Annotated in this window: 51 protein-coding genes (2 of these 51 cut by a window edge); 27 read left to right on the forward strand and 24 right to left on the reverse strand. The window is 67.0% G+C overall.

Annotation, left to right across the window (positions count from 1 at the left end; all coding sequences use genetic code 11):
• A protein-coding gene (locus AB4061_RS08380) for a phosphoribosyltransferase (RefSeq protein WP_441632656.1) crosses the window boundary here: on the forward strand, window positions 1–206 show its final stretch. 502 nt of this gene lie to the left of the window's left edge; only the last 206 of its 708 coding nucleotides appear in the window; its start codon lies beyond the left edge, outside the window; its stop codon occupies window positions 204–206.
• A 64-nt stretch (window positions 207–270) separates the two neighbouring features.
• Here AB4061_RS08380 and AB4061_RS08385 read toward each other — a convergent pair whose 3' ends face one another.
• Genes AB4061_RS08385 through AB4061_RS08400 form a run of 4 tightly spaced genes read right to left on the reverse strand, consistent with a single transcriptional unit; the run spans window position 271 to window position 3,939 of the window.
• Window positions 271–783: a LeuD/DmdB family oxidoreductase small subunit gene (locus AB4061_RS08385; protein WP_441632658.1), complete on the reverse strand. Its 513-nt coding sequence runs from the start codon at window positions 781–783 to the stop codon at window positions 271–273.
• Window positions 780–2,087, reverse strand: a complete 1,308-nt coding sequence (locus AB4061_RS08390) for a 3-isopropylmalate dehydratase large subunit (protein ID WP_441632660.1) — start codon at window positions 2,085–2,087, stop codon at window positions 780–782. The genes AB4061_RS08385 and AB4061_RS08390 overlap by 4 nt, the downstream gene beginning before the upstream one ends.
• Window positions 2,084–3,109, reverse strand: a complete 1,026-nt coding sequence (locus AB4061_RS08395) for a tripartite tricarboxylate transporter substrate binding protein (RefSeq protein ID WP_441632662.1) — start codon at window positions 3,107–3,109, stop codon at window positions 2,084–2,086. The genes AB4061_RS08390 and AB4061_RS08395 overlap by 4 nt, the downstream gene beginning before the upstream one ends.
• A gap of 50 nt (window positions 3,110–3,159) precedes the next feature.
• Window positions 3,160–3,939, reverse strand: a complete 780-nt coding sequence (locus AB4061_RS08400; protein WP_441632664.1) for a GntR family transcriptional regulator — start codon at window positions 3,937–3,939, stop codon at window positions 3,160–3,162.
• A gap of 662 nt (window positions 3,940–4,601) precedes the next feature.
• Between AB4061_RS08400 and AB4061_RS08405 the strand changes: the two genes are divergently transcribed.
• From AB4061_RS08405 to AB4061_RS08440, 8 genes are all read left to right on the forward strand, one after another.
• Window positions 4,602–6,050, forward strand: coding sequence for a hypothetical protein (locus AB4061_RS08405; protein WP_441632666.1), 1,449 nt, complete (start codon window positions 4,602–4,604; stop codon window positions 6,048–6,050).
• 197 nt (window positions 6,051–6,247) lie between these two features.
• On the forward strand, window positions 6,248–6,697 hold the full coding sequence (locus AB4061_RS08410) for a hypothetical protein (protein ID WP_441632855.1): 450 nt from the start codon (window positions 6,248–6,250) through the stop codon (window positions 6,695–6,697).
• Window positions 6,694–7,389 (forward strand): C39 family peptidase, encoded by a 696-nt coding sequence (locus AB4061_RS08415; protein ID WP_441632668.1) that lies wholly within the window; start codon window positions 6,694–6,696, stop codon window positions 7,387–7,389. Before AB4061_RS08410 ends, AB4061_RS08415 begins: the two co-directional genes overlap by 4 nt.
• Window positions 7,390–7,399: 10 nt before the next feature.
• Window positions 7,400–8,665 carry a hypothetical protein gene (locus AB4061_RS08420; RefSeq protein WP_441632670.1) on the forward strand — a complete coding sequence of 422 codons (1,266 nt, stop codon included), beginning with the start codon at window positions 7,400–7,402 and terminating at the stop codon, window positions 8,663–8,665.
• A 105-nt stretch (window positions 8,666–8,770) separates the two neighbouring features.
• Window positions 8,771–10,207 (forward strand): acetate kinase, encoded by a 1,437-nt coding sequence (locus AB4061_RS08425; RefSeq protein WP_441632672.1) that lies wholly within the window; start codon window positions 8,771–8,773, stop codon window positions 10,205–10,207.
• A 242-nt stretch (window positions 10,208–10,449) separates the two neighbouring features.
• Window positions 10,450–10,962: a DUF1269 domain-containing protein gene (locus AB4061_RS08430; protein ID WP_441632674.1), complete on the forward strand. Its 513-nt coding sequence runs from the start codon at window positions 10,450–10,452 to the stop codon at window positions 10,960–10,962.
• Window positions 10,963–11,195: 233 nt separating this feature from the next.
• Window positions 11,196–12,332 carry an ABC transporter substrate-binding protein gene (locus tag AB4061_RS08435; protein WP_441632676.1) on the forward strand — a complete coding sequence of 379 codons (1,137 nt, stop codon included), beginning with the start codon at window positions 11,196–11,198 and terminating at the stop codon, window positions 12,330–12,332.
• A 23-nt stretch (window positions 12,333–12,355) separates the two neighbouring features.
• Entirely contained in the window at window positions 12,356–13,123 is a 768-nt protein-coding gene (locus tag AB4061_RS08440) for an SDR family oxidoreductase (protein ID WP_441632678.1), read from the forward strand.
• Between the two features lie 212 nt (window positions 13,124–13,335).
• Here AB4061_RS08440 and AB4061_RS08445 read toward each other — a convergent pair whose 3' ends face one another.
• On the reverse strand, window positions 13,336–14,232 hold the full coding sequence (locus AB4061_RS08445; protein ID WP_441632680.1) for a LysR substrate-binding domain-containing protein: 897 nt from the start codon (window positions 14,230–14,232) through the stop codon (window positions 13,336–13,338).
• Window positions 14,233–14,393: 161 nt separating this feature from the next.
• On the opposite strand from AB4061_RS08445, the gene AB4061_RS08450 reads away from it, so the two are divergent.
• The 3 genes from AB4061_RS08450 (at window position 14,394) to AB4061_RS08460 (ending at window position 17,207) form a co-directional block, all read left to right on the forward strand.
• Window positions 14,394–15,755, forward strand: a complete 1,362-nt coding sequence (locus AB4061_RS08450) for an acyclic terpene utilization AtuA family protein (RefSeq protein ID WP_441632682.1) — start codon at window positions 14,394–14,396, stop codon at window positions 15,753–15,755.
• Window positions 15,752–16,132 carry an AtuA-related protein gene (locus tag AB4061_RS08455; protein ID WP_441632684.1) on the forward strand — a complete coding sequence of 127 codons (381 nt, stop codon included), beginning with the start codon at window positions 15,752–15,754 and terminating at the stop codon, window positions 16,130–16,132. Before AB4061_RS08450 ends, AB4061_RS08455 begins: the two co-directional genes overlap by 4 nt.
• Window positions 16,133–16,220: 88 nt before the next feature.
• Entirely contained in the window at window positions 16,221–17,207 is a 987-nt protein-coding gene (locus AB4061_RS08460) for a Bug family tripartite tricarboxylate transporter substrate binding protein (protein ID WP_441632686.1), read from the forward strand.
• Window positions 17,208–17,265: 58 nt separating this feature from the next.
• On the opposite strand, the gene AB4061_RS08465 is transcribed toward AB4061_RS08460, so the two are convergent.
• On the reverse strand, window positions 17,266–19,377 hold the full coding sequence (locus AB4061_RS08465) for a ParB/Srx family N-terminal domain-containing protein (RefSeq protein ID WP_441632688.1): 2,112 nt from the start codon (window positions 19,375–19,377) through the stop codon (window positions 17,266–17,268).
• Between the two features lie 304 nt (window positions 19,378–19,681).
• Here AB4061_RS08465 and AB4061_RS08470 point away from each other — a divergent pair, with 304 nt between their 5' ends.
• Window positions 19,682–20,275 (forward strand): hypothetical protein, encoded by a 594-nt coding sequence (locus AB4061_RS08470; RefSeq protein ID WP_441632690.1) that lies wholly within the window; start codon window positions 19,682–19,684, stop codon window positions 20,273–20,275.
• A 52-nt stretch (window positions 20,276–20,327) separates the two neighbouring features.
• Window positions 20,328–21,329, forward strand: a complete 1,002-nt coding sequence (locus tag AB4061_RS08475; protein WP_441632692.1) for an MBL fold metallo-hydrolase — start codon at window positions 20,328–20,330, stop codon at window positions 21,327–21,329.
• Between the two features lie 33 nt (window positions 21,330–21,362).
• Here AB4061_RS08475 and AB4061_RS08480 read toward each other — a convergent pair whose 3' ends face one another.
• Together AB4061_RS08480 and AB4061_RS08485 are read right to left on the reverse strand one after the other, a co-directional pair.
• A complete protein-coding gene (locus AB4061_RS08480; protein ID WP_150986453.1) occupies window positions 21,363–21,797 on the reverse strand; it encodes an EamA family transporter in 435 nt (144 codons plus the stop codon).
• Between the two features lie 54 nt (window positions 21,798–21,851).
• Window positions 21,852–22,241, reverse strand: coding sequence for a GNAT family N-acetyltransferase (locus tag AB4061_RS08485; RefSeq protein WP_441632694.1), 390 nt, complete (start codon window positions 22,239–22,241; stop codon window positions 21,852–21,854).
• Between the two features lie 173 nt (window positions 22,242–22,414).
• Between AB4061_RS08485 and AB4061_RS08490 the strand changes: the two genes are divergently transcribed.
• Together AB4061_RS08490 and AB4061_RS08495 are read left to right on the forward strand one after the other, a co-directional pair.
• Window positions 22,415–23,911, forward strand: coding sequence for an AMP nucleosidase (locus tag AB4061_RS08490; RefSeq protein WP_441632696.1), 1,497 nt, complete (start codon window positions 22,415–22,417; stop codon window positions 23,909–23,911).
• Between the two features lie 98 nt (window positions 23,912–24,009).
• The gene (locus tag AB4061_RS08495; protein WP_441632698.1) at window positions 24,010–24,705 is read left to right on the forward strand and encodes an HD-GYP domain-containing protein; all 696 of its coding nucleotides are present in this window, start codon (window positions 24,010–24,012) and stop codon (window positions 24,703–24,705) included.
• 52 nt (window positions 24,706–24,757) lie between these two features.
• Here AB4061_RS08495 and AB4061_RS08500 read toward each other — a convergent pair whose 3' ends face one another.
• From AB4061_RS08500 to phnN, 8 genes are all read right to left on the reverse strand, one after another.
• Entirely contained in the window at window positions 24,758–25,402 is a 645-nt protein-coding gene (locus tag AB4061_RS08500) for an OmpW/AlkL family protein (RefSeq protein ID WP_441632700.1), read from the reverse strand.
• A gap of 382 nt (window positions 25,403–25,784) precedes the next feature.
• The gene (gene leuA / locus AB4061_RS08505; RefSeq protein ID WP_441632857.1) at window positions 25,785–27,482 is read right to left on the reverse strand and encodes a 2-isopropylmalate synthase; all 1,698 of its coding nucleotides are present in this window, start codon (window positions 27,480–27,482) and stop codon (window positions 25,785–25,787) included.
• A gap of 779 nt (window positions 27,483–28,261) precedes the next feature.
• Window positions 28,262–28,582, reverse strand: a complete 321-nt coding sequence (locus tag AB4061_RS08510) for a DUF6587 family protein (RefSeq protein WP_441632702.1) — start codon at window positions 28,580–28,582, stop codon at window positions 28,262–28,264.
• Between the two features lie 18 nt (window positions 28,583–28,600).
• Complete coding sequence (gene feoB, locus AB4061_RS08515) at window positions 28,601–30,472, reverse strand: ferrous iron transport protein B (RefSeq protein WP_441632704.1); 1,872 nt, start codon at window positions 30,470–30,472, stop codon at window positions 28,601–28,603.
• Between the two features lie 19 nt (window positions 30,473–30,491).
• Entirely contained in the window at window positions 30,492–30,797 is a 306-nt protein-coding gene (locus AB4061_RS08520) for a FeoA family protein (RefSeq protein WP_174426149.1), read from the reverse strand.
• A gap of 297 nt (window positions 30,798–31,094) precedes the next feature.
• A complete protein-coding gene (locus tag AB4061_RS08525; protein WP_441632859.1) occupies window positions 31,095–32,201 on the reverse strand; it encodes a porin in 1,107 nt (368 codons plus the stop codon).
• 244 nt (window positions 32,202–32,445) lie between these two features.
• Window positions 32,446–33,438, reverse strand: coding sequence for a tripartite tricarboxylate transporter substrate binding protein (locus AB4061_RS08530; protein ID WP_441632706.1), 993 nt, complete (start codon window positions 33,436–33,438; stop codon window positions 32,446–32,448).
• A gap of 70 nt (window positions 33,439–33,508) precedes the next feature.
• On the reverse strand, window positions 33,509–35,548 hold the full coding sequence (gene phnN, locus AB4061_RS08535; protein ID WP_441632861.1) for a phosphonate metabolism protein/1,5-bisphosphokinase (PRPP-forming) PhnN: 2,040 nt from the start codon (window positions 35,546–35,548) through the stop codon (window positions 33,509–33,511).
• 560 nt (window positions 35,549–36,108) lie between these two features.
• On the opposite strand from phnN, the gene AB4061_RS08540 reads away from it, so the two are divergent.
• Window positions 36,109–36,654: a MarR family winged helix-turn-helix transcriptional regulator gene (locus tag AB4061_RS08540; RefSeq protein ID WP_441632708.1), complete on the forward strand. Its 546-nt coding sequence runs from the start codon at window positions 36,109–36,111 to the stop codon at window positions 36,652–36,654.
• A gap of 141 nt (window positions 36,655–36,795) precedes the next feature.
• Here the strand turns inward: AB4061_RS08540 and nadC are convergent, their stop codons facing one another.
• The gene (nadC, locus tag AB4061_RS08545; RefSeq protein WP_441632710.1) at window positions 36,796–37,632 is read right to left on the reverse strand and encodes a carboxylating nicotinate-nucleotide diphosphorylase; all 837 of its coding nucleotides are present in this window, start codon (window positions 37,630–37,632) and stop codon (window positions 36,796–36,798) included.
• Window positions 37,633–37,895: 263 nt separating this feature from the next.
• Between nadC and AB4061_RS08550 the strand changes: the two genes are divergently transcribed.
• Window positions 37,896–38,195, forward strand: a complete 300-nt coding sequence (locus tag AB4061_RS08550; protein WP_441632712.1) for an antibiotic biosynthesis monooxygenase family protein — start codon at window positions 37,896–37,898, stop codon at window positions 38,193–38,195.
• 272 nt (window positions 38,196–38,467) lie between these two features.
• Here the strand turns inward: AB4061_RS08550 and AB4061_RS08555 are convergent, their stop codons facing one another.
• On the reverse strand, window positions 38,468–39,346 hold the full coding sequence (locus tag AB4061_RS08555; RefSeq protein WP_441632714.1) for a LysR substrate-binding domain-containing protein: 879 nt from the start codon (window positions 39,344–39,346) through the stop codon (window positions 38,468–38,470).
• A 118-nt stretch (window positions 39,347–39,464) separates the two neighbouring features.
• On the opposite strand from AB4061_RS08555, the gene AB4061_RS08560 reads away from it, so the two are divergent.
• The 4 genes from AB4061_RS08560 (at window position 39,465) to AB4061_RS08575 (ending at window position 44,237) form a co-directional block, all read left to right on the forward strand.
• Complete coding sequence (locus AB4061_RS08560; protein ID WP_441632716.1) at window positions 39,465–41,303, forward strand: acyl-CoA dehydrogenase family protein; 1,839 nt, start codon at window positions 39,465–39,467, stop codon at window positions 41,301–41,303.
• A gap of 104 nt (window positions 41,304–41,407) precedes the next feature.
• On the forward strand, window positions 41,408–42,388 hold the full coding sequence (locus AB4061_RS08565; protein WP_416051247.1) for a Bug family tripartite tricarboxylate transporter substrate binding protein: 981 nt from the start codon (window positions 41,408–41,410) through the stop codon (window positions 42,386–42,388).
• Between the two features lie 180 nt (window positions 42,389–42,568).
• Window positions 42,569–43,024: a PaaI family thioesterase gene (locus tag AB4061_RS08570; protein ID WP_441632718.1), complete on the forward strand. Its 456-nt coding sequence runs from the start codon at window positions 42,569–42,571 to the stop codon at window positions 43,022–43,024.
• Between the two features lie 61 nt (window positions 43,025–43,085).
• Window positions 43,086–44,237 (forward strand): CaiB/BaiF CoA transferase family protein, encoded by a 1,152-nt coding sequence (locus tag AB4061_RS08575; protein WP_441632720.1) that lies wholly within the window; start codon window positions 43,086–43,088, stop codon window positions 44,235–44,237.
• 45 nt (window positions 44,238–44,282) lie between these two features.
• Here AB4061_RS08575 and AB4061_RS08580 read toward each other — a convergent pair whose 3' ends face one another.
• From AB4061_RS08580 to AB4061_RS08595, 4 genes are all read right to left on the reverse strand, one after another.
• Window positions 44,283–46,013 carry a lactate permease LctP family transporter gene (locus AB4061_RS08580; protein WP_441632722.1) on the reverse strand — a complete coding sequence of 577 codons (1,731 nt, stop codon included), beginning with the start codon at window positions 46,011–46,013 and terminating at the stop codon, window positions 44,283–44,285.
• Window positions 46,014–46,438: 425 nt separating this feature from the next.
• Complete coding sequence (locus tag AB4061_RS08585) at window positions 46,439–47,908, reverse strand: LutB/LldF family L-lactate oxidation iron-sulfur protein (protein WP_441632723.1); 1,470 nt, start codon at window positions 47,906–47,908, stop codon at window positions 46,439–46,441.
• Window positions 47,905–48,609 (reverse strand): LutC/YkgG family protein, encoded by a 705-nt coding sequence (locus AB4061_RS08590; RefSeq protein WP_441632725.1) that lies wholly within the window; start codon window positions 48,607–48,609, stop codon window positions 47,905–47,907. Before AB4061_RS08590 ends, AB4061_RS08585 begins: the two co-directional genes overlap by 4 nt.
• Window positions 48,606–49,394 carry a (Fe-S)-binding protein gene (locus AB4061_RS08595; protein WP_441632727.1) on the reverse strand — a complete coding sequence of 263 codons (789 nt, stop codon included), beginning with the start codon at window positions 49,392–49,394 and terminating at the stop codon, window positions 48,606–48,608. Before AB4061_RS08595 ends, AB4061_RS08590 begins: the two co-directional genes overlap by 4 nt.
• A 138-nt stretch (window positions 49,395–49,532) precedes the next feature.
• Here AB4061_RS08595 and AB4061_RS08600 point away from each other — a divergent pair, with 138 nt between their 5' ends.
• A complete protein-coding gene (locus AB4061_RS08600) occupies window positions 49,533–50,258 on the forward strand; it encodes a FadR/GntR family transcriptional regulator (RefSeq protein WP_174426180.1) in 726 nt (241 codons plus the stop codon).
• Window positions 50,259–50,307: 49 nt separating this feature from the next.
• Here AB4061_RS08600 and AB4061_RS08605 read toward each other — a convergent pair whose 3' ends face one another.
• Window positions 50,308–51,345 (reverse strand): AI-2E family transporter, encoded by a 1,038-nt coding sequence (locus tag AB4061_RS08605; protein WP_441632729.1) that lies wholly within the window; start codon window positions 51,343–51,345, stop codon window positions 50,308–50,310.
• Window positions 51,346–51,526: 181 nt separating this feature from the next.
• On the opposite strand from AB4061_RS08605, the gene AB4061_RS08610 reads away from it, so the two are divergent.
• Genes AB4061_RS08610 through AB4061_RS08625 form a run of 4 tightly spaced genes read left to right on the forward strand, consistent with a single transcriptional unit; the run spans window position 51,527 to window position 54,405 of the window.
• A complete protein-coding gene (locus tag AB4061_RS08610) occupies window positions 51,527–52,909 on the forward strand; it encodes an ethanolamine ammonia-lyase subunit EutB (RefSeq protein ID WP_441632730.1) in 1,383 nt (460 codons plus the stop codon).
• A 47-nt stretch (window positions 52,910–52,956) separates the two neighbouring features.
• Window positions 52,957–53,745: an ethanolamine ammonia-lyase subunit EutC gene (eutC, locus tag AB4061_RS08615; RefSeq protein WP_441632732.1), complete on the forward strand. Its 789-nt coding sequence runs from the start codon at window positions 52,957–52,959 to the stop codon at window positions 53,743–53,745.
• 54 nt (window positions 53,746–53,799) lie between these two features.
• Window positions 53,800–54,078 carry a type II toxin-antitoxin system RelE/ParE family toxin gene (locus AB4061_RS08620; protein WP_441632733.1) on the forward strand — a complete coding sequence of 93 codons (279 nt, stop codon included), beginning with the start codon at window positions 53,800–53,802 and terminating at the stop codon, window positions 54,076–54,078.
• 12 nt (window positions 54,079–54,090) lie between these two features.
• Window positions 54,091–54,405 carry a HigA family addiction module antitoxin gene (locus AB4061_RS08625; protein WP_441632734.1) on the forward strand — a complete coding sequence of 105 codons (315 nt, stop codon included), beginning with the start codon at window positions 54,091–54,093 and terminating at the stop codon, window positions 54,403–54,405.
• Window positions 54,406–54,444: 39 nt separating this feature from the next.
• Here AB4061_RS08625 and AB4061_RS08630 read toward each other — a convergent pair whose 3' ends face one another.
• A protein-coding gene (locus AB4061_RS08630; RefSeq protein ID WP_441632735.1) for an FAD-binding oxidoreductase crosses the window boundary here: on the reverse strand, window positions 54,445–55,569 show its 3' portion. 306 nt of this gene lie beyond the right edge of the window; 1,125 of the gene's 1,431 nt are visible here — the last part of the coding sequence; its start codon lies beyond the right edge, outside the window; it ends in the stop codon at window positions 54,445–54,447.

The raw sequence follows: 55,569 nt of genomic DNA on the forward strand, positions 1-55,569 counted from the left end.
CGCAGGCAAAGCGGGTGGTGGCGGCCGTGCCAGTGGCCTCCATCGAGGGCGAAGCCAGCCTGCGCGCATCGGCGGACGAGGTGATCTGCCTGAACGTGCCAGCCAGCTTTGGCGCCGTGGGCGCGTTCTACCTGGATTTCAGGCAGACCACCGATGAGGAAGTGATGGCCCTGCTGCGCCAGTACGCCTGCTGGCGCCCGGCTTGAGATTGCGCGGCTGCCTGCGCGGCTGCCTGTGCGGCTGCCTGTGCGGCTGCCTGTGCGGGCGCGTTTAGCGCTGCGCCGCCAGCCTGGCCCGCAAATGCGGCACCAGCCCGCCGGCCTGCAGCAGGGCACGCAGAAATTCGGGGATCGGCTCGCACGCCACGCGCTTGCCATCGGGCAGCATCAGGCAAGCCTGCGCAAGCTCGAGCCGCGCGGTGCCGCCATCCACCAGGTGTGTGACATCGGGGCAGATCAGCGCCGGCAGGCCCAGATTGATCGCATTGCGGTAGAACAGGCCGGCGAAAGACGGCGCGATCACCGCGGCCAGGCCGAGATGGCGCAGTGCCTGCGGCGCCTGCTCGCGCGAGGAACCCACGCCAAAATTACGCCCGGCCACCAGCAGGTCGCCGGGGCGCACCGTGGCTGGAAACTCGGGCCGCAGCCCGGCCAGGCAGTGGCGTGCAATCTCTTCGACACCGCCCTTCATATGGGCGCCGGGTGCCATCTGGTCGGTATCCACGTTGTCGCCAAAGCGCCAGATCCGGCCGCCCGGAAGGGGAGGGATGGGGGCTGGGCTCATGGCAGCAACCCGCGCGGGTCGGTGATGCTTCCGGTGACGGCGGACGCCGCCACGGTCAGCGGCGAAGCCAGCCAGACCGCGCTGCCGCTCTCGCCCATGCGGCCGGCAAAATTGCGCGCGGTCGAGGCGATGGCGCGGCTGTTGGCAGGAAAGCGGGAAGGGCCATAACCCGCGCACGCGTTGCACGCATTGGGCAGCAATTGCGCCCCGGCATCCAGCAGGATGGCCAGCGTGCCCTCGCTCTCGGCCTGGCGCTGGTCGCGCCGCGAGGCGGGCGCCACCTGCAGCGTGACCCCCGGCGCCACGCGCCGGCCGCGCAGCACGCTGGCAGCCATGCGCAGGTCCTCCAGCTTGGCGCCGGTGCAGGCCCCCAGGTAGGCGATGTCCACGCGCTGGCCGGCGGCCTGGTCGACCGGGCCGGTGTTGGCCGGCGAATGCGGCGCGGCCACCTGCGGCGCCAGCGCGGCCGCGTCGAAGCGGTGGTTCGCCAGCACTGGCGCGCCCGGCTCGGTGCGCCAGTGCGAGAGTGTGATGGCGTCGAGCGTCGCGGCGGGCACGCCGGCCTGCGCCAGCCAGGCCTGCGTGGTGGCGTCGGGCGCGATCAGGCCGGTCTGTGCGCCAAGCTCCGCGCTCATGTTGGCAAGCGTCATGCGTTCCTGCATGGGCAGGGCCATCACGGCCTCGCCGGTATATTCGATGGCTTCATAGCGCCCGCCGTCCAGTCCTAGCCGGCCACACAGGAACAGCATGATGTCCTTGGCGCAAACCCCGGCAGAGAGCCTGCCGTCCCATTGCAGGCGGATGGTATGCGGCACGCGCAACCAGATCTCGCCGGTGGCCAGCACGCCAGCCATCTCGGTCGCGCCGATGCCGAACATATAGGCCCCGAACGCGCCCCCGGTGGGGCTGTGGCTGTCGCCGCCCACGATGAAGCGTCCCGGCAGCACGTGGCCGTGTTCGGGCAATACCAGGTGGCAGATGCCTTCGCCGTCGATGAAGTGGGGCAAGCGCGCCTCGCGGACCCAGTCGCGGGTGAAACGCACGATGGCCTCTGCCTCGGGATCGGCCGCGGGCAGGTAGTGATCGGTCACCACCACATAGCGCTCCGGGTCCCACACTTTGGCGCCCAGTTCGCGCAGCAGCGGCGCCACCCGGCGCGGGCCGCTGGAATCGTGCGACATGGCCAGGTCCACCCGGCACGTCACGATGGTGCCCGGCGTGACCGTCTCCAGGCCGGCAGCCCGGGCAACCAGCTTCTGCGCCAACGTGGCCGGCGTGTGGGCGGGGCCGGCAAGCGGTCTCATTCCGGCGTGGCTCCCGAATACTTGACCACCTTGGCCCAGCGCTTGATGTCATTGCGCACGAAGGCGGCAAAGGCCTCTGGCGAATTGCCGACCGGTTGCGCGCCGTCGAGCTCCAGGCGCTTGCGCACCGCGGGTGCCTCAAGGCCCTTGCGGGCAGCCTGGTAGAGCGCCTGCAAGACGTCCGGCGGCAGGCCAGCGGGGCCGAACAGGCCGAACCAGGCGCTGGACTCGAACCCCTTGACGGTGGCGCCGATCGGTGCGACCCCGGGGAACTGCGGCAGCGGCGCCGGGCTGGTGACGCCAAGCACCTTGAGTTTCCCGGTCCTGACGTGCGGGAGCACGTTGAAGGTACTGGCGAACATCAGGTCGACCTGGCCCGAGAGCAGGTCGGTAATGGCCGGCGCGGTGCCCTTGTAGGGGATGTTGACGATGTAGGTGCCCGTCATCATCTTGAACATGTCGCCGGCCAGGTGCACGGACGAACCCACCGAGCCGATCGCAAAATTCAGCTTACCCGGCTGGCTCTTGGCCAGCTGGATCAATTCCGGGATGTTATTCGCGGGCAGGCTCGGCGAGGCAACCAGCACGCTGGGAACGGTCGCCACCAGCGTGATCGGCGTGAAATCCTGGACCGGGTCGAAGGGCAGCTTCTTGTACAGCGTGGCGTTGATGGTGTGGCTGGTGAAACTCATCAGCAAGGTGGTGCCGTCGGGTGCGCTCTTGGCGACCAGGTCGGCGGCGATATTGCCGCCGGCACCCGGGCGGTTTTCCACCAGCACAGGCTGGTCCAGCTCCCGGGACATCTCCTGGGCGATGGTGCGCGCCAGCGTGTCCGTGGTGCCGCCGGCGGGCGCCCCCACCAGGATGCGGATGGGTTTGCGCCCGGCCACCTGGGCGCGCGCTGACGGCGCCTGCGCAAGCAAGGCAAGGCTGGCGGCGCCGAGCAGCCCGCGCATTGCCTTGCGGCGCGAGGGGTGTGTGAGCGCTTGGGAGCGTGGTCGGCCCATGCGGGGTGCAGGCATCGCGGTTTCCTTCCAGGATGATCGTGAGCGTGCAGTATCGCTTGCTTTTCTTACTCGCGCAGCCCCGTTCGTGCTTCGCGCTCCACCCATACGTTGGCGCTGTCGCCGCCGGCGGGAGACAGCTCCATGCGGTACTCGTAGCGGTCCGGACGGTATTGGCCGAGCAGGAATTGCACCGGGCGGCCAGCCTTGTCCAGCACCACGCGGCGCACCGCCAGCAGCGCACCGCCTACCGGCACGTCCAGCAGCGGCGCTACCACCACGTCGGCCAGCCGGGCCGAGAGCGTTTGGGTGGCGCGCCCAAGCTGCACGCCCGCGGCCTCGAGCAGGCGCAGCATCGGCGTGATCTCGAGATCCTTGCGGTTCAGGCCGCGGCCCAGGTCGGCCGGCAGATAGGCCGTGATGTGCGACAGCGGGCGGCTGCCGTAGTGACGCACGCGCACCACCTTGACCACCGGGTCGCCCGGCTGCAGGCCAAGCGCTTCGGCGACTTCCGGGGTGGCATGCACATCGTCGATCGAGATCACCTTGACCGAGGTCTTCTGGCCCATGTCGATGATATTGTCGAGCAGGCTGCCGGGCCGGTCGCCGAGCGTGACCGGCTTGATCGGATGCGGGTTGACGAAGGTGCCAAGGCCACGGTGACGGCGTACCAACCCCTCCTGCACCAGGCGATCGAACACGCGCCGCATGGTCACGCGCGAGGCGTGAAACTGCTTGGCGAGGTCGATTTCACCGGGCAAGGGGCCTTGACCAAAGCGGCCTTCCACGATCTGTTGGCGTAGTACCACGTAAATCTGGTGATACAGGGGAACGACGGCTTCACTCATGGTTTCCCTTGTGATTGGGCGACAGGTTTGAATTAGCCTTAATGTACTTTAAATCAGACATAGAGCCTAGTCATGTTGCTGCATGTTGCTTATTAGTTGCTTAAACATTGCGAAGGCGTTGCGCGCGCGCACCGCATGGGCAGCATGCAGCGCAATCACCATACATTAAACCCCCTGCGCGGCAGGGCAACGCATGCCGTGCCTGACTGCAACGGCCGGGTGTCATCCGAAGGCTTGAGACCCGTCGCGAGCGGCGACCAGCGCACCGGCAGCGAGGCGTGTTTCATTCCTGATACAGCGCTTGCGGCCAAGGGTTTTCCTTAGGAACCCCGCTAAAGGCCTGATAGCAGGGAATTTTCGGCTGTCCCGGGGAAAGCCTGTCCATGCAGTGCGTCCGGCCGTGTCACAGCCGTGTGACATGTCGTGTGCGGTTCACAGCGGCGGCGCCCGCGCCCGTCGTCAGGAAGCTAGAGAAAGGCTGATTTGAAGGCTTTGTAGCCCTTGTGCTTCAAGGGATCGCGGGATTTGAGCCACTCCCTGGCACTGATTATGCGCAATGAGAGGCTGGTTTGGCGGAATGCCGGACCTGAGCCTCTGGCCGGCATTCTCCCCGAGTGCCGGTGCGAGGCTGAGCCGCTGTGACATCCTCCTGGGAGCTTTGTATGAAAAAGACCTTACTTGCGTCGGCGATTGCTTTAGCCCTTGGGGCTGGCGGTCAGGCCTGGGCCAATCCGACGAACAACAATAGCGCGAAATCATTTGGCAGTAACACACAAACGGCCACTGCAACTTCAACTCAGTCCGGTAGTGGCGCTGCGGCAAACGAGAACTCCACGGCGTGGCAGGATTCCAGCACTCACACCAAGGTAGACACCAAGACCTCGACGAAGAACACCACCGTTACCAAGACCAACGCCGATAACAAGGGCAAGGTCACCTTCGACGACGGCTATGGCAACGCTGGCGCCAACAACGGCAGCACGGCCACCGCCAACTTCAGCAACTCCTTCAACAGTAGCAAGGCCATCGCCATCAGCAAGCTGTCTGGCTCGGTGAGCGGCATCTCGATCGGCAATATCGGCAACGTTGCCACCAACAACGGCAATGCCAATGGCGGCGCCGGTGGCAAGGGCGGCGCTGGCTATGGCGGCACCGGCAAGGGCGGCACTGGTGGCAATGGCGGCAACAGCGGCAACGGCGGCAGCGGCGGCAGCGGCGGTTCGGCTACCAATGGCAGCGCCACTGCGGGCTATGCCTCCAATGGCAGCGCCAGTGCAGGCGACGGCGGCAATGGCGGCAAGGCCGTTGGCTGGGGCGGCGACGGCGGCAACGCCAGGGCGTCTGGTGGCGATTCGCTTGCTGGCAGTGCTGGCCTGGGTGGCAAGGGCGGCGGTGTCTACAGCGACGGCGGCGGCGCGCTTGGCGCGGCGAAGACGGGCGGCGGCGGCAAGGGCGGTAGCGCCGGCAGTGACGGCGGTGGCGCGCTTGCGGCAAGCGTTGGCCTCGGTGGCGACAGCAGAGCCAGGGGCAACAATGGAAGTGGTGGCAACGGCAGTGCCGGTACGGCTACTGCGGCTGGCGGCGCCTCAACGGCATCGGGTGGCTCCGGTGGCTCCAGTGGCTCTGGCACGGCTGTGGCGACCGGCGGCGCAGCCAGCGGCACGGGCGGCGCAGGCGGCTCGGGTAGCGGCGGCGCAGCGACCTCTACTGCCGGCGCAGCTAGCGGCACGGGCGGCGCGGGCGGAGCCCAAGCCAGCGTGGGCGGTAACGGCGGTGCAGGCGGCAGCGCGACCAATGGCGGCGCATCGACCATGGCCAGCAACGGCAGCGCAACGGCCGGCAACGGCGCGGTTGGTGCGGCATCCGGCGGCGGTGGCGCTGGCGGCGTGGGCATGGGCGGCACTGGTGGTACCGGTAATGGCGCAGTGGGTGGTGCCGGCGGTGCCGGCGGTAGCAACTCCGTCAATGCTGGCACCTTCAATATGTCCAACACCATGACCAGCGTTGGTCAGTCGGCGGCGGGCATCATGATCGCCAACCAAAACAGCGGCTTCGCTTCGCTGGTGCAACAAAGCGTCAACGTCCAGGCCAACCTGGCGGTCGGCAAGTAAGGCAAGTGCGCGGCGGTGGCGTGCGCAGCGGGTGGATGGCCCGCACGCACGTTCCGCCGGCACGGCTTGACTCCGGCAACTTAGGGCATTCCGGCGCGTTGCTCGTGTCCGGGATGCCCCATTCGACGAAGAGTCCACTCGTCTTTTGCGTGGCCGCCAGGATGGGGGCGGCATACGGAAGGCTGAAGGAGACACCAATGCGATCGGTCCGCTCCGCTGTCATCGCGATGACGACAGCAATCCTCGTTTGGCCAGGCCTGCAGGCCTGCGCCGAGCCGCAGCCCGCGGGGCCATCTGCCGCAGTGCCCGCGGCCAACACCGGCACCGCCACGGAACATAGCGCGGCGGCACCGGACCAAATACCTCCCGCGACCGCACGTGAGCGCGGCGTTCTCGCCGGTCTCGGCAAGCCTGTCGGCAGCGACAAACTGCAGGATATCCGTGGCGGCTCCGAACTCGTGGTCAATGACATGCGTCTGGCCGGCACGGTGGCGGATAACAGCGCCAACCGTGTGATCAGTGGCTCCAACAGCATTGCCGAAGGGTCTTTCGCCAGTGCCGCGGGTTTGCCTACCGTGATCCAGAACACGGGTTCCAATGTGCTGATCCAGAACGCGACCATCATTAACGTCCAGTTCAAGCCATGACGCTGCGCAAGCTGCTCTTGCAGGCCACGCTGCTGCTGGCTTCGGCCAGCGCACCGGTGGCCTGGGCCGACTACGCCGTCGTCACGGGCGATGGCGGCAACTACTACAACGTACGCGTGACCAGCCTCAAGGAGGCGCGGTACAAGACCACCATTCGCCAGCAATACGACTTCAGTTGCGGCTCCGCCGCCGTGGCGACACTGCTCACCTACCAGTATGGCTATCCGGTCAACGAGCAGACGGTGTTCCAGAACATGTACGTCAACGGCGACCAAGCCAAGATCCGGCAGGAGGGCTTTTCGCTGCTGGACATGAAACGCTTCCTGGAGTCGCGCGGCTTCCAGGCCGACGGCTATGAGCTGCCGCTTTCCAAGCTGGAGGAAACCCAGATCCCGGCCATCGTGCTGGTGATCGAAAACGGCTACCACCATTTCGTTGTGGTCAAGGGCGTGCACGGCAACCGCGTGCTGGTCGGAGATCCGGCGCTGGGCACGCGCGCGCTGTCGCGCGAGCACTTCGAGCAGATCTGGGACAGCCATTTGCTGTTCGTCATTCACAACCGCGAGGAATCGGCGCGGTTCAATCTCGCGGCCGACTGGCGCATAGCGCCAAGCGGCCCTTATTCGATGGGCATCAACCGGGATAGTCTGTTCTTCACCGTCATGCCTTCGCATGGCGGTAGCGATTTCTAAGGAACGTACCATGTTCCAGACATCCTCAAAGCCAGCGCAGCGCCGCCGCCGCGGCCGGGCCGGTTCGGCCACCGCGGTGGTGTTGCTTGGCGCTGGCCTGGCCTGCGCCGGGCAAGCGCGGGCCGACGAAGGCACCGGGATCGAGGCGCTCGACTTGCATAGCGAGTCCGGGCCCGCTGGCCTTGCCGCAGCGCCGGCCGTGCCGGAGCAATCCAATAGCCGGACCGATAGCCGGACCGATAACCCCTACCTGGCTGCCGCGCTCGGCAGCATGGCCGGCCGGACGCCGGCCCAGCAAGAACCCATTGCGGCGCCCCTGGCGGACCACCCCGCCGAAGCCGCACCGAATGCCGCGCCGGATGCCGCGACAGATAGCAGCGGCGCGCTCGAGGCCGCATCCGGGCCATCCGGTCCATTGAATACCAAGGATCTCCAGGCCCCGGCACCACCGCCGGCGGCGCCGTCCGACACGGTTGCCTGGAAGCCGGTGGCGGATGAACACCTGCAAGACCTGCGCGGCGGCTTTGCCGCAGCCGCGCGTCCGGCCGCCGAGCCGTCCGGCGACCCCGCCATCGCGACGCCTGCAGCCGTGCGCGCGCAAGCACCGGCACCGCAGGTGCACGCGGCTCGCACCACCATGGCGAGCTGGAAACCCGTGGCGCAGGAGCGCCTGGATGACCTGCGTGGCGGCTTCGACGTTGGCGGCGGGCTACAGGTTTCGTTCGGTATCGAACGCTCCGTGCTCATCAACGGTGCGTTGGTGGTGTCAACCAGTCTTACTATTCCCGATGTGAGCCGCATCACCGCCGATCAGGCGACACGGTTGGCCGCGGCACTCGGTGTGGCGACCGGCGCCGGGGCGGCGGCGGCCACGGCCGTGGGCAACGCGCTGGCTTCCAATCCCGTGACTGCCGGCACCAGCGGGGCCAACGGCAGCAGCGCAGCAGGAGGCAGCAGTAGCAGTACCGGCACCAGTGTCAGCGCCAGCGCGGGCACCGTGGTGACCAGCCTGCCGGCGACAGCGATCGCGGCGGCCGGTGCCACGGTAACCACTAACGGTGTGCTGAGCCTGATCCAGAACGGGCCGGGCAATAGCGCCGCGGCGAGCATGCTGGCCGGTGCGCCGGTGACGGTGATTCAGAACACGTTGAACAATCAATCGATCCAGAACCTGGTGACCATCAACGCAGGGGTTAACACCTTGCAGGCATTCCGCGCCCAGGTGGCCAACGCGACGTTGAACAGTGCATTGCTCAGTGCAGCCGGCAGGCATTGAAGACGGACGACTGGCAGCAAGTTGCGCAAAGAGAGAGGCAGTATGGGTTAAGCAGGTTGCGGACTCCTGTACGAGGGAGTCCGCCGTCCGGGGGAGGAAGGCGAAATGAAAAAAGGGTCGCTGCGAGGCATCCGGCAGGCCGGGTGTTCGACATTGCTGTTGCTGGGCGGGATGGCACAGGGCCAGACCCCCCCCGATGAAGGACCAGCCGCGGCAAAGCTGGAAGCGCTAAAGCGGGAGGTGACCGAGCAGGCCGCCACCCTGGAGCAGATGAAGCGCTCGATGGCGGAGCAGGAGGCCACCATCCGCGAGTTGCGCAGCGTGCTGGGCACCGACGTGCTGGCAAGAAAGCGCGGCGGCCAGCGCGCGCCTGGCACTGGCGGCGTGACCCCAGGAGATACCGCCACCAATGCCGCCGCCGCCGCTGCCGGCTCGGCGGGCACGCAAGGCTTGCCCAATACCAACAACCTGCCGCAAGCCAGCGACAGTCCCCCTAACAACAACCAGAGCGGTGCGCAGGACAGCACCCAGATGGCCGTCGCCGGCGACGAGCAGCCGGTGGGCAAACCCCCCGAGGCCAACACGGCCCCGCCTGCGATCGCGCCGATCTTCGACCAGCCCGGCGTGCTGACACCCCCTGGCAAGCTGGTGGTCGAGCCAAGCTTCCAGTACGGATATTCGTCCAGCAACCGGGTGGCGCTGGTTGGCTACACCATCATCCCCGCGATCCTGATCGGCCTGATCGATGTGCGCGAGGTCAAGACCTCGACCTACATCGAAGCCGTCGCGTTTCGCTACGGCCTCACCAAGCGCCTGGAGATCGAGGCCAAGGTGCCTTACGTGGAGAGTTCCGGCTCGACGATCAGCCGTGAAGTCTTCACCGGTACCGCGGTCGATAACGTCTTCAATGCCAGCGGCAGGGGGCTGGGCGACGTGGAAGCCACAGTGCGCTACCAGATCAATTACGGCAACGAGAAAATGCCGTACTTCATCGGCTGGCTGCGCTACAAGTCCGCCACCGGCAAGAGCCCCTTCGATGTGGTGACCGATTGCGTGACGCGCTGCGTGGGCAATACCACCGGCACCGGCTTGCCGCTGGGGCTGCCCACGGGTACCGGCTTCCAGGCGATCCAGCCAGGCATTACGTGGTTGTTGCCGACCGACCCGGCGGTGTTTTTCGGCACCTTCAGCTATCTGCACAATTTCGCGCGGGACAATGTCAGCCGCACGGTACTGAACGGGCAACAGGAGTCGCTTGGCAAGATCGCGCCGGGCGATATCTTCGGCTTCAATTTTGGTATCGGCCTCTCGCTCAACGAGCATGCCTCGTTCAGTATCGGCTACGACCAGAGCATCATCTGGCCGACCAAGCAGAACGGCTCGACGGTGCCGGGCTCGGTGCGGGTGACGCAAGGCACCTTGCTGGTGGGCTATTCCTATCGCTTCAACAGCCGGTACACGCTGAACGTATCGGTCGGCGCCGGGCTTACCACCGATACGCCAAACCTGACGGTAACCGTGCGCTTGCCGATCACATTCTGATGCAAGCGGCGCACTCGGACCGGAGGAAAACGGCGCGAGGTGACGCGTGGGCGGCATCGCTGCGATGTTGCCTTGCGCTCCCCCCGCGACTGGCGTACAAATGAAAAAACCCGTCCCCAGGGCGGATACGGATGCACCTCCACCATCTGGCTTGGCATGGTTGCGTGAAGGCGACTCCGCATGCACACCGCTGCCGGGATAGTCCGAAACGGCCTGACGTGGCCTGAAGCGAGGAGAGAGTCATGCGCAAACGTATCTTCTGGTTGTTGCCCGATCTGGTGAGTGCTCGCCGCACCATGGACGACCTGCTGCTGGCTCGCATCGAGAACAGCCACATCCACTTTGTCGCGCGCGATGGCGCCGATATGAGCGGCTTGCATGAAGCCAACCTGTTCCAGACTTCCGATATCGTCCATGCCGCCGAGATGGGGCTGATGGTGGGTGGCGGCATTGGCATCGTGGCGGGCGCGCTGGTGGCGATGTTCCCGATTGTCAGCGAGACCCCGCAATGGGGCCTGGTCGGCGTGCTGGCGGTGCTGGGCGCGGTGTTCGGCGCCTGGGCGTCCAGCATGATCGGCTGCTCCGCGCCCAACAGCCGGCACAAGGCTTTCGAAAAGGACATCGAGGAAGGCAAGATCCTGCTGATGGTGGACGTGCCGCGTGGCCGCGTCGAGGAAATCGAAGCGCTGCTGCAATCGGCACATCCGGAAGCCCGCTTCGCCGGGCTGGATCCGGCCGTACCCGCTTTTCCCTGAGTTCTCCCTTGCGCTTGCCCTGACGGGCAGGACTGCACCGTTGTCACGCCGAGGCTCGGCGGCCTGAGGGCCGCCTGCCCGGCGGGCCGGCGCCCGCTATTTCCCCTCCTGAGCCGCGTTCGCAACAGCGATTTGCCGAGTCGCCTTGCTTTGAGGTAATTTGCTTGTCGCCGCGCCTATCCGTGGCGCGCATGACAAAAGCAAAAGATTCGCAAACGAACGAGGGGTCGGAGATGAAGACAACATGGATAGCGTGCGGCCTGCTGGCCGCCACGCTGGGTGGGCTTGCGCCACTGGCACAGGCCGAGCAAGGGGTCACCAGGACCACCATCAAGATCGGGCAATCGGCCGGGGTGACCGGGCCGGTGGCGGGTTCGGTCAAAGAGCAGATCGCCGGGGCGCAGGTCTACCTGAAAACGGTCAATGCCAACGGTGGCGTGGGGGGACGGCGCATCGAGCTGGTGACGTACGACGACGGTTTCGACGCCAAGCGCACGCCCGACAATGTGCGCAAGCTGGTCCAGGAAGACAAGGTATTCGCGCTCTTCATGGTGCGCGGCACGCCGCAGAACGAAAGCATCCTGCCCATCGTCAACGCCGAGAAGGTGCCGCTGGTGGCGCCGCTGACCGGCGCCATCACCTTGCACCGCCCGGTCAACCGCTACGTGTTCAACGTACGTGCCAAGTACCAGGACGAGGTGGCCCGCGCAATCAACCATCTTGCCACTTCGGGCATGACCCGCATCGCCATCTTCTACGCCAACGACGGCTTTGGCCAGGACGTGTTCGAAGGCTTCAGCACCGCGCTGCAGGCGCGTGGCGTGCAGCCGGCGGCCAGTGCCTCGTTTGCGCGCCCGATGGGCGATATCCAGCCCGGTGTCGCTGCCATCAACAAGGCCAATCCGCAAGCGGTGCTGGTCATCGGCTCCGGCTCCGAGGCGGCGCGCCTGATCAAGGAGCTGCGCCGCGGCGGCAGCCAGGCGCAGTTCGTCACGCTGTCCAACAATGCTGCGGATTCCTTTATCAAGGAGCTCGGCGAGGATGCGCGCGGCTTGATCATCACGCAGGTGGTGCCAGGCACCAACTCTAGCCAGATGAGCATTGCCAGCGAATACCGCAGCCTGGCGCGGCAACAAGGCGTGGACCCGAGCAATGCCGGCATGGAAGGTTTCATGTCGGCCAAGGTGCTGGTGGAGGGCCTGCGCCGTGCCGGGCCGGACCTGACGCGCGAGCGGCTGGTCGGCGCGCTGGAGAGCCTGCGCGACTATGACCTCGGCGGCATCCTGATCAGCTACAGCCCGACGCGGCATACGGGTTCGTCGTTTGTCGAAATGTCGATCGTGTCGTCCACCGGCAAGCTGATCCGCTAGGCCCGCTGCGGTATAGTCGCCGCATGGCTACCTTACCTTTTTCCCTCGAAAGCCGCGTGGCGCTGGTCACCGGCGGCGCGCAAGGCCTGGGCCAGGCGATTGCCGCCGGGCTGGCGCAAGCCGGCGCACACGTCATCGTCGCCGCGCGCAATGCCGAGCGCGTGCATGCCGCCGTTGCCGCGCTGGCCGCTGACGGCGGCCGCGCCGAGCCGCTGGTGCTCGACGTCACCGATGCAGCCGCGGTCGACGCCGCCTTCGCCCACATCGATGCCACGCATGGCCGCCTGGATATCCTCGTCAACAACGCCGGTGCGCGCAACCGCAGCAATATGGCGCACCTGGATGCGGCGGACCTGCGCGAGATGCTGGAGACCAACCTGGTGGCGCCCTACGCCCTGTGCCGCCACGCGGCGCAGCTGATGCGGCGCGGGCGCTACGGGCGCATCGTCAATGTCAGCTCGATTGCGGGGCAGGTGGCGCGTGCCAACGATGTGCTGTATCCCGCTACCAAGGGTGGGCTCGATGCGCTGACGCGCGCCATGGCAGCGGATCTCGGGCGCGACGGGGTGACTGTGAATGCGGTTGCGCCCGGGTATTTTGCTACCGAGCCCAATCAGCCGATGGTGGATGATGCTGGCGTTGCCGAGTGGTTGCGGCAGAGGACCGCGCTTGGGAGGTGGGGGCAGCCGGAGGAGATTGCGGGGGCGGTGGTGTTTCTGGCTTCGGGGGCGGCTTCATATGTGACTGGGCATGTTTTGGCGGTGGATGGGGGGTATCTGGCGCATTTTTGATTTTTGGTTTTGGGTGCAACTGCAACTGCAACTGATTGACTTCAAAGTCAAAAGCCACTGCAGTTTCACCACCCCTGCGGGGCGGCGACCTACTTTTTTGTCTTGCCAAAAAAGTAGGCAAAAAAGGCGCGCCGGATGGGGCGACACCCCCTCGGGATTGCGGTGGAGTTGCCGATCTTGCTGGTTTCGGCGGGCCTGTGCGCGCCGCCTGTTCAGGCCGCCTTGCCCTTCTTGAAATGTGCTTGCAGCGCTTCGATCATCGCTGCCGCCGCCGTCGAATCTCCCCGCTCCTTCAAGCGCACCAGGCAAATCTCCCGCACCAGCGATGGCAGCTGCATGGGCCGGATGGCCAGGCTTTCTTGCTGGAACTGGAATAGCGCCAAGGCCGGCACCACGGTCACGCCAAGTCCGGCCGCTACCAGCGCGGCGACGGTGGCCAGGTGTTCCACTTCCATGACCCCGTTGAGCTTGAGCGGATGGAGCGCGGCGTCCAGGTGCTGGCGTACGCTGCTGGTCCGGGATAGCTGGATGAAGGGCAGGCCGGCCAGCGCTTGCGGAGTCACGCGCCGCCGATTGGCAAGGGGATGGCCAGCGGGGCAAACCAGGTGGAAGGTGTCCGTTACCAGGGGCTCGATGCGCAGGTCGCTATCCTGCGCGGGGGCGGGCGCCAGCGCAAAATCCGCGCGGCCGCGCCTTACCAGGTCGATGCAGCCGTCCGCCAGCAGGTCAAACAGTTCGATGGCGATGCCGGGGTAGCGCTGGTGGAAGGCGGCCAGGATCGGCGGCAGGTCGCCTGCCGCCAGCGAGGGCAGCGCGGCGATCGAGACGCGTCCTTTGCGGCGTTCGGCATGGTCGCGCAGCTCCGCGAAGGCGGTCTCGAAATCGGCCAGCAACCGCGCCGCCACGTCTTCGAAGCGCCGTCCTTCCACGCTGAGTTCCACGTGGCGCGTGGTGCGCTCGAACAGCCGCGCGCCGGCTTGCTCCTCCAGCGTCTGGATCAGCGCGCTGAAGGCGGATTGCGACAGGTGGCAGGCCTGCGCCGCGCGGGTGAAGTTGCGGTGCGTGACCAGGGCCACAAAGGCGCGCAGGTGTTTGACGGAGAGGTTCATTGGCAAGCGCCAGCGGCTTCGATTTAATCTGGAAAGTCGATAGATTAATCCAAATTATCCGCTTTTTGGTTGACGGCGGTACGTCTAGAATAGCCGCATCGGCCCGCAACCCCGCGCACGGCCAGCCTTTGTTCACCCGGTTCTCACCAGGCTTTCATCCTATGACCGCCCCTTTGCTGATCGGCTCCGGCGCCGGCTTCTCCGGCGACCGCACCGACGCCGCCCTGCCCGTGGTGCGCACGCTGATCGCAGCCGGCGGGCCGGCCGTGCTGATGTTCGAGACGCTGGCCGAGCGCACGCTGGCGCTGGCCCAGCTGGCGCGCCGCAACAATCCCGCCCACGGCTACGAGCCCCTGCTCGACGCCCTGCTCGCGCCGGTGCTGGGGCTGTGCCTGGCCAACGGCATTCCCATCGTCGGCAATTTTGGCGCGGCCAATCCCCATGCTGCGGCGCAGCGCGTGCGCGCGCTGGCGGCGGAGCTGGGCCTGGCACCGCCACGGGTGGCGGTGGTGGAGGGCGACGATCTCTCGCACGACGCGGGCCGAGCGGTGCTGCGCAAGATTGTGGGCGCGGGCTTTCCGGATGCACGCTTTGTTTGCGCCAACGCCTACATTGGCGCGCGCGGCATTGCCGATGCGCTGCGCGCCGGCGCGCAGGTCGTGGTGTGCGGCCGCGTGGCGGATCCCGCGCTGGCGGTAGGCCCGGCCATGGCGCATTTTGACTGGTCGTGGCAGGACTGGGACCGCCTGGCGCGCGCCACCATGGCCGGGCATTTGCTGGAATGCGGGGCGCAGGTCACCGGCGGCTATTTCGCCGATCCCGGCATGAAGGACGTGCCGGATGTGCACGCCGTCGGCTATCCCATCGTGCGCTTGGACGAAGATGGCAATATCGAAGTGAGCAAGGCGGCGGATACGGGCGGCTGCGTGGACCTGCGCACGGTCAAGGAGCAGCTCCTCTACGAAGTGCACGACCCCGCCGCCTATCTGACGCCCGACGTCATCGCCGACATCAGTGCGGCCACCGTCGAGCAGATCGGCCCGGACCGCGTGGCGGTGCGCAATGTGCGTGGCCGCGAGCGGCCCGAACAGCTTAAGGCCAACCTGTTCTACGAAGGCGGCTGGATCGCGGAAGGCGAGATCTCGTACGCCGGCCCGAACGCCGCGGCGCGTGCGCGCCTGGCTGCGCAGATCGTGCGCAAGCGCATGGATCTGCTCGGCCATGCGGTGCCGATCCGCTTCGACCTGATCGGTGTGCTGAGCGTCTTTGCCGACGATGGCGGCCGCCTGCTGCAACAGACACAACCCGGCGAGGCACAGGCGCAGGACGTACGCCTGCGCGCCGCGCTGGCGCACGAGGACAAGCCCGTGGCCGAAGCGCTGCTGCGTGAAGTCAATGCGCTGTACACGTGCGGCCCCGCCGGCGGCGGCGGTGTGCGCACCGCGTTGCGCGCGCGGCTGAACGCCATGTCCTGCCTGGTGCCGCGCAGCGCCGTCACCGCAAGCCACTCCCTGCTGCCATGAACGCAACCGCTACTGCAACCGCTACCGCAACCGCTACCCCTGCCACCATCGCGCTCTACCAGCTCGCGCACGGACGCACGGGCGACAAGGGGGATCGCTCCAACATCAGCGTGATCGCCTACGACGCGCGCGATTTCGACCACCTTGTCGCGCATGTCACCGAGGACGCGGTGGCGGCGCTGTTCCGCCACCGCCAGCCGGCGGCGGTCAAGCGCTACCTGGTGTCCTCGCTGCAGGCGATGAATTTCGTCATCGACGGCGTGCTCGATGGTGGCGTGAACGATGCCCTCAACCTGGATACGCACGGCAAGGCACTGTCTTTCCTGCTGCTGCAACTGGAGATCCCTTTGCCTCCGCGGCTGGCCGGCGCCGGCTGAAGCAGAACACCGAAGCAGAACACCGAAGTAAAGCGACAAACCAAAACGACAAACCAGAACGATTCCAGATTCGAACAGGAGACCAAAAATGTCCGCATACAGCAAGCCCGCTTCCCGCCTGAAGGTGGTCACCGGCATCGCCGCCGCGGCGCTCGCGCTGCTGGCCGGCCCGGCGCAGGCGGAGTTTCCGGACAAGCCGATTCGCTTTGTGGTGCCGTTCGCCGCCGGCAGCGCCACGGACCAGCTCGCCCGCGCGATCGGCCAGGCCATTACGGTCGATGCCAAGGTGACGGTGGTGGTCGACAACAAGCCCGGCGCCAACGGTTTTATCGCTGCCAGCGACGTGGCCAAGGCCAGCCCGGACGGCTATACCGTGCTGATCAGCACCAACACCACGCATGCGGCCAACGAGCATCTGTTCAAGAAGCTGCCCTACGATCCGGTCAAGGACTACGTACCGGTGACCGCGCTGGGCCGTGGCGGCCAGATCATGGTGGTCAACCCGCAGTTGCCGGTCAACAACGTCGGGGAATTCATCGCACTGGCCAAGAAGGAGCCGGGCAAGCTCAGCTTTGGCAGCGGCAGCTCGTCCTCGCGCATTGCCGGAGAGCTGTTCCAGCAGATGGCGCATGTGCAGTTGCTGCACGTGCCCTACAAGAGCAACCCGCTGGCCATCACCGACCTGCTGGGCAACCAGATCCAGATGATGATCACCGATACCGCCACCGGCCTGCCCCAGGTCAAGAGCGGCAAGCTCAAGGCGCTGGGCGTGTCGGGCAAGACGCGCTCGCCGCTGGCGCCCAGTGTGCCGACCATCGACGAGGCCGGCGTCAAAGGCTATGAGATGAGCTACTGGTTCGCTGCCTACGCGCCGGCCAAGACGCCGCAGCCGGTGGTGGACAAGCTCAACGCCCTGATGGTGAAGGCTGCCAGGAGCGAGACGGCGGCAAACTTCTACCAGTCCACCGGCACCGACGTGTTCACCAGCACGCCCGCGGAGCTGGCCAAGTTCCAGGCGCAGGAATCGGCCAAGTGGGGCCGCATCATCAAGGCCGCCAACATCCAGCCTGAGTAAGGCATGGCCGGCGGCCTCGCCGTGCGATCCACCTGCACGGCGAGGCCGCCGGGCCAGCTTACGGGGCCAGCGTCGCCTTGTAGCCCACCGCATACGGCAGCTTGCCGGGCTTGGCGCTGCCCACCGGCTGCGACAGCGCCGTGAGCTCCGTCTCGTTGAGCACCGTCAGGCCACCCAGCGCCGCGGCGGTCTTGCCGCTGCTCACCGGATCGGCCGGGGCCAGCGCCGCCATGGCGGTGGCCGCTGCGCGCACGGCGCTCAGGTAGCTCGTGGTGTCGTCCAGGCGGTAGTTGTCCAGGTTGACGCGCTGGCGCAGCCAGTCACCCCAGTAAAACTCCGTGAACTCCGTGGCGTCTGCCAGTTGCTGGTAGGCGATGTCGCGCGTGAAATACACCAGCGAGCGATAGCGGTCGTTGCCCAGGCCGTTGCGCAGGCCGAGCGCCGGTGGCAGTTCGGCCGGCGTGGTCGGGCGGTTGGCGGTGTCCTTCAGCCACATCAGCTTGCGCTCGCGCAGCGTGCGGAAGAACGTGGCGCGGTCCTGCGTGGCCAGGTTGTCCTGCACCTTGATCCACATCTTCGCCTGCGGGCCGCCGTCGGCAGCTTCCCACACGCTGGTGAAGGTGTGATGGCCATCGGTCAGGTACGGCTTGCCCGCCGGGCCGATCACCATGGTCTTCATATCCGCTGGCTTGTTGCCGACCGCCTTGGTGCAGGTGAAGGAGGCGAGGTTGTCAAGGCGCGACGCAGCGCTCGTCGCGCTGGCCTTGTTCTGGCCGTTGGCCTCGCAGGCATCGTCGAACTTCTTGGCCGGGTCGGCCGCGTAACGGCCCAGCTTGTAGTAGATCTGGTCGAAGCCGATGGCCGGCTGGGTCGGGCGCAGGTCGGCCAGCGTGACCTGCACGATATCGCCGGCCTTGGCTTGCAGGTAGGTGGTGGTCGGGGTTTGCGCGGCCAGCGGCGTGCAAACGCCCTGGAGGCGGCGCTTGGCGCCGGGTACGTCGCGCAGCTGGTAGGCCAGCTTGGCGGTGACCGGCAGCAGCGCCAGCGAGGCGGCTTGCGGCTGGGCGGCGGCGGTGTCCTGCCAGGCCCCGGACACCAGCCCGTTGGCGCCGGTGGCGATGGCGCCACTGGCCCCGACGGCCGCGTTGTAGTTCAGCGCGACGTCCGTGGCGATATTGTCGGCGGCGAGCCGGTTGCCCACGATCGACACGATGTTGCGGCGGGTGCGGCCAGTGGCCGCGTTGCCGTCGTCCAGCTCGGGCTCGGCACACAGCCAGTCGCCGTCGGCGGCGCCGGCGGCAATGGCCTGCGCGCTCCTGAGCACCCAGCTGCCGTTGCGCGGGCTGCCGTCAGCATTGCTGGCGGCCTCGTCGACGAACAGCGTTGCCTGGCCATCCTGGCGTGCCACAAAGAGGCGGCCGATCTTGCTGCCGCCCAGCGTCACGGCGAAGGCGCCGGGGAAGCGCTGCTGGTCGGCGTCCACGGCGAGCTTGCCGCTTTCGCCGCCGGCGCAATTGTCGGCATAGGCGGCGCCGGCGCAGGCGCGCACCGTCCCGTCCGCGGAGATCTTGACCTGCCCCACGGCGGCCGTGGTGCCGGCCTGGCGCAGATAGTTGTAGACGCCCGCGACATCGCTCAGCTGCGCGCCCTTGTTGGCCGCGCTCACGTGGCCCTGGAGCAGTGCGCCGCCACCCGCGAGGAGGTTGGGCACCTGGCCCAGCGCACCGGACAGCACGCCGGCATCGACCACGAACTCAAAGCTGATGGCGCTCGCGGCGGTGGCCAGGGCCGCGGGCACGTCGGCACTGGCTGCCGCCAGCTTGGTGACCTTGTAGGTGTCGCCGCTACGCGTGTAGCTGCCCACCAGCGTGCCGCCCAGGCCAAAGCGCGAATCGAGAAAGCGCAGCGTGACCTGGCCGGCGGCCGGCTGGTCGAGCGCTACGGACACGGTATCTCCGAAGCTCACCGCGCCGACATAAAGCGAGCCGCCCGCCAGCGGCGTGAGCGCGGCCGGCTGCGTCACCGCGCCGCCATTGCTGCCATTGCCTCCGGTGCTGCCGCCGCTGCCCGCTTGCGCCGCCTGCGTCTGGTCGCCGTCGCCGCCGCAGGCGGCCAGTGCTGCCGTTGCCAGGGTACAGGCCACTGCAGCCCACTGCTTTCGCTTGATCATCGATCCTTCACCCGTTCGTTGTTCTCGTTTGTTCTCGTGTGTTTTCGTTTGCCGCCCGCCTGTTGGGGGCGGGCGGCGGCAGGGCCACAATCTATGTCGGCTTGATGACGTGCTCGTGACGAAAGGTCTTGAAGCAAAGACAACCAGGCCGGCGCGATCGCGGGAACCGGCGCATTCCGAAGCAACCTTGCTGGCGGGAGGGCCGCGCCACCGCTGGCGCGGGAGACGGGCTACCATGCCGCCAACCACTCAACAATGGCCGTGCGGCAGCCTCTGGCCAGCCGCAGGCCCACGCAAGGCACGCATGAACGCACCCGCATCGACGTATCCCGGCTCCCTCGATCCCCAGGCTCTGATCCGCACCTATATCCGCGCCAAGGATGAGAACCGCCCCCATCTGATGGCACACGCCTTCGCTGCCGATGCCACGCTGGAGATGACGGTCAAGTCCGAGGCCATCGCGTTCCCGGCACGCAGCGAAGGCCTGGCCACGATCAGCGACGTGCTGGTGCGGCGCTTTGGCCAGAGCTACGACAACGTCTACACGTTCTGCCTGGCAGAGGCCCCGCCCGCAGCCGACGCGCAACGCTATGGCTGCGACTGGCTGGTAGGCATGACCGACAAGGCCAGCGGTGGCGTGCGCGTGGGCTGCGGCAGCTACGCATGGGAATTCTCGGCACAAGATGGCGCCCGGCGCGTTGAGGCACTCACCATCGTGATCGAGGCCATGGAAGTGCTGCCCGCCGACGCCGCGCAACAGGTGCTCGACGGCTGGCTGGCCCGCCTGCCCTATCCCTGGAGCACTGCCGCGCATGTTTGCGCGCAGGCGCCGGCACTGGCACAGTTGGCACCGGCGCTGGCGTATCTGCGTTCCCGCGCCGCGCAAAACAGCCGTTGACCAGGCGGCGGCACGTGGCCTTGCCTGGTTTGCTCTCCTAAAGGACCGACCCATGACGCTGCCCCGCCTTGCTGACCGCCTGACTTCGCTTTCGATGGTCTGCGCCCTTGCCCTTGCCGGCCTGCCCGCGCTGGCGCAGGTTCAGCCGCCAGCGGCCCCGCCGGCCCAGCAGAGGACGCAGGTGCCCGGCTACTACCGCATGATGCTGGGCCAGTTCGAGGTCACCGCGCTCTACGACGGCTACGTCGACCTGGACACCAAGGTGCTCAGGTTCACCAGCCCGGGCGAGGTGCAGGGCCTGCTCGCGCGCATGTTCGTGGCCTCCACGCCCGGCATGCAGACCGCCGTCAACGCTTACCTGGTCAACACCGGCGCCAACCTGATCCTGGTCGACACCGGCACGGCGGCTTGCTTCGGCCCCACGCTGGGCCGCGTCGTCGAGAACCTGCGCGCGGCGGGCTACAACCCCGCCCAGGTCGATACGGTGCTGCTGACCCATATGCACGGCGATCATGCGTGCGGCCTCACGGCCGAGGGCAAGGCCGTTTTCACCAATGCCACCGTGTATGCCGACAAGGCCGAGGCGGGCTACTGGCTGGACGAAGCCACCGCCGCGCGCGCGCGACAGGACGCGCAGTCCTCGTTCGCCATGGCGCGCGCCGCCGTCGCCCCCTACCAGGCCGCCGGCCGGCTGCGCACCTTCGGCGCCGGCGACAAGCTGGTGGCGGGCGTGAGCGCGGTGCCGGCGCCCGGGCACACCCCGGGCCACAGTGGCTACCTGTTCAAGTCAGGCGATCAAAGCCTGCTGGTGTGGGGCGATATCGTGCACAGCCACGCGGTGCAGTTCCGCCGCCCGGAAGTGGCGCTGGAGTTCGACGTGGACAGCACGCAGGCGGTGCGCACGCGCAAGAAGATTTTCGCCGATGCCGCGCGCGGCAAGCTGTGGGTGGCGGGCGCCCACCTGCCGTTCCCGGGGATCGGCCATGTGCGCGTGGAGAGCAAGGGCTACGCCTGGGTGCCGGTGGAATACGGGCCGCTGCGCACGGACCGGTGATGCGGATGCAACCCCATGTGCCGCGGTTGCCTCTTAGCGCTTGAACCCCAGCACCAGCACGCCGGCGCCAACCAGCGCGATGCCGGCCCACTCGCGCAAGTTGGGGCGTTCGCCGAGAAAGATCACGGCGAACACCGCCACCAGCAGCAGGCTCAGCTTGTCCACCGGCGCCACCTTCGAAGCATCGCCAATCTTCAGCGCCCGGAAGTAACACACCCAGGAGGCGCCCGTGGCAAGGCCGGAGAGCACGAGGAAGATCCAGGTCCGCGGCGACAGCGCAAGCGGGTTGCTCCACTTGCCCGTGAGCACCACGAAAAAACTCAGCACCACGATGATCACCGCCGTGCGCACCAGCGTGGCAAGGTCCGAGTTGACGCCTTCCAGCCCGATCTTGGCGAAGATCGCCGTCAGCGCGGCAAAGACGGCCGACAGCAACGCCCAATGAAACCAACCGGTGGATGAGGCCATGTGTTGTTGTGCACGATGAAGGTTTGAGCGGCGGGCCAGCCCGCCGGGCCCGGCTCAGATGCGCCGGCGCTCCATGGCCACCAGCGAGGGCACAAAGCCGAGCTGCCCGAAGAAGGCCGCCTCGGACGAGCGTCCGGCGCGCAGCACCCAGGTGATATCGGGATCGTTGCCGACGATGTGGCGCACCAGCGCCCGGCCGATGCCGCGGCGGCGATGGCTCGGCGTCACCGCGATCATCGACAGGTAACCGTTGGAGATGTCGTCGCACAGCGCCCGCGCGAAACCCACGATCTCTCCGTTATCGACCGCCACCACCACCCGTTGCGAGTTGGCGATCAGCCGGGCGAAGCGTTCCGTGTTGGCAACGCGCTGCGCCCATCCGTTGGCCGCAAGGAGTTGTCTGGCCGCCTCGATCTCTTCTGGCAGCAGATTGCGGATTTCCATCGGGGCTCCCAATGCAAGCAGATACGGCAACTCGGCGCTGCCCTTCTAATGGGGGGCGTCACGAGGCGAGTGCGGCGCGGGGCCGCAAAAAAGACTGCAGGCAGTGTAGCGAGCGCGCGAAGGCCCGTCAATTTGCGGCAGGCCATGTTGCTTCCGCTCTGTAGCGGGGTATCATGTTTCCCATGAATGCCTCGATCTTCTCTTCCGCCCATCCGGCCGATCAGCTGGCCGAGTTCTCCGACGCCGACGCGGCGCTGGCTCGCATCCGTGAAATCTACGATGCCTCGGTCGGCGCGATCCGCGCGCGCTTCGATGCCTTCGCCCAGGGCCAGCCGCTGCCGTCCGCGGCACATGCCTGCTACCCCTACCTGGGCATCTCGGTCAATCTCGAAACCATGGTCACCGACAGCCGGCCATCCTGGGGCACGGTTGCCTACCCCGGGGTCTACGGCACCACGGTCACCCGCCCCGAACTGCTGGCCGATTACTACCGCGACCAGATCGAGCGCCTGATACGCTACCACCGCGTGCCCGTGGTGGTCGGCGTCAGCCGCCGCCCGATCCCGTTGCCGTTCGTCATCGAAGCCTCCACCACGGACATCAGCTACACCCAGGCGCGCGAGCTCGAAGCCTCGTTCGTGCTGCCCGAGCTGAGCCGCATCGACGACGCCATCGCCAACGGCACCTATGAGCCGGTGCCCGGCGAAGCCTGGCCGCTCTCGATGTTTCCCGGCGAGCGCGTGGACCTGGCGCTGCAGCGCCTCTATCACTACACCGGCACCGCGCCCCAGCATTTCCAGCGCTTTGTGCTGTTTACCAACTATCAGCGCTACGTCGACGAATTCATTGCGCTCGGCCGCTCGCTGATGGCCGCCGAAGACGCGCAAGGCGCGGACGGCTACGTGCGCTTCGTCGAACCCGGCGATGTGATGCAAGAGCGCGGCGAGGCCGAACCCGACGACGCGCTGCGCCCGCGCGCGTTGCCGCAGATGCCCGCCTACCACCTGGTGCGCGAGGACAATCTCGGTGTCACGCTGGTCAATATCGGCGTGGGCCCGTCCAACGCCAAGACCATGACCGACCACCTTGCCGTGCTGCGCCCGCACTGCTGGCTGATGGTTGGCCACTGCGGCGGCCTGCGCCGCTCGCAACAACTCGGCGACTACGTCCTGGCGCACGCGTATGTGCGCGACGACCACGTGCTCGATCACGACCTGCCCCCCTGGGTGCCGGTGCCGCCTATCGCCGAGATCCAGGTCGCGCTGCAAGAGGCCGTGGTGCGCGTGACGGGTTTGTCCGGCAACGAGATGAAGACCCGCATGCGCACCGGCACCGTTGTCTCCACCGACGACCGCAACTGGGAGCTCAAGTCCAAGGCGTTGTACGCCCGCTTCAACCAGTCGCGCGCGATTGCCATCGACATGGAAAGCGCCACGGTCGCGGCCAACGGCTTCCGCCTGCGGGTGCCGTATGGCACCTTGCTATGCGTGTCCGACAAGCCGCTGCATGGCGAACTCAAGCTGCGCGGCATGGCCAACGCGTTTTATCGGCAGCGGGTGAGCCAGCATATGTCGATCGGGCTGGAGGCGATTCGCATCTTGCGCGAGGGCGGTGCCGAGCAACTGCACTCGCGAAAGCTGCGTAGTTTTGACGAGCCGGCGTTCCGCTAGGCAGGCGAAATGCGCGGCCACGAAGGCGGTTCGCCATCGGCTATTGGCGATATGCCTTGGCAGGCATAGAATCTCGCGCTTCGCCCAGCTTCAGCACCATGACTACGAATCCCCATGCGGTTATGACGCTGGCCAGCCTGACGCTCGCTGGCTGCTTGCGTTACCCGCATGCATCGGGCCATCTCGTTCGCACCGCGACGATCGCCGCCTGCCTTGCCGATCTGCTCGGGCTGGATGCGGCGCACTGCGAGCGCATACGGCTCGTCACGCCGGCGCACGACGTGGGCAAGCTCGCCATCCCCGATGCCATTCTGCTCAAACCTGGCAAGCTGCTCCCTGAAGAGCGGCAGGTGATCGAGCGGCATGCCGAGATCGGCGCGAACATACTTGCGGGCAGCGCGGACGCGCTGATGCGTCTGGCGGCGCAAGTCGCGCACCATCACCATGAGCGTTTCGATGGCACGGGCTATCCACGCGGCCTGGCCGGCAAGGAGATCCCGCTGGCCGCGCGTATCGTGGCGCTGGCCGACGCCTTCGATGCCATGACGGAGTCGCGCTGCTATCGTCCCGGCATGAGCGACGACGATGCGTTGTCGATTGTCTCGGCAGGTTCCGGCACGCATTTCGACCCGGGCGTGGCGAGCGTTTTTCTCGCCAACATCCCGCAGATACTGCAGAGCCGGCAATCAGCGCAAGCGCTGCTTGATGCTGGCCCGGAGCTGGCCGTGGTCGCGCGCTTCTATGGCTTGAATCGCAACGCATTGCGGCAGATCCCGCGCCCAGCCAGAGCCTGACGCGGTATCAGCCGCGCGCTCGTTGTGCGGTGGCGTGCCGTTCCGCGTTTCGTCAGAAGCGGTAGCCCACACCCATGCTGAACAGCCACGGGTCCAGGCTCACGTTCGAGACCTTCACGCCGGCCGCCTTCACATCGCTCGACAGCCACACCTTCTTGACGTCGGCATTGAGGAACCAGTTCTTGGTGAGCTTGTAGTCCATGCCGATCTGCAGGGCCGGCGCCACGCTCCAGCTATCGAGCGACAGCGAATTGTTGGCAATGTCGGCGCCCCAGATGCGCGTGAAGTTCAGGCCGGCGCCGATATACGGGCGGAAGGTGCCGTTGGGAATGAAGTGATACTGCACCAGCAGCGTCGGCGGCAGATGGGTGAAGGAGCCGATCTTGTTGCCATCCAGGTAGACGTTCTGCTTCTGCGGCACGGTCAGCACCAGCTCGGCGGCGATGTGCGGCGTGAAGAAGTAGGTGACATCGAGTTCCGGAATCCACTTGTTGTTGACCGTGATGCGGTCCGAGGCGCCAACGCCGCCGATCGGGTCGGACTTGCCGGCCATGTCGAGATAGGTGCCGCGCAGGCGCACCATCCAGTTGCCCTGCGCTTCATCGGCAGCAGCAGCGGGCGTTGCGGCAACGGCGCTGAGCACGGCAAGGGTAGCAATGGCGGTGGTGCACAGACGGGTAGGCAGGTGCTTCTTCATGATGGTTGGCTCGTGTTTTAGGAAACTTCACGCACAGTGTGGCGCAGCGTTTCCGGTCGAGCCTTGACCGAGAGCAAGAAGATGGGCATCGGTGGCGCGCACACGCGCATGCGTCGCCGCGTTGCGACAGTCCCCGCTCGCGCCGGGGTGCTTGCGCGCGAGCCGCGCAGCGCGCTTTCGCATTTCCAATCCCGGGCCGGGCTTCTAAGGACATGCGCAAATATTCGTGGCAGCAAGTTTGCGCCCGCTTTACGCTGTGCACACAGTCAAGCAACGAGCATGTCGTGGGCGTCCCGCAAGGGCGTCTTTCCGGGTGTGCCCCGTGGGGGCGGGGCACACCGGTTTTTCTGCGCCGAGGCCTTGGGTCCGGACGCGGGCGGCATCAATCGGCCAGGGCTTGCTCGCGCCGCGGCTGGCCGGCTGCACGCAGGTGGCGGTTCACGCCCGACACCACGGCCTTGAGCGATGCCGTGACGATACTGGCGTCGATGCTGGCGCCGAAGCCCGTGGCGGAGTCTCCTACCCGCACTTCCACATAGCAGGCCGCGGCAGCATTGGCGCCGCTTGACAGCGCGTGCTCGTGGTAATCCATCACGCGCACCGGCATGTCCAGCGCACCCTTGAGGCCGCTGACAAACGCATCGATCGGGCCGTTGCCCCGGCCGCGCGCGCTGAGCGCTTCGCCATCGCGCAGCAGCGCCACTTCGATCTCAACCTGGCCGTCGCTGCCGGACACCATCTGGTGGCCCACATAGCGCAGCGGCGCCTCATCTTCGAGATACTCGCGCTTGAACAAGCCATACAAGTCATCGGCGCTGGCTTCGAGCCCGCTCTCGTCGGTCATCGACTGCACCGCGCGGCTGAACTCGATCTGCAGGCGGCGCGGCATATAGATGCCGTGCACCTGTTCGAGCAGGTAAGCCATGCCGCCCTTGCCGGACTGGCTGTTCACGCGGATCACCGCATCGTAGCTGCGGCCAAGGTCGGCCGGATCGATCGGCAGGTAAGGCACCTCCCAGATCGCATCCGCCTTCTGCTGCGCGAAGCCCTTGCGAATCGCATCCTGGTGCGAGCCGGAGAAGGCCGTGAAGACGAGGTCGCCCACATACGGGTGGCGCGGATGCACGGGGAGCTGGTTGCAATCCTCCACGCACTGGCGCACTTCATCGATGTCGGAAAAATCGAGCCCGGGGTCCACGCCCTGCGTGTAGAGATTCAGCGCCAGCGTCACCAGGTCGACATTGCCGGTGCGCTCGCCATTGCCAAACAAGCAGCCTTCCACGCGATCGGCGCCGGCCATCACGGCAAGTTCGGCGGCTGCCACCGCGGTGCCACGGTCATTATGCGGGTGCACCGACAGTACGATGTCCGCGCGCCGTGCAAGATGCCGGTGCATCCATTCGATCTGGTCGGCGAAGATATTGGGCGTGCTGCATTCCACCGTGGTCGGCAGGTTGAGAATGAGCGGGCGCGTGGCGCTAGGCTGCCAGATCGCGGATACCGCATCGCAAACCTCGAGCGAGAAATCCAGCTCGGTCATGCTGAAGGTCTCGGGCGAGTATTCGTAGCTCCATGCCGTCTCGGGCATGCCGTCGGTCAGCGCCTTGATCAGGCGGGTGCCCGCCAGCGCGATCTCCTTGACCTCCTCGCGGCTTGCACCAAACACGATGCGGCGAAACGCAGGGGCGATGGGGTTGTAGAGATGCACCACGGCGCGCGCGGCGCCGCGCACGGATTCGATGGTGCGCTGTATCAGGTCTTCGCGCGCCTGGGTCAGCACCACGATGGTCACGTCGTCCGGGATGCGGTCTTCCTCGATCAGCATCCGCACGAAATCGAAATCGGTCTGCGAGGCAGAGGGAAACGCCACCTCGATCTGCTTCAGCCCGATCTTGACCAGCTGCTCGAAGAAGCGGAGCTTGCGCTGCGGGTTCATCGGCTCGATCAGGGCCTGGTTGCCATCGCGCAGATCCGTGCTCATCCAGACCGGCGCGCGCGTGATGCGCTTGGCGGGCCAGGTTCGGTCGGCGATATCTACGGTGGTGGCAGGGCGGTATTTGGTGGCGGGGTTGCGCAACATCATGACGGTTCTCCTTCCTCGCGGGAAGATGCAAGACACAAGAAGCAAAAAGCAGAATGCAAAAAGCAGGACGCAAGATCGCCAGGGCGCCGAAGCGCTCAACTGCGAAGGCGTCGGAAAGCTAATGCGGAAAAAGGGTGGCGCGAGGCTGCCGAACTGCCACTAGGCCCTAGGCCCGGCAACCGATCAGTAGGTCTAGCAGTAGCGAGGAGGAAAGACGCGGCGCCGACAGGGCCGGTGCAACGGGAGCAATGGCGGTACCCAGCGCGCGACCTGCTGCCGGCACGCGCGCGGCTGCAGCGATGCGGGAGGCATCGGCGGCGCGGCGGTGAAAGCAGGTGGCTTGGTGCATTGCGTGGTGTGTGTGAGCGGTGCGGATGACGCGGCTTACGCAAGGTGCCTCGATCACTTGCACATGTACTGGTACTTGTATTTGTCATGCATGCCGAGCCCGCTTTTCAGCGGCCGGCATCCGGCAAGAATAGTCGAGAACGCGAAAGGGCGTCAAGGACGAGCGGGACGAGTGCGCCGAGTCCCCTGCGGATCTGAACCGCAGCCGATTTCCATCACGATTCCGGGAACGGTGAGCTGATGCGGCGCCCGGCATGTGTTCCTGCCGGGCGTCGTTGTTGATGGAGATCGTGCCGCGCAGATGCCGGCGAGGAGGGAAAGAGGGAGGGAGGCGGTGCCGAAGACGCTGTGAACCAGCGCGGCGAACCCAAAGCGTACCCGTTTCTGCGTGGATCAAAAACGTGGCCAGCGATGGGTTTTGGGGCGTATCAGCGCTTGGCCACGAAGCGGATGACCTGCTCGCCGGCCTGTTGGGCGGGCACTTGCTGCGCGCTGTCGGTGGTGCTGGAGCTGCAGGTATTGCAGCCGCCGCTGTCGCAGCCGCTGGCGCAGCCGGCCGCTGCCTGCGGTGCCAGCCAGGCCACCGCACGCTGGCGCCAGCCGGTGGCCGCGGTGCCACCCAGGCGCGCCGCCAGCCCGCTCTTGATCCGTTCACGGGTGCGCGGTGCATAGCGCGCCAGCACGGAGAGCGTGCAGGCCAGCACGATCAGCGGCACCAGCAGGGTTTCAAAGGCGTGGTAAAGGCTCATGGCGGCAATGTCCTCGCTTTAGCTCAGCATCAGGGTGATGCGGTACGTGGCAAAGGCAGCCAGGTAGCCCAGGCTTGCCAGGTAGGCCGTCGAGGCGGCCATCACCTTCCAGGAGCCGGTTTCGCGCCGGATCACCGCCATCGTGGAGATGCATTGCGGCGCGAACACGTACCAGGCCAGCAGCGAGAGCGCCGTGGCGAGCGACCATTGCGCGGCGATCATCGGCACCAGCTGGCTGGCCATCGCGTCCTCGCTGCCGGACAGCGCATAGACGGTGGCCAGCGCGCCCACGGCGACTTCGCGCGCGGCCAGGCCCGGCACCAGCGCGATGCAGATCTGCCAATTGAAGCCGATCGGGGCAAAAACATGCTCCAGCGCCCGGCCGATCATGCCGGCGAAGCTGTAGTCGATGGCCGGGGCGGTGGCGCCGTCCGGCGGCGACGGGAACGTGGCCAGGAACCACAGCAGCACCGTCAGCGTCAGGATCACCTTGCCCACGCGGGACAGGAAGATGCGGGCACGCTCCCACAGGCCGATCGCCACGTCGCGCGCATTGGGGATGCGGTACGAGGGCAGCTCCATCATCAGCGGGTGGTCGGTGCGGTCGCGGCGGAAATACTTCAGCACGTACGCCACCACCAGCGCGCTCACGATGCCCGCCACATAGAGGACGAACAGCACCAGGCCCTGCAGGTTGAACATCCCCATCACCGTGCGCGCCGGGATGAAGGCGCCGATCAGCAGGGCGTACACGGGCAGGCGCGCGGAGCACGTCATCAGCGGGGCCACCAGGATGGTCGCGAGGCGGTCGCGCGGGTCCTGGATGGTACGCGTGGCCATGATGCCGGGAATCGCGCAGGCAAAGCTGGAGAGCAGCGGGATAAAGGAGCGGCCGGACAAGCCGGCCCCCATCATCAGGCGGTCGAGCAGGAAGGCGGCGCGCGGCAGGTAGCCGGACTCCTCCAGCGTCAGGATGAACAGGAACAGGATCAGGATCTGCGGCAGGAACACGACGACGGCGCCCAGGCCGGCGATCAGGCCATCCACCAGCAGGCTGCGCAGCATGCCCTCGGGCAGATGGCTGCCGACGATCTCGCCGAACCAGTGCACGCCGCCCTCGATGCCGTCCATCAGCGGGGCGGCCCAGGAGAACACCGCCTGGAACATCAGGAACAGCAGCACGGCCAGGATCATCAGGCCGAACACCGGATGCAGCAGGATGCGGTCAAGGCGGTCGTCCATGGCCGCGGTGCGTGCCGGCATGGTCACGGCGGCATCCAGCAGGCGCTTGACCTCCTGGTGCACGTCCAGGTCGGATGCCGGCTCGGGGGCTGCAGCCGGCACTTCAGGCAAGGCCGCGTCCAGTGCGGCCAGCAGGCTGGCGGCGCCATCGCGCTTGACGGCAATCGTCCGGACCACCGGCACGCCGAGCGCGGCGGCCAGCTTGTCGTGGTCGATGTGGATGCCGCGCTTGGCCGCGGCATCGCTCATGTTGAGCACCAGCACCATCGGCAGGCCGAGGCGGCGCAGTTCCAGCACGAAGCGCAGGTGCAGGCGCAAATTGGTGGCATCCACCACCGACACCAGCAGGTCCGGGCGCGGCTCGCCCGGGCGCTTGCCCAGGCAGACGTCGCGCGTGATGGCTTCATCCAGGCTGGCTGCGTGCAGGCTATAGGCACCCGGCAGGTCCAGCACACGCACTTGCCGGCCGGCCGGCGAGACAAAATGGCCTTCCTTGCGCTCGACGGTGACGCCGGCGTAGTTGGCCACCTTCTGGCGGCTGCCGGTCAGGCGATTGAACAGCGCGGTCTTGCCGCAATTGGGATTGCCCACCAGCGCAACGCGCAATGCGGGACGCTGGGAAGCGGAAGTCGGGGTGGCGACAGACATATTCTTGGCAGGTGCCCGGTCAGGCAGCGGAACGTTTGGCGGCGGGCGCGTCGGGCTGCGCTGCCGGCGTGATGCTGGAGACGGTGGCGCTTAGCGCTTCCACGGTAATGCGAGCCGCTTCGGCGCGGCGCAAGGCAAACCGGGTAAAGCCCACCTGGGCGACAAGGGGATCCATGCCGAACGGTCCCAGCGCGATGACCTGTACGGCTTCACCCGGCACAAAGCCGAGTTCGCGCAGGCGGCGTGCTACCGGATCGTTAGGAGAATTGTCATCGATCGAGACGATGACAGCGGCGGTGCGCCGCGGAAGTTCAGACAACCGCATGTGGCTTCCAGTCCGTTGGCGCGAGGCACGGCACGCGGTCGGCAAACTCACACCAGGGTTGGTAAATGAAAATCGTTCCTATTGTAGCTGATTTGCCTGCGGGCGTTTCGATTTCGCGCCGTTGTGCTATTAGTGCGCGCTTGCATGCATGGCGCACGACAATGCCGGCGGTCCGCCATCGCGCGAAGCGCACGTCAGCCAACGTTCGGTTGTGCCCGGTGAGCCCGGCGTGCCCGGCGATATGGGCACCCTGTGCGGGTGCCGCGCCTTGCTCACCGTGCCGCAGCCTAGCCCGGGCTAGAACTTGTGGCGGATGCCCGCCACCGCGCCAAGCTGGTTCAGGCCGGGGCCGATGCTGGCCTGGATGCCGTTCAGGCCGACGCGCGAACCGTCCTTGTTCTTGACGTATCCGAGCGTCAGGTAGCCATCGGTGCGCTTGGACAGCGCGTAGTCCAGCGTGCCGACCAGGCTCCAGGGATCTTGCGCGCTGCGCTTGTCGTTCATCACGTAGGCTGACGCACTCAACGTCAGCGCTGGCGTAAACGCATAGCTCGCGCCGAGCCAGAACAGGTCGTTCCGGCGCGCCGCCACGGTAGGGGTGCTGCCAATGTCGCCGCTCAGCCAGCGATAGCCCGCGAACACCTTGGCGCGAGCGAATGCATAGCTGCCGGCTACGGCGATGCGCCGGTCGCGCTGCGCCGGGTTTTGGCCGGACAGGCCGGTGGTGCCCTGCTGCTGGTCGTAGATGATCGTGGCCCCGGCGTTGCCCGTGGCGTATTCCAGAGCGGTGCTCCAGGCGCGGTCGTTCCGTGCGTTGCCGGCGGTCTCGCCCGTGATGGTGCTGGTGGTGCCGGTGGTTACGGAGGTCCCGCGCGCGAACGCGTACATCGCGCTGGCCGTCAGCCCGCCGAACTTCACTACGTACTTGGCGGCGTTGTCATAGCGTCCCGCGAGTGAGCTATCCATCAGGAACGCGGAGTAGCGCGGCGCGATGGCCATGGCGTCGTAGTTGATCAGGATGTCGTAGAGCAGGTTGTTCTGGTGGCCCGCGGTGATCCGCCCATAAGGCGTGTTCAACCCGGCGTAGGCCTGCCGCCCAAACAGCCGGCCGGCCTGGCCCAGCGTGCCCGCATCGATATCGAAGCCGCTCTCGAGCACGAACAGCGCGCTGGTGCCGCCGCCGAGGTCTTCCGTGCCGCGCAGGCCCCAGCGCGAGCCGGACAGGTTGCCCGAAGCCATCCGGGCGAGGGCGTTACCGCTGGCGTCGGCGTGGGTGAGGTACTCGATGCCGACGTCGGCAACGCCATAGAGCACCAGGCCGGACTGCGCCCAGGCGGGGGCGGACAGGGTGAGTGCTGCGATGGCGAACGCGTATCCGGGCGTCAGGCGGGGGATGTCTTTCATTGCCTTGATTGCCTTCATTGCCTTCATTTCCTTCATTTCCTTCATGTCTTTTCCTTACGGCAGGTGCAAACGCAAGGCGCAAGCGGTCGCACGGGATCCGTGATGGCCGTGGCGTAGCGGTGCAGCAATGGGATTGGGTGGGGCGGGCGGCGCGCGTTGCCCCGTGGGTCTCAGTTGGCCTTGGCGAGCTTTAGCAGGCTTCTGTCGGCTTCTTCTGTTAGTTTTTCTTTGCTTCTTGCGGGTCTTAGTCGACCCGCAGGCCGATCTGCGCGGCGAGCTTCTTCCAGCGCTCGATATCGGTGTTCACCACTTTCTGGAATTCCGCCGGGGTGCTGCTGGCGGTGGCAAATCCCAGTTGGGCGAGATTGGCCTTGACCTCGGGTTTGGCGACGGCCTTGGCGATGGCCGCGTTGAGCTTCTGCACGATGTCCGGCGGCGTGTGCGCCGGGGCCAGGATGCCAAACCACTGGTCGACGTCATAGCCACTGACCCCAAGCTCGCTCACCGAGGCCACGTCGGGCAGCAGCGGCGACCGGCCTTTTGACGTGACGGCCAGCGCGCGCAGCTTGTTGGCCTTGAGGTAAGGCACCGTGTTGCTGAGGGTGTTGATGCTGACGTCGGCCTGGCCGCCCAGCACGTCGGCGAGCGCAGGCGCGCAACCCTTATAAGGCACGTGCAGCAGGTCGATCCTGGCCGAGATCTTGAGCAGTTCGCCGGCAAGGTGCTGGGGCGTGCCGTTGCCGCAGGAGGCGTACGTCGGCGGCTTGCCCGAGCGCCCAGCTGCGAGCAGGTCATTGAACGTCTGGATCTTGGAAGAAACGGGTACGGCGATGACGGATGGCACGGACGCCACGGAGATCACCGCGCTGAAGTCCTTGCCTGGATCGAACTGCAGGTTGCGGAACACACCGGGGTTGATGGCAAAGCTGCTGTTGACCACCAGCAAGGTGTAGCCGTCCGACGGGCTCTTGGCGACGTACTCGGCGCCGATATTGCCGCTGGCGCCCGGCCGGTTGTCGACCACCACGGGCTGGCCCAGGCTGCGGCCCACCTCCGAGCCGATCACCCGCGCCAGCGTGTCGGTTCCCCCGCCCGCCGGGAACGTCACCACCAGCCGGATCGGCTTTTGTGGAAAGTCGCCGCCGATATTGGCGCTCGCCTGCGCGGGCAGGCCGAACAGCGTGACCCCCAGCAAGGAGATCGATGCGAGACTGCGTACCACGGATAAGGATGTCATTTGTTGCCTCATCGGTTGAAGGAAATGATAGATCAGTGCGCCAGTGCAGGCGGCGCGCCCGGACGCGCTGCTAGTCCGGCTGGATACGAACCGGTGGCCCGGCGAGCTCTGCCGAAGCGTGGGCCCGTACGCCCGCCTCCAGATCGCTGGCGGTCTCGGCGTGGATCCTGAACAGCGGTTGCCCCGCAACGAGCCGATCCCCCACCGTGCACAGCAAGTCCACTCCAGCGCCAGGCCAGCGCGGCGCACCGGCGCCGCGCGCAATGCCGGCGATGGCAAAGCCGTCGATGTCCGCGACGACGCCCGCTGTGCTGGCCGGTACGGTGTGGACATGGTTGCCCGGTGCATCCGGCGCTGCCCTTGCGCCCTGCGCGGCCACGATCCGGTCGAATGCGGCGCTTGCGGCCCCGGAGGCAAGCAATTCGCCGGCAATCCGCCGCCCCTCGGCGGGAGAGCCCACGGCCGGGTCGAACGCCAGAATCTGTCCGGCAAAGAACAAGGCCTTCTCGCGCAGGTCCGCGGGCGCGTCGGGGCTGCCATTGAGTACCTGCAGCACATCCCGCACTTCCAGTGCCGGGCCTACGCCGCGCCCGATGGGTTTGCTGCCGTCCGTCGCGAACGCGCGCACCTGCATGCCCAGCCCGGCGCCCACCGCTTCGAACAAGACGCCCAGGGCCTGTGCTTCGGCTTGCGACTTGAGCTTCGCCTGCGGGCCGAAGGGCAGGTCGACGATGACGTGGGTCGAACCCGCGGTGTATTTCTTGGACAGGATGGATGCCACCGACCACCGGTTGGCGTCCAGGCCGAGCGGGCGCGTGATGGCATTCATCACATCGTCGATCGCCGAGTGATTAAGGCGGCCGTTCCAGGCAATGCAGGCCCGCGCTTGCTCCACGCAACGGCGCACGTCGTCGATGTCCAGGTCCACTCGCGCCACCGTCTCCATGGCCTCGGCGGTGCCGGCCGCGGAAGTGATCGCCCGCGACGAGGTCTTGGGCATCGCGAGCCCGAACGCCGCGACGATCGGCACGACGATCAGCGTGATACGGCTGCCCGGCACGCCACCCATGGAGTGCTTGTCCACCACGATGGGTTCGTCCCAGCCGATCCTGGGGGCAAAGCGCGTGCGGGCACGCGCGACGCTGACCACTTCCGCATCGGTGAGGTGCTGCGAGGCAGCCACCAGGAACGCGGTCAGCTCGATCTCCGTATAGCGGCTCTCCACCGCATCGCATAGCACGGCTTCGTACTCGGCCTCGCTCAAGGCATCGCCGCGCAGCTTCTTGCGCAGCACATCGCGGCTGACGGGGCCGGGAATCCGGCGCAGGCGCACGGTGCCGCCGGGGGCAACGCCCAGGCGCTCGAAGAGGGCATCGGACAGGCCGATTTCTTCTTCCTGCAGCCAGTCCGGGCTCTCGACCACATGCAAGGCCGCGGGGATCTCGGCCGTTCCGGAGCGCACGGCCATGCGGGCCTGGCCCGCGGCATTGGCGGGCGACACATAGGCAATGTGCGCGTCGCCGGCGGCGATCGGCATGCGTCTGGCCTTGAGCGGCGTCGACGCCGTGCGCAGCGCTTCGAGAAAGCGCGCAATGCCCACCGCCATGGCAGCGTCGTTCGATACGCAGACGCTCGCCACGCCGGCCGGGATCGGATCGGGCATGCGCTCGAGCCTGCGCAGCACCGCGTCACCGGATTCGCGTCCGCGCGCGGCAATGCGCTGCGCCAGCACCTGCAGCGGCGCCGTGACATGGATGACGACGAAGTTGTGCAACTGGCCAGCCAGCGCTGCCGCAATGCCGCGCGAGCCGTTGGCGATGACATGCCGGCCACGCTCCAGCTCACCGAGCAAGCTGGCCGGCAAGCCATAGCGCAAGCCATGCGCAGCCCACGTGATCAGGAAGGCGTTGGCCGCCTCGCGCGCCGAGAATTCGGCCTCCGTCACGCCCTCGTGGTCCTCGCCCGGCGAGCCCGTTGGCCGGGTGATGACGCGCCTGGCAAACACATAGCGGGGATCGGCCAGCAGCGCGGCCCTGGCGCCGTCCATCAGCGAGTCCTTGCCCGCGCCGCTGGGGCCAACCACGAGGAAGAAGGTGCCGGCAGCTGGCATGGGCTTATCGCGCGCGGTGGAGGCCGTCGCCAAAGCCGATGGCCCGACGCGGTTCAGATAGCGGGAGGCTTCCAGGCTGCTTGTGCATGTGTCGTTCCAGGTCTCGGGGGTTTTCATGGTCATCCTATGCTTTCTCTTGGTCCCATTTCGTCGACTGTGCGTCGACTGTGCCGCGTACGTCCTCAGGCAATATGCTTAGATATCGAAGTACAAAGGCAATGCTAGCACCTGATGAAACCTTGTCAAGATAAGTTCGACATCTAAGAATATGCAAGAGTCAGGCCATAGCCGGAAAGGGCCGTATCCGCGGCCTTTGGCGGAGATTCCAGCAATGTCTAGCGGGGAAATCCCTCTGCGGGTGCGTTGCTGCTTCGTCGTGGCGCAAGCCCGCACTGATGTAGTGAGCACTACATTGGGACGCGGAAAAATGATTGGCAGGCGAATATCCGGCGAGAGACCCGGCGTGGCGGAAGATCCGGCTGCTTTGCTAACGCGTTATCATGTTTTCCATCATCGGGCGCGGGCATGGCCGGCGCCGACAAGGACTCCCACACCGTCTTATGGCCACATCAAAATTGACTGAAACGCAGGCGCCCGCCCAGCCAGGCGACATCGCCAACGAGCGCCTGGCGCATATGGTGAAGGACGCTGCCCGGGCGTATATCCGCGCCCTGCAGATGCGCCTGGCCGAACACACGGTCTCCTATGGGCACTGGACCATCCTGCGGATCCTCTGGGATCACGATGGTTTGTCGCAGCGCGAGCTGAGCGACCTGGCGGGCGTCACGGAGCCGACCACGTTCGCGGCGGTCAAGGCGCTGGAAGCGCTGGGCTATATCGAGCGCACGCATCTGCCCGGCAACAAGAAGAATGTCCATGTGTTTCTGACCAAGACGGGACGCGCCCTAAAGCGCAAGCTGGTGCCGCTGGCCGAGGAGGTCAATGCGATCAGCGTGGAGGGGGTCTCGGCCGAGGATGTCGCGATTGCGCGCAAGGTGCTGATTGCCATCAACCGCAACCTGGCGAAGGACGAGGAACAGGCGCAGGGCACGGCACGGCGCATGCCGTCGACGCGCGAACTGGGGCGGCTGCTGGCGGATCTTTGAGCCAGTGCCGGCGCTGGCGCCGGCGGCAAGCGCGGCATGAAAAAAGCGCGCCAGGCAGCAGCCGGGCGCGCGTCAACGTGGCGGGAAGGAGTGGCTCCCGCTCACACGGTAGCTCTCACACGGTATCTTTACACCGCCTCTTCACACCGCATCGTCCAGCCCGATATCCACGGCCGGCGCGGACTGGGTGATCTTGCTGGTGGAGATGTAGTCAACGCCAGTCTCGGCGATGGGGCGGATGGTCTCCAGGTTGATGCCGCCGGACGCCTCCACCTTGGTGCGCCCGTTGACGATGGCAACGGCTTCGCGCATGTCGGCCACGGACATGTTGTCCAGCATGATCACGTCGACGCCTGCCTTCAGGGCTTCATGCACCTGGTCCAGCCGGTCGCATTCCACTTCCAGCTTGGTCAGCACCGGCAGTTGCCGGCGCGCGCGCTCCACGGCGGCGGCGATGCTGCCGCACACGGCGATATGGTTGTCCTTGATCATCACGCCGTTATCGAGTCCCAGCCGGTGGTTCAGGCCGCCACCGCAGGTTACCGCGTGCTTCTCCAGCACGCGCAGCCCCGGCGTGGTCTTGCGGCTGTCGATCAGGCGCGCCTTGGTGCCGGCAATCGCCTCCACGTAGCGGGCGGTATGGTTGGCGATCCCGCACAGCCTTTGCATGATGTTCAGCGCCGTGCGCTCAGCGGTCAGCACGCTGCGCGCGGAGCCGCTCACGGCGATCAGGATGGCGCCTTTGGCGACCTTGTCGCCATCGTTGACACGTACGTCCACATGCAGCGACGGATCGTAGCGGGAGAACACGCGGGCGGCCACATCCACGCCGGCGATCAGCATCGGCTCACGCGCATTCATATAGAACGAACCCGTCTCGCCCTTCTCGATCATGGTGTGGACCGTCAGGTCGCAGGCGCCGATGTCTTCGGTCAGCCACAGGTCAATCAGCTTGTCGGTTGCAAATGGGTCGTACATGCTTGGCTCCAGGGTTCCGGGTATCCGGTGGGTTGGTGTCGCGGTCTTGACGTGAACGCGTGAATGCGTGAATGCGAAAAATACTTAGATATCGAAGTACGTATGGCAATCCTAGCATTTGCCGTGGCCTTGTCAAGTAAAGTTCGACATCTAAGAATAATTTCGCGGCGACGCGCGATGTGCCGGCCTGTCATAAAATGCTTGTCGACGCACGACCGGGCCAGGCCCCGGCCTTCCTGACACGCACAGACGGAGCACAAGACATGATTCTCGAAATAGCGCAGTTCCAGATCAAACCGGGTACGGAGTCGGACTTCGAGGCAGCCGTTGCCAAGGCGGCGCCGCTCTTCAAGCGCGCCCGCGGCTGCCACGCCATGCGGCTGCTCAGGTCGATCGAAACCCCCTCGCATTTCACGCTGGAGGTCAAGTGGGAGACGGTCGAGAACCACATGGTGGATTTCCGCGAATCCGCGGACTTCGCCGAATGGCGCAAGCTGGTTGGCGACTACTTTGCCGCTGCGCCCAACGTGGGCCATGTCAGCGTGGCGGTCGAGGGGTTCTGAATCCGGACCGGCGGGGCAATCCTCCCCCTGCTTGAGTAGGGTCCCGAATAACGCAATTGCGTTATTGGTGAGGGAGAGTGCAGCGGGTATGCTGCTTGCACGCTGAACACCCCGTTCCACGCGTATTTGACGTGCCACCTGCCGGTAAAGCAGGTGGCATTTTCTTTGTGAGCCTGGCGTTTACCCTGATTGCGTTCGCCATTGCAGGCGCGTGCCGCATTTTGGGGTGAGCCGGAAGGCCCCGGCTCTCTTTCTCTTCCCGCCCCACCTCCTTATTTCTCATCCCGCATCTTCTCCAGGAAGCGGTCGCGCGCGGGTTCGTCCGTTCCCGCCTTCCAGACGCAATACACCTCCGACGGCACCGTCGCCTGCGCCAGTGGCAAAAACACCGCCCCCGCCATTGCCGACCTTTGCAGCGCCGCTGGCACCACCGCCACGCCGGTTCCTTGCGACACCAGGGACACCACCGACAGCCAGTGCCGCACCTCATGCCGGATTTGCGGATAAAAGCCCTGCGCCGCGCACATCTCGAAGATGCGGTTGTAGTAGTCGGGCGAGGCCTTGCGGGAGAACAGCACGAAGGGCTCGCCGCGCAACTCGCTCAGCGCCACGGTGGCCTGGCGCGCCAGGGGATGGTCATGGGGCACGCAGCACAGGAAGGGCTCGCTATGGACCAGCGCGGTGGCCAGTTCGTCGGGCACGCGGTTGGTGTGGATGAAGCCGGCATCCAGCCCGTCATGCAGCAGCGCGTCGATCTGCTCCTGCGAGTTGAGTTCCGTCAGCGCCACCTGGATGCCGGGGTAGCTGGCCTGGAACTCCCGCAGGCGCTGGGGCAGGCCGCGGTACAGCATGGAGCCGACGAAGCCGATGCGCAGCCGCCCGACGGCGCCGGCCTCGATCTCGCGAGCCAGCAGGCGGGCCTCTTCGGCCTGGGCCAGCAGCGCGCTGGCCGATTCTCGGAAGGCCCGGCCGGCGGCGGTCAGGCGTACGCCACGGCTGTCGCGCTCGAACAGGCGCGCGCCCACCGAGGCTTCCAGCTGCTGGATATTGAGCGAGAGCGGCGGCTGCGAGATCGACAGGCGGCGGGCGGCCCGGCCGAAGTGGAGTTCTTCGGCGAGGACGAGGAAGTAGCGCAGGTGACGGAATTCCATGGCGATATGAAAAATATATGGACCAAGCCAATTTTAGAATTAGACACGAATCGCCGGACTTTGAATAATGCAGACAAAGTATCCGGCGCCAAGTGCCGGCACACACAGGAGATACCCCATGCAGACCAGCGCAGCGCGCCAAACTGTCGTTTCGGCCACTTCGTCCGCTCCGTCCGCCTCGTCCGCCTCGGCCGTGCCCGCACCCTCTGCCACGCCCGCGCATCCGGTGCCGGACCAGCAAGGCGTCAACCTGTTTGCCAGCGACCCGGACCTGCGCGCGCTGCTGCCGCTCTACCTCCCGCCCGACCTGTTCGCCCACCTGCTGCCCCACCTCGATCGCATGGGCGCGCTGGCCGGCGGCGTGCTGGACGAACTCGCGCATATCGCCGACCAGAACAAGCCCACCTTGTCGCACCGGACCCGCACCGGCATCGATGCGCAGCGCATCGACAAGCATCCCGCTTACGTGGAGCTTGAGAAGGTGGCGTTCTCCGAGTTCGGCCTGGCGGCGGCATCACACCGCGGCGGCGTCCTCGGCTGGGACAAGCCGATGCCGGCCGCGGCCAAGTACGCGCTGACCTACCTGTTCGTGCAGGCCGAGTTCGGTCTGTGCTGCCCGCTGTCGATGACCGATTCGCTGACCCGCACCTTGCGCAAGTTCGGCGATCCGGCGGTGGTCGAGCGTTTCCTGCCGAACCTCACCACCCAGGTCTTCGAGGACCTGTACCAGGGCGCCATGTTCATGACCGAGCAAGGCGCGGGCTCCGATGTCGCCGCCACCACCACCCGCGCCGCGCGCGATGCGCAGGCCGAGGGTGGCTGGCGCCTGTCGGGCGACAAGTGGTTCTGCTCCAACCCGGACGCCGCGCTGGCGATGGTGCTGGCCCGCGTCGAGGATGAAAACGGCGAGGCCGCACCCGGCATCAAGGGCGTGTCGCTGTTCCTGCTGCCGCGCACGCTGGCCGATGGCAGCGCCAACCACTACCGCATCATCCGGCTGAAAGACAAGCTTGGCACGCGCTCCATGGCCAGCGGCGAGATCCGCCTGGAAGGCGCCCATGCCTACCTGGTGGGGGAACTCGGCCGGGGCTTCGTGCAGATGGCGGACATGATCAACAACTCGCGCCTGTCCAATGGCGTACGCGCGGCCGGCCTGATGCGCCGCGCCTTGTCGGAGGGCCAGTTCATCGCGCGCGAGCGCCGGGCCTTTGGCAAGCGCCTGCTGGACATGCCGCTGATGCGCCGCCAGTTGCTCAAGCTGGCGCTGCCCACCGAGCAGGCCCGCACCATGGTGTTCCAGACGGCCGAGGCGCTGCGCCGCGCCGACGCTGGCGAGGCCGATGCCTATGCGCTGATGCGCGTGCTGACGCCGCTGATCAAGTTCCGCGCCTGCCGCGATGCCCGCAAGGTCACCGGCGACGCCATGGAAATGCGCGGCGGCTGCGGCTATATCGAGGAATGGAGCGACCCGCGCCTGGTGCGCGACGCGCATCTTGGCTCGATCTGGGAAGGCACCAGCAACATCGTTGCCCTTGACGTGCTGCGCGCGATCCGCCGCGAAGGCGCGCTGCCCGTGCTCGAGGCCCACCTGGCCGGCTTGCTGCAGGCCACGCCGATGCATGCCGGCGCACGCGGTGCCTTCACCACCGCGATCGCGCGTGCCGCCACGCTGTCCACCCGCGCCGCCGAAGCCGGCGCCGATGGCGACGTGCTGGCGCGCCAGGCCGCATCGGCGCTGTACCACGTGACCAGCGCGGTCGCCATGGCCTGGGAAGCCGGCCGCATCGGCTCGGTACGGCGCATGCGATTGGCCCAGCTGGTGCTGCTCCATCGCGTGCTGCCCCAGGATCCGCTGGCCGGCAAGGCCGAACCCTACTGGCTGGCCGACACCATCGCGCCGCCCGCCGACGGCGCCGAGAGCGCCACCGGCGAGGTGGCGCAGGTCAACCTCTTCTGACGCCTTACCGCCAGACCGACAAGCCCCCGCGGCGCCCACGGCGCCGCACACGCCGGCGCAGCATCGGCTGCCCGGCGCAAGAAGACCTAAACCAGGAGACAACCATGACCCTCTGGCAACGCCTCGCCGCTGTCGCCGCCTGCACCCTCTGCGTGGGCATTGCCCCCGCGCTGGCGCAGAAGGACTTCCCGTCCAAGCCCATCATGATGATCGTGACCTACCCGCCCGGCGGCCCCACCGACGTGATGGCGCGCACCCTGGCGTCCGCGCTCAAGGGCAGCCTTGGCCAGACCGTGGTGGTGGAAAACCGCGCCGGCGCCGGCGGCAATATCGGCGCCGAAGCCGTGGCGCGCGCGGAGCCGGATGGCTACACGCTGATGTTCGGCACCTCGGCCCCGCTGGCGATCAACGTCAGCCTGTACCGCAAGATCAACTACGACCCGGTCAAGAGCTTCGCGCCGATCATCCAGATCGGCCAGCTGCCCAATGTGCTGGTGGTCAACCCCTCGGTGCCCGCCAAGACCGTCGGTGAGCTGATCGCCTACGGCAAGGCCAATCCGGGCAAGCTGACCTACGCCTCGTCCGGCAATGGCGCGTCCTCGCACCTGGCCGGCGTGCTGTTCAACAACCTGGCCGGCACGGACTTCCGCCATATTCCCTACAAGGGCACCGGCCCCGCGCTCAACGACCTGCTTGGCGGCCAGGTGAGCATGAGCTTCACCGACGTGCTGACCGCGCTGCCCTTCATCAAGAGCGGCAAGTTCCGCGTGCTGGGCGTGACCACCAAGAGCCGCTCGCAGGCACTGCCCGATGTGCCCACCGTGGCCGAGCAGGGCGTGCCCGGCTTCGACGTCTCGGTGTTCTTTGGCGTGGTCGCCCCGGCCGGCACGCCGCCGGCGGTCATCGCCAAGCTCAACCATGCCTTTGCCGATGCGCTGCAACAGCCCGAAGTGCGCAAGACCCTGCAGGCGCAAGGCCTGGAACTGCCGCCGTCGACCTCGCCCGAGCAGCTTGGCAGCTTCGTCAAGGCAGAGGTGACCAAATGGCGCGGCGTGGTGCAGAAATCGGGTGCTCAGCTGGACTGAGCCGGGGGCACGTCCCGCCAAGCCGGGCTATGAATCATGGCCGGTTCGGCGGTAGTATCGACGTTTGCCAACCTGCGTGCAGTCCAACGCACCTGGCGGCATGAGGGCGAATTCGTGGGCATCGCGGCATAGCGGTGCCCGCTTTGCCTTCATGCGGCCCCAACCTACTCTGTGCCCGCCATGACCGATCTTTCCCTGCCCGCACCCGTCAACGAATTTGCCGGTGAAGCGCCGGGCCTGCTGTTTGCCCTGCCGATGCCCATGGCCCGCGTGTTCGGCCTGACCGGCGTGCACATCGACGCCAAAGAGGCGCGCGTGAGCATGGCCTACCACCCGGACCACACCAACAGCCGCGGCGACGTGCACGGCGGCGCGCTGGCCACGCTGCTCGATTGCGCGCTGTCCTGCGCCGCGCGCGGCCACGATCCGCGCCGCTTTGGCGTGGCCACGATCGACCTGTCGGTGCATTTCACCGCGCCCGGGCGCGGCGAGCTGACCGCCACCGCCTGGTGCGAGCGGCGCGGCCGTTCCCTGTGCTTCGCGCGCGGCGAGATCCGCGATGCGCAGGGCGAGCTGCTGGCGTTGGCCACCGGCACCTTCAAGCTGCTGGATCGCACGCCCGCGCCGGCCGCCTGAGCCCATCCACGTTGTTTGTCGTTTGTCGCACGTTCATCGCCGCAGTTACGGAACCCCTCTCATGAGCAAACTCCCTGTCTCGCCCGGCGCGCTCGCCGGCATCCGCGTGGTCGATCTCTCCCGCATCCTGGGCGGGCCGTTCTGCGGCCAGATCCTTGGCGACCATGGCGCCGACGTGCTGAAGATCGAGCCGCCCCAGGGCGACGACACCCGCACCTGGGGGCCTCCGTTCAAGGACGGCGTGGCCTCTTATTACTTCGGCCTGAACCGCAACAAGCGCGTGATGCGGCTGGACCTGACCACCGATGCCGACCGCGAGGTGCTGCTTGCCCTGCTGGCGGACGCCGACGTGCTGGTCGAGAACTTCAAGACCGGCACGCTCGAAAAATGGGGGCTGGGGTTTGACGCGCTGTCGGCGCGCTTCCCGCGCCTGGTGCACTGCCGGGTTTCCGGCTTTGGCGCCGATGGCCCGCTGGGTGGCCTGCCCGGCTACGACGCGGCCATCCAGGCCATGGCGGGCATCATGAGCATCAACGGCGAAGCCGGCGGCGACGCACTGCGCGTGGGCTTGCCGGTGGTGGACATGGTCACCGGGCTGAACGCCGCGCTGGGCGTGTTGCTGGCCCTGCAGGAGCGCGAGCGCAGCGGGCGCGGCCAGTTTGTCGAGGCGGCGCTGTACGACTCGGGCCTGTCGCTGCTGCACCCGCACGCAGCCAACTGGTTCATGAGCGGCAAGGAGCCGACCCGCACCGGCAACGCGCACCCGAACATCTATCCGTACGACACCGTCGCCACCGCCACCGACCCGGTCTTTCTCGCGGTTGGCAACGATCGGCAGTTCCGCATCCTGTGCGAGCACCTGGACATGCCGGGGTTTGCCGACGATGCGCGCTACGCCACCGCTGGCGCGCGCTCGGTCAACCGTGCCGCGCTCAAGGTGGAGCTGGAAGCGCGCATGGGCAAGCTGGATGGCAAGGTGCTGGCCGATACGCTGGTGGCCGCCGGCGTGCCGTGCGCGCCGGTGCTGTCGGTGGCGGACGCCTTGCAGCATCCGCACACCGTTCACCGCGAGATGGTGGTGGAGATGGCGGATGGCTACAAGGGCCTTGGGTCGCCCGTCAAGCTCAGCCGCACACCCGCCACCTACCGTTACGCACCGCTGGCCGAGGGCGATCAGTTCCTGCCGCGCGACGCCGCCAACGACAGCAAGTAAGCGGCGGGGCTGTGCCCGCTCGGTGGGTCAATTAGGTCAATCAGGTCAGTGGGGAATCATCCCCGTGAACACATAAGCCTGCAGCATGGTGATGATGCCCACGATCACCGCGAACAGCAGGCTGTGCTTCACGGTAAAGCGGAACAGCTCGGATTCCTTGCCGACCAGCCCGGTGGCCGCACAGGCCACCGCGATGGATTGCGGCGAGATCATCTTGCCGGTCACGCCGCCGGTGGTGTTGGCCGCCACCAGCAGCGTGTCGGACACGCCGATCTGGTGCGCGGTGGTGCTCTGCAGCGAGCAGAACAGCGCATTGGACGACGTGTCCGAGCCGGTCAGGAACACGCCCAGCCAGCCCAGGAAGGGCGAGAAGAACGGAAACGCCGCGCCCGTGCCGGCCAGCAGCAGCGCCAGCGTCGACGACATGCCCGAGTAGTTGGCGACAAAGGCGAAGCCCAGCACCAGCCCGATCGACAGGATCGGGCGGCGCAACTCCATCAGCGTTTCGCCGAAAGTGGCCAGCGCAGCGCGCGGCTTCATGCGCAGCAGCACGGCGGAGATCAGCGCGGTCAGCAGGATGGCGGTGCCCACCGCCGATACCAGGTCGAGCTTGAACACCGCCTCGTAGGCCTTGGGCTGTGCCACGATCGGCGCGGCCTTGATCACCAGCTGGTCCAGTGCCGGCACATGGAACTTCAGCACCCAGCCAGCCAGCGCGCCGTTGCCGGCAAACAGCGCCTTGAACGACGGCAGGCTCCACACGGTCACGATGGCGGTAAGGATGCCGAACGGCGCCCACGCGCGCACGGTCTGTGCCACGGTGTAGGGCGAGGCACGGCGGTTGTCGCCCGCACGGTGGCCGATGCTGCCCGCATCGCTTGCCAGCCCGTCACCCATGCGCGCCAGTGCCGCCGCACCGCCGCTCGCCTTCACCGCGCCGCCAGCCCGCTGGCTTGCGCGCTTGGGCTGCCACACCTTCAGGAACAGCGTCAGCGACACCAGGCTCACCAGCGCCGAAGTGATGTCCGGCAACTCCGGCCCGATATGGTTCGAGGTGAAATACTGCGTCACCGAGAAGCTCGCGCCGGTCACCAGCGCCGCCGGCCACGTCTGTTTCACGCCGCGCTTGCCGTCCATGATGAACACCAGCCAGAACGGCACCGCCAGCGACAGCAGTGGCAATTGCCGGCCCGCCATCGCGCCGATGTGCATGGCATCGATGCCGGTCACCTGGCCCGCCACGATGATGGGAATGCCCATGGCGCCGAAGGCCACCGGCGCGGTGTTGGCGATCAGGCACAGGCCCGCCGCATAGAGCGGGTTGAAGCCCAGGCCCACCAGCAGGGCCGCGGTGATGGCCACCGGCGCGCCAAAGCCCGCCGCGCCTTCCAGGAAGGCGCCAAAGGCAAAGCCGATCAGCAGCATCTGCAGGCGCTGGTCATCGGTGATGGCCAGCACGGACGCGCGGATGATGTCGAACTGCCCGGTCTTCACCACGATCTTGTAGAGGAACACCGCGGTCACGATGATCCACGCGATCGGCCACAGGCCGTAGGCAAAGCCAAATCCCGCTGCGGCGAGCGCCTGCGGCACGGGCATGCCGTAGGCGAAGATCGCCACGCCGATGGCAAGGAGCAGCGTGATGGCTGCTGCCACGTGGCCTTTCATGCGCAGCACGGCCAGGGCGAGGAAGAAGAAGAGGATGGGTAGCGCTGCCGCGAGCGCGGACAGCCATAGGCTGCCTAGCGGCGTGTAGGTCTGGGTCCAGGGTTGCACGGTGGGTCTCCTCCGGGGATTGTGTTTGAGTGAACTGGGTAGGGGCGTCTTGTTGCTTGTCTTTTTTTGTTGTCTGACTGCGAAGTCAAAGGCTTCAAGACAAGGCTTAAAGTCAAAGGCAGTTTCACCACCCCTGCGGGGCGGCGACCTACTTTCTTGTCTTGCCAAGAAATTAGGAAAAGACGGCGCGCCGGATGGGGCGACCCCCTCCTCGTCGGCAGGCAAAAAGAGCGGCCGGGGGCCAAACTCACATCGCCTTAAGGCGATGCTCAGACATGGCCCCCTCTTTTCCGCTCTTTTTGCCTGCCGACGAGGACGCCCCATACGGCCTGGTACACCTTGACGGCTCGCTTCGCATCGCGCTGTGTTGCCCGCTGGCGGGTCTATACGTCAGCGCTTTTGTTGTGTCTGTTCCTGGTGCTGGCTTACTCCGCCTGTCCACGCTCGCGCAGCAAGTCGGACAGACTGCGCGGCGCGGGGGTAAGCGGCGCGCGGTGCCGGGTCCACCCGAGCTGGCGTTTTGGCGTCAGTACCCGCAGCCGCGTGGCGGCCCAGCGGAACAGCCGGTAGGTGAGCGGATGCGCGAATGCGCCGCTCCAGAAGCGCCAGACCAGGTGCTCGCCGCGGCTGAACTTGGCGCCCTGGCCGCGCAGCGGATGCGCAACCTGTTCGTCCGGATCGCGGTTGGCTTCGGTGCGCAGGCGGATCAGCAGTTGCGGAATCGGGATGCGCACGGGGCACACTTCGCCGCAGGCGCCGCACAGGCTGGAGGCGGTGGCGAGGTCCGCCGTGGCATCGAGCCCGAGCAGGTGCGGCGAGATGATCTTGCCGATCGGGCCGGGGTAGGTGGTGCCGTAGGCATGGCCGCCGATGCGTGTGTAGACCGGGCAATGGTTCATGCACGCGCCGCAGCGGATGCACTGCAGCGTGGCGCGCAGTTGCGCGTCGGCATAGGCCTGGCTGCGGCCGTTATCCAGCAGCACCAGGTGCACCTCGCGCGGGCCGTCGCGCTCGCCCGCGCGGCGCGGGCCGGAGATCAGGTTGAAGTAGGTGGTGATGGCCTGCCCGGTGGCCGAGCGCGTCAACAGGCTGGACAGCGGCACGATGTGCTCAAGCCGGGCCACCACCTTCTCCATGCCCATGATGGCGATATGCACATCGGGCACCGTGGTGGACAGGCGGCCGTTGCCCTCGTTTTCCACCAGCCATAGCGTGCCGGTGTCCGCGGCGGCAAAGTTCACGCCGGACAGGCCGATGTCGGCGTTGACGAATTCCTGGCGCAGCGCGCGCCGGCCGGTCTGGATCAGTTCGTCCACGTCCTCGGTATAGGGCGTGCCGGGGATATGCTGCGCGAACAGCTCGGCAATGTCGCCGCGCGTCTTGTGGATGGCCGGCATCACGATGTGCGACGGCTTCTCGCCCGCGAGCTGCACGATGTACTCGCCCATGTCGGACTCGATGCAGTCGATGCCACGCTCGGCCAGGTAATGGTTCAGCTCGATTTCCTCGCTGGCCATCGACTTGCCCTTGATCACGCGGCGCGCCTGGCGGGCCTGCGCGATGCCGTGCACGATCGCATTGGCCTCGTCAGCGGTCTCAGCCCAGTGCACCTGCACGCCGGCCGCGGTGAGCTTGTCCTCCAGTTGCACCAGCAGGTCCGGCAGTTGCGACAGCGCGTGCTGGCGGATCGCTTCGCCCAGGTCGCGCAACTGCTCCAGCTCATCGCCGTCGGGGAACTGCACGGCGCGCTTGGCCTGCAGGAAGTCCATGGCGCCGCGAAAGCTGCTGCGCAGCTTGGGGTCGTCCAGCGCCGCGCGCGAGCGCGCCTTGAAATCCGCGGCAGGCACGAAGTGCAGGGGGACGGCGCTGTCCCGGGCAGTCGTTGATGTACTCATTGCGCGGCTCCCGTCCCGGCGCTGCCGGTCACGATGATGACCCACAGCTCGCGCGGGCCATGCGCGCCATAGGCCAGCGTTTGCTGGATGTCCGAGGTCTTGGATGGGCCGGATACCAGCACCAGGTTGGTCGGCATGCCAGCGCTCCAGCGCTCGGCGCGCGCGGCGCAATGCAGGTCCGGATGCAGCGTCTCGGCGTAGACCAGCGCGATATGCAGCGGCGGCACCAGCGAGACCGTGCGTGGCGTTTGCGCGTCGGGCGCCAGCACCAGCGTGCCGGTGGCGGCAATGCCGGAGCGCGCCACGGTGAAGCCCGCATCCACGGTGTCGAAGAGTTCCGCCTTCCATGCTTCGATGGGGCGCGCGTAGGACAGCGGCGCCACGCTGGCAGGCAAGGCGCGCATCAGCGCGGCGCCTTGCGCGGCGGCCGGGTCCAGCAGCAGGCGGCGCACGCCGGCGGCAACGAGCCTGTCTGCAAGTTGCGCGGGCCAGGCCTCGGCGCTGGCACACCAGGCCAGCGCGTGCGAGGCGCCCAGTGCAGCCTGCATGGCCTGCGCCAGCTCGGCGGGGGTGGCCGCCTCGCGGCGGGCGTCGTAGTGCGCGTCGATGCGCGCATCCAGCTGGCTGGCGTCGGCAGCGGGTGCTGGTGCGGCCGCGCGTAGCCGGCCGAGCATGCGCTCGCGGGCGCTCAGTGTGCTCATGCTTGCTCCTTGGCGGCGCCGCCGGTACGCCGCCACAGGAAGGTGGCGAGGTGCTCGACAGGCAGTGGCGCGCCCTGGTGCCTGGCCGCGTGCCCGATATTGAGCAGGCAGCCGCAGTCGGCGGAGACCAGCCGGTCGCAGCCGGTGGCGCAGGCCGAGGCGATCTTGTCCTGCACCATGGCGCCGGAGATGTCGGGATGCTTGAGCGAGAAGGTGCCGCCAAAGCCGCAGCACTCGGATTCGCGCTGATGCTCGGCACGCGTGACGCCGGGCAGGGCGTCGACCAGGGCCACGCCATGGTCGCGCGTACCCATTTCTCGACGCGCGGCGCAGGAGGTGTGCAGCACCACGGTTTCGGGTGGCTGGCCGGCGACGGCGCTCACGTCGAAGCGGACGTTCAGCACATGCAGCAGGAACTCGCTCAGCTCGTACACGCGCCCGGCCAGCAGGGCGGCCTTGGGGCCGGCCACGGGATCCTGCGCGAACAGTTGCGGCCAGTGGTGCCGCATCATCCCGGCGCAAGAGCCCGAGGGCACGATCACCGGCCACGGCTCGGCGAACAGATCCAGCTGGGCCAACGCCACCTTCCGGGCCTGTTCCGGGTTGCCGCTGCTATAGGCAGGCTGCCCGCAGCAACTCTGTCCACGCGGGAAGTGCACGGTCAGGCCCTCTCGCTCCAGCAGCCGCACGGCGTCCAGGCCGGCTTGCGGCACGAACATGTCGACCAGGCAGGTGGCGAACAGGTAGACCTGTGCCGGGGCAGGGGGATAGCGCCTTTGCTTCATGTCTCGCTCCGTGGGGGCGGCTGCCTGGCTGTCGGGCTCAGGGCTGGCCGTTGTTTGAGCGCATAATTCCGCGAGACGCGCGCCAGTTCAAATTGGTTGGACCAGTTGGGCGCGGCGAATCGATTCCGGAGCGAGAGGATGGCGGCGGGCAGGCAGGCGCGCGGGCGCGTGGAAGAGGTGATGCGAAAACTGGAAACGGCGATGCTGGACGGCACCTGGCCGGCCGGTGCCCGCCTGCCCGCGGAGCGGCTCCTGGCCGAGCAATATGGCGTGGCGCGCAACACCATCCGCGAGGCCACCCAGCGGCTGGCGGCGCGGGGCTTGCTGCAAAGCCGGCAGGGCGCCGGCGTGTTCGTCACCGAGCAGCTGCGCACCGGCTTTGCCTCGCCATGGCGCCAGCTGGTGGCGGACCACCCGGTGCTGCGTGACGATATCCTGGAGTTTCGCCGGGTGCTGGAGGGCGCTACCGCTTACTTTGCCGCGATGCGCGCGGATGCCGCGGATCTCAAGCGCATCCGCGGCCTGCTCCGCGCGCTGGAAGCCGCCCGCCAGCAAGACGACAAGGCGGCCGAGGCCGAGGCGGACGCCAAGCTGCATGAGGCCATTGCCCAGGCCTCGCACAACACCATGTTCCTGCACCTGCATACCAGCGTGATCGGCATGCTGCGCGAACACATCACCATCAACGGCACGGGCCTGCGGGTGCAGGACGAGGATGCCTCCGCGCTATTGCTGCTGCAGCACCGCACGCTGTGCGAGGCCATCTGCGCGCGCCGGCCGGAGGAGGCGCGCACCGCCATGCAGACGCACATCGACTTTGTGCGCAGCCGGGTGGAGCAGCAAGGAGACGGGGCAAGCGCCTGAAGCCGGGCGCCGGATCGGGGGGAATTGGTCCTACCGGTGGCGCCAGGCGTCAGATCAGGCCCTTGTTCGACAGCTCGCGCTTGAGATAGGCATAGTAGATCGGCCCGGCAATCACGCCGGCGACGCCGTACAGCGACTCCATCAGCAGCATGACCGTGAGCAGTTCCCAGGCGGCGGCATTGATGCGCGCGCCGATGATGCGCGCGTTGAGGAAGTACTCGAACTTGTGGATTACCACCAGGTAGAACAGCGAGGCGATCGCCATGGGCAGCGAGATCGACAGCGAGGCCACCACGATGCCCGTGTTCGACACCAGGTTGCCCAGCACCGGCAGCAGCCCGACCAGGAACGTGAAGGCGATCAGCGTCTTGGCCAGTGGCAGGTGCACGCCAAACAGCGGCAGCACCACCAGCAGGTAGACCGCGGTGAGCGCGGTGTTGATCAGCGAGATCTGCACCTGGGCGAAGATGAACTGCGAGAACGCCAGCTGCAGGTTGCGGGCGCGTTCCACCAGCGCAGAGGCCAGCGGCCGGCGGTTGGGCTTGGAGATGGCGCGGTACAGCGCGACCATCGCGCCGATCACCAGGCCGATCAGGATATGCGCGAGGCTGCGCAGCACCTCGGTGCCGAACTTCTGCGCCATCTGCGCGTGCTCGCGCAGCCAGGCAATGAGGGCGTTGGCCAGTTCATCCACGCCGCGCGGCAGTGCGTCGCTGACCCAGACCGGCAGCTGGGCGCGGGACTTGTCGATGATGTCGGCGGTGCGGATCAGCAGGGTGTCGAGCGTGTTGCCGTCGCCGCTGACAAAGCGCACCAGTGCCCAGCCCCCAAGCGTGAGCGCCAGCAAGGTGACAGCGGAGAGAATTGCCACCGCCAGGGCGTCGTGGCGCTGGTGCAGGCGCACCAGCTTGGGCGCCAGCACGTCCACCAGCGAGTACAGCAGCAGGCCCGCCATGAGCGCCGCCACCAGGTTGGCCTGCATCACCATCCAGAGCGCCAGGGCGGTCAGGATATAGGCGGCAGTCGTGACATTGAACCACTTTGCATCCGGCAAGCGGGGTATGCGTGGCGGATCGGGCTGATTCATCAAGTCTCCTGCATTGAGGGGCCGCACCGTCTGGTGGACGGCCGGGCGTCTGTGCATTGTACGGCGCTCGATTGTCCGATGGGCGGACGGCGAAGGCAAGCGCCCGGGCGGCGACAATGTGCGCCCGTGGTTGCTATGATCGGGCTGTTCGCGGGCCCGCCAGCTGACCGAGACAGATCCCATGACCTTTGCCCATACCGTAGCCTCGCGGCGGCATCTCTTCGCCGATCTCAAGACCCTGCTGGCCAAGGCCAGCCCGGCGCGCTCGGGCGACTACCTGGCCGGGCTGGCGGCTGCCAGCGAGGAGGAGCGCATGGCCGCGCGCATGGCGCTGGCCGAGGTGCCGCTGGCGCACTTCCTGACCGAGGCGCTGGTGCCCTACGAGGACGACGAAGTCACGCGCCTGATCATCGACCACCATGACAGCCACGCCTTTCGCGAAATCGCGTCCTTCACCGTGGGCGACTTGCGCAACTGGCTGCTGCTGCACGAGACCGATTCCGCGGCGCTGGCGCGCGTGACGCCGGGCATCACGCCGGAGATGGCGGCGGCGGTGAGCAAGCTGATGCGCAACCAGGACCTGATCGCGGTGGCGCGCAAGTGCCGCGTCGTCACGCGCTTTCGCAACACCATTGGCTTGCCCGGGCGGCTCTCCGTGCGGCTGCAGCCCAACCATCCCACCGACGATGCCCGCGGCATTGCCGCCTCGATGATCGATGGCCTGCTCTACGGCTGCGGCGATGCCACCATCGGCATCAACCCAGCCACCGACAACCTCGGCGCCATCGTCACGCTGCTGCGGCTGGTCGACGACCTGCGCTGCCGCTTCGATGTGCCCACCCAGTCCTGCGTGCTGACCCACGTCACCAACACGCTGCGCGCCATCGAGCAGGGCGCGCCGGTGGACCTGGTGTTCCAGTCGGTGGCCGGCAGCGAGCGCGCCAACGCCGGCTTTGGCATCAGCCTGGCGCTGCTGCGCGAGGCGCATGAGGCCGCGCAAGGCCTGGCGCGCGGCACGGTGGGCAACAGCGTGATGTATTTCGAGACCGGACAGGGCAGCGCGCTGTCGGCCAACGCGCACCACGGCGTGGACCAGCAGACCATGGAGGCACGCGCCTATGCGGTGGCGCGCGCGTTCTCGCCGCTGCTGGTCAATACGGTGGTGGGCTTTATCGGCCCCGAGTACCTGTACGACGGCAAGCAGATCATCCGCGCCGGGCTGGAAGACCATTTCTGCGGCAAGCTGCTCGGCGTGCCGATGGGCTGCGATGTCTGCTATACCAACCACGCCGAGGCCGACCAGGATGACATGGACACGCTGCTGACGCTGTTCGGCGTGGCCGGCATCAACTTCATCATGGGCGTGCCCGGCGCCGACGACATCATGCTGAACTACCAGAGCACCTCGTTCCACGACGCGCTCTACCTGCGCGACACGCTGGGCCTGCGCCCCGCGCCCGAGTTCGAGGACTGGCTGCAGCGCATGGGCATCCTCGGCGCGGATGGCCGCCTGCTGGAGCTGGCCGAGCGCCAGCCGCTGCTGCAACTCGCGCGCGGCCTGTAACGCATCATGGCCAACCAGCATATTCCTGCACGCACGAGGCCCGCGTCATGAGCCAGAAGCTGATCCACGACAACCCCTGGCAGCGCCTGCGGCAGTTCACCGTGGCACGGATTGCGCTGGGCCGCTGCGGCAACAGCCAGACGACGGAAACCGTGCTCGCGTTCGGCCTGGCGCATGCGCAGGCGCGCGACGCCGTGCATGCGCCGCTGGCGCGCGCGGCCATTGAACAGGCATTGCGCAATGCCGGCTTCGACACCGTGGCCGTGCACAGCGCCGCACCGGATCGTCAGCACTACCTGCGCTGCCCGGACCTTGGCCGCCAGCTCGACGACGCCAGCCGCGCGCTGCTAGCGCAGGCGCGCCCTGCCGAGCCGCCCGACGTCGTCTTCGTGATGGCCGACGGCCTGTCCGCGCTGGCGGCGCAGCGCCACGGCGTGCCATTGCTGCTGGCCGTGCGCGAGCACCTGCCGGGCTGGCGCATCGGCCCGGTGGTGGTGGCCGAGCAAGCCCGCGTGGCACTGGGCGACGAAGCCGCACTGCTTCTCGGCGCGCGCCAGGTGGTGATGCTGATCGGCGAGCGCCCCGGGCTGAGCTCGCCCGACAGCCTCGGCATCTACCTGACGCACGACCCGCGCCCGGGCCGCACCGACGCCGAGCGCAACTGCATCTCCAACGTGCGTCCCGAAGGGCTGTCCTATGCGCAGGCCGCGGCCAAGCTGGCCTTCCTGCTGCGCGGGGCGCTGGCGCTCGGGCACAGTGGCGTGGATTTAAAGGACGATAGCGCGCATGGGGCGTTGCCGGAGCCATCGGCGCAGCAAGGACAGTTAGGGAACTGACTGGTTATCGCGGATGTCTTACTCGTTTATCGGTAAGCGATATATAATTCCGCCATGATCCAGTCGTTCAAATGCGAAGACACTGCAGCGTTGTTCTCAGGCCGGCGCGTTCCGCGATTCGCCAACATCAGGGCAGCGGCAGAACGCAAGCTGGAGATGCTTGCCGCTGCCGCCTCGCTCGACTTCCTGCGATCTCCGCCTGGCAACCGGCTTGAAGTGCTGGGCGGCGACCGCAAAGGGCAGCACAGCATCCGCATCAACGATCGGTGGCGAGTGTGTTTCGTTTGGACGGCCGACGGCCCGGAGGCCGTCGAGATCGTGGACTATCACTGAAAGGAGATCACCATGGCCCGCTTCCAGAATGGTATGCGACCGGTCCATCCCGGCGAAATCCTCCGCGAGGAGTTTCTCGCCCCGCTTGGCATGAGCGCCAACGCGCTAGCCGTGGCGCTGCATGTCACCGCGGCCCGCATCAACGACATCGTGCGCGAGCGCCGGGGCATTACACCGGACACCGCCATGCGGCTGGCTCGCTACTTTGGCGGCGACGCCGAGTCCTGGCTCAACCTGCAACAGTCTTATGACCTGAAAGTGGCGCAGCGCGAACACGGCAAGGAGATTGCTGCCCAGATCGCGCCACGCGACCTGGAAGCGGCTTGACGACATCCGGCCGCCTTTCAGGCGCCTTTTTTGCCGCGCTCACGCAAGATCAAACACCCGCCCCGGGCTCAGGATGTTGTGCGGATCCAGCGCGCGCTTGAGCAGCCGCATCAGCGCCAGCTCCTCCGGCGTGCGGGAGCAGTGCAGGTAGGGCTTCTTGTGAAAGCCGATGCCGTGCTCGGCGGAGACGCTGCCCTCGAACTCCCGCACCACGCCGTACATCACGTCGGAAATCTCATGCTCGGGGAAGTCGTGGTCGGTGGCGCCGGGCAGGTACACGCTGACGTGCAGGTTGCTGTCGCCCACGTGGCCGAAGTTGACCGGCTCGGCATGCGGCCACACCGCCAGCAAGCGGGCGCGCAGCGTCTCGGCGAATTCGCCGATGCGGCCGATCGGCAGGCTGACGTCATAGGCCGCATTGGGCGACCACATCACCGGGAATTCGGCCACCGCATCGCGCAGTTGCCAGAAGCTCTGCGCTTCCTTGTGGCTGGATGCGATCGCCGCATCCTGGATCAGGCCGGCTTCCATCGCAGATTCCAGCATGCCCTCGAAGACCGGCGCGTCCTGCGCGCCGTCGTTGCCCTGCAGGTCAAGCAGCACGTAGAAAGGATGGCCGGCAGGCAGCGGCGCGCGCACGCCCGGCACGCGCGTGGTCACCAGCCCGTAGAAATCCGCCCACATGACCTCAAAGGCCGACAGCCGCCCCGAGAGCTTGCGCTGCGCATGGCGCAGCAGGCGCACCACGTCATCGTAGGTCTCGAGCGCGCACAGCGCCGTCTGCGTGGCGCAGGGCAGCGGCGCCAGCCGCAGCACGGCGCGCGTGATCACGCCCAGCGTGCCTTCGCTGCCGATAAAGAGCTGGCGCACGTCGTAGCCGGCATTGTTCTTCTGCATCTTGTTGAGCGACGACACCACCGTGCCATCGGCCAGCACCGCTTCCAGGCCCAGCACCTGGTCGCGCATCATGCCGTAGCGGATCACGCGGTTGCCGCCCGCGTTGGTGGCGATATTGCCGCCGATCTGGCAGCTGCCGCGCGCGCCCAGGTCCACTGCCAGCAGCCAGCCGGCCGCGCGCGCGGCTTCCTGCGCCGCCTGCAGCGTGGTGCCGGCCATCACGGTCATGGTGCCGGCCTGCGCATCGATCTCTTCCACGCCACGCAT

The sequence above is a fragment of the Cupriavidus sp. YAF13 genome (genome assembly GCF_052113425.1).
Taxonomy (GTDB): domain Bacteria; phylum Pseudomonadota; class Gammaproteobacteria; order Burkholderiales; family Burkholderiaceae; genus Cupriavidus.

What these genes read in the sequence shown, in the direction of transcription:
- AB4061_RS08385 (WP_441632658.1), bottom strand. Translation starts at nt 783, where the DNA reads ATGAGCCCAGCCCCCATCCCTCCCCTTCCGGGCGGCCGGATCTGGCGC.
- AB4061_RS08390 (WP_441632660.1), bottom strand. Translation starts at nt 2,087, where the DNA reads ATGAGACCGCTTGCCGGCCCCGCCCACACGCCGGCCACGTTGGCGCAG.
- AB4061_RS08395 (WP_441632662.1), bottom strand. Translation starts at nt 3,109, where the DNA reads ATGCCTGCACCCCGCATGGGCCGACCACGCTCCCAAGCGCTCACACAC.
- AB4061_RS08400 (WP_441632664.1), bottom strand. Translation starts at nt 3,939, where the DNA reads ATGAGTGAAGCCGTCGTTCCCCTGTATCACCAGATTTACGTGGTACTA.
- AB4061_RS08405 (WP_441632666.1), top strand. Translation starts at nt 4,602, where the DNA reads ATGAAAAAGACCTTACTTGCGTCGGCGATTGCTTTAGCCCTTGGGGCT.
- AB4061_RS08410 (WP_441632855.1), top strand. Translation starts at nt 6,248, where the DNA reads ATGCGATCGGTCCGCTCCGCTGTCATCGCGATGACGACAGCAATCCTC.
- AB4061_RS08415 (WP_441632668.1), top strand. Translation starts at nt 6,694, where the DNA reads ATGACGCTGCGCAAGCTGCTCTTGCAGGCCACGCTGCTGCTGGCTTCG.
- AB4061_RS08420 (WP_441632670.1), top strand. Translation starts at nt 7,400, where the DNA reads ATGTTCCAGACATCCTCAAAGCCAGCGCAGCGCCGCCGCCGCGGCCGG.
- AB4061_RS08425 (WP_441632672.1), top strand. Translation starts at nt 8,771, where the DNA reads ATGAAAAAAGGGTCGCTGCGAGGCATCCGGCAGGCCGGGTGTTCGACA.
- AB4061_RS08430 (WP_441632674.1), top strand. Translation starts at nt 10,450, where the DNA reads ATGCGCAAACGTATCTTCTGGTTGTTGCCCGATCTGGTGAGTGCTCGC.
- AB4061_RS08435 (WP_441632676.1), top strand. Translation starts at nt 11,196, where the DNA reads ATGAAGACAACATGGATAGCGTGCGGCCTGCTGGCCGCCACGCTGGGT.
- AB4061_RS08440 (WP_441632678.1), top strand. Translation starts at nt 12,356, where the DNA reads ATGGCTACCTTACCTTTTTCCCTCGAAAGCCGCGTGGCGCTGGTCACC.
- AB4061_RS08445 (WP_441632680.1), bottom strand. Translation starts at nt 14,232, where the DNA reads ATGAACCTCTCCGTCAAACACCTGCGCGCCTTTGTGGCCCTGGTCACG.
- AB4061_RS08450 (WP_441632682.1), top strand. Translation starts at nt 14,394, where the DNA reads ATGACCGCCCCTTTGCTGATCGGCTCCGGCGCCGGCTTCTCCGGCGAC.
- AB4061_RS08455 (WP_441632684.1), top strand. Translation starts at nt 15,752, where the DNA reads ATGAACGCAACCGCTACTGCAACCGCTACCGCAACCGCTACCCCTGCC.
- AB4061_RS08460 (WP_441632686.1), top strand. Translation starts at nt 16,221, where the DNA reads ATGTCCGCATACAGCAAGCCCGCTTCCCGCCTGAAGGTGGTCACCGGC.
- AB4061_RS08465 (WP_441632688.1), bottom strand. Translation starts at nt 19,377, where the DNA reads ATGATCAAGCGAAAGCAGTGGGCTGCAGTGGCCTGTACCCTGGCAACG.
- AB4061_RS08470 (WP_441632690.1), top strand. Translation starts at nt 19,682, where the DNA reads ATGAACGCACCCGCATCGACGTATCCCGGCTCCCTCGATCCCCAGGCT.
- AB4061_RS08475 (WP_441632692.1), top strand. Translation starts at nt 20,328, where the DNA reads ATGACGCTGCCCCGCCTTGCTGACCGCCTGACTTCGCTTTCGATGGTC.
- AB4061_RS08480 (WP_150986453.1), bottom strand. Translation starts at nt 21,797, where the DNA reads ATGGCCTCATCCACCGGTTGGTTTCATTGGGCGTTGCTGTCGGCCGTC.
- AB4061_RS08485 (WP_441632694.1), bottom strand. Translation starts at nt 22,241, where the DNA reads ATGGAAATCCGCAATCTGCTGCCAGAAGAGATCGAGGCGGCCAGACAA.
- AB4061_RS08490 (WP_441632696.1), top strand. Translation starts at nt 22,415, where the DNA reads ATGTTTCCCATGAATGCCTCGATCTTCTCTTCCGCCCATCCGGCCGAT.
- AB4061_RS08495 (WP_441632698.1), top strand. Translation starts at nt 24,010, where the DNA reads ATGACTACGAATCCCCATGCGGTTATGACGCTGGCCAGCCTGACGCTC.
- AB4061_RS08500 (WP_441632700.1), bottom strand. Translation starts at nt 25,402, where the DNA reads ATGAAGAAGCACCTGCCTACCCGTCTGTGCACCACCGCCATTGCTACC.
- leuA (WP_441632857.1), bottom strand. Translation starts at nt 27,482, where the DNA reads ATGTTGCGCAACCCCGCCACCAAATACCGCCCTGCCACCACCGTAGAT.
- AB4061_RS08510 (WP_441632702.1), bottom strand. Translation starts at nt 28,582, where the DNA reads ATGAGCCTTTACCACGCCTTTGAAACCCTGCTGGTGCCGCTGATCGTG.
- feoB (WP_441632704.1), bottom strand. Translation starts at nt 30,472, where the DNA reads ATGTCTGTCGCCACCCCGACTTCCGCTTCCCAGCGTCCCGCATTGCGC.
- AB4061_RS08520 (WP_174426149.1), bottom strand. Translation starts at nt 30,797, where the DNA reads ATGCGGTTGTCTGAACTTCCGCGGCGCACCGCCGCTGTCATCGTCTCG.
- AB4061_RS08525 (WP_441632859.1), bottom strand. Translation starts at nt 32,201, where the DNA reads ATGAAAGACATCCCCCGCCTGACGCCCGGATACGCGTTCGCCATCGCA.
- AB4061_RS08530 (WP_441632706.1), bottom strand. Translation starts at nt 33,438, where the DNA reads ATGACATCCTTATCCGTGGTACGCAGTCTCGCATCGATCTCCTTGCTG.
- phnN (WP_441632861.1), bottom strand. Translation starts at nt 35,548, where the DNA reads ATGCCAGCTGCCGGCACCTTCTTCCTCGTGGTTGGCCCCAGCGGCGCG.
- AB4061_RS08540 (WP_441632708.1), top strand. Translation starts at nt 36,109, where the DNA reads ATGGCCACATCAAAATTGACTGAAACGCAGGCGCCCGCCCAGCCAGGC.
- nadC (WP_441632710.1), bottom strand. Translation starts at nt 37,632, where the DNA reads ATGTACGACCCATTTGCAACCGACAAGCTGATTGACCTGTGGCTGACC.
- AB4061_RS08550 (WP_441632712.1), top strand. Translation starts at nt 37,896, where the DNA reads ATGATTCTCGAAATAGCGCAGTTCCAGATCAAACCGGGTACGGAGTCG.
- AB4061_RS08555 (WP_441632714.1), bottom strand. Translation starts at nt 39,346, where the DNA reads ATGGAATTCCGTCACCTGCGCTACTTCCTCGTCCTCGCCGAAGAACTC.
- AB4061_RS08560 (WP_441632716.1), top strand. Translation starts at nt 39,465, where the DNA reads ATGCAGACCAGCGCAGCGCGCCAAACTGTCGTTTCGGCCACTTCGTCC.
- AB4061_RS08565 (WP_416051247.1), top strand. Translation starts at nt 41,408, where the DNA reads ATGACCCTCTGGCAACGCCTCGCCGCTGTCGCCGCCTGCACCCTCTGC.
- AB4061_RS08570 (WP_441632718.1), top strand. Translation starts at nt 42,569, where the DNA reads ATGACCGATCTTTCCCTGCCCGCACCCGTCAACGAATTTGCCGGTGAA.
- AB4061_RS08575 (WP_441632720.1), top strand. Translation starts at nt 43,086, where the DNA reads ATGAGCAAACTCCCTGTCTCGCCCGGCGCGCTCGCCGGCATCCGCGTG.
- AB4061_RS08585 (WP_441632723.1), bottom strand. Translation starts at nt 47,908, where the DNA reads ATGAGTACATCAACGACTGCCCGGGACAGCGCCGTCCCCCTGCACTTC.
- AB4061_RS08590 (WP_441632725.1), bottom strand. Translation starts at nt 48,609, where the DNA reads ATGAGCACACTGAGCGCCCGCGAGCGCATGCTCGGCCGGCTACGCGCG.
- AB4061_RS08595 (WP_441632727.1), bottom strand. Translation starts at nt 49,394, where the DNA reads ATGAAGCAAAGGCGCTATCCCCCTGCCCCGGCACAGGTCTACCTGTTC.
- AB4061_RS08600 (WP_174426180.1), top strand. Translation starts at nt 49,533, where the DNA reads ATGGCGGCGGGCAGGCAGGCGCGCGGGCGCGTGGAAGAGGTGATGCGA.
- AB4061_RS08605 (WP_441632729.1), bottom strand. Translation starts at nt 51,345, where the DNA reads ATGAATCAGCCCGATCCGCCACGCATACCCCGCTTGCCGGATGCAAAG.
- AB4061_RS08610 (WP_441632730.1), top strand. Translation starts at nt 51,527, where the DNA reads ATGACCTTTGCCCATACCGTAGCCTCGCGGCGGCATCTCTTCGCCGAT.
- eutC (WP_441632732.1), top strand. Translation starts at nt 52,957, where the DNA reads ATGAGCCAGAAGCTGATCCACGACAACCCCTGGCAGCGCCTGCGGCAG.
- AB4061_RS08620 (WP_441632733.1), top strand. Translation starts at nt 53,800, where the DNA reads ATGATCCAGTCGTTCAAATGCGAAGACACTGCAGCGTTGTTCTCAGGC.
- AB4061_RS08625 (WP_441632734.1), top strand. Translation starts at nt 54,091, where the DNA reads ATGGCCCGCTTCCAGAATGGTATGCGACCGGTCCATCCCGGCGAAATC.